The organism is Phytopseudomonas flavescens (genome assembly GCF_900100535.1).
GTDB lineage: Bacteria > Pseudomonadota > Gammaproteobacteria > Pseudomonadales > Pseudomonadaceae > Aquipseudomonas > Aquipseudomonas flavescens.
Window position 1 is genome coordinate 109,903 of sequence record NZ_FNDG01000011.1, and the last position, 54,536, is coordinate 164,438.

At 63.0% G+C, this 54,536-nt stretch carries 57 protein-coding genes and 1 pseudogene (2 of these 58 only partly in view); 37 read left to right on the forward strand and 21 right to left on the reverse strand.

The annotated features are described in order from the left end of the window. A protein-coding gene (gene bamJ, locus BLR94_RS15535) for a BamJ family beta-barrel-assembly machinery protein (protein WP_084306978.1) crosses the window boundary here: on the forward strand, positions 1 to 370 show its 3' portion. 248 nt of this gene lie to the left of the window's left edge; 370 of the gene's 618 nt are visible here — the last part of the coding sequence; its start codon lies off the left edge, out of view; the stop codon is at positions 368 to 370. A 107-nt stretch (positions 371 to 477) separates the two neighbouring features. Here the strand turns inward: bamJ and BLR94_RS15540 are convergent, their stop codons facing one another. Both BLR94_RS15540 and BLR94_RS15545 read right to left on the reverse strand, forming a co-directional pair. Further along, a complete protein-coding gene (locus BLR94_RS15540) occupies positions 478 to 705 on the reverse strand; it encodes a PA4570 family protein (RefSeq protein ID WP_084306976.1) in 228 nt (75 codons plus the stop codon). A 239-nt stretch (positions 706 to 944) separates the two neighbouring features. Then, positions 945 to 1,913 (reverse strand): polyprenyl synthetase family protein, encoded by a 969-nt coding sequence (locus tag BLR94_RS15545; RefSeq protein WP_084306974.1) that lies wholly within the window; start codon positions 1,911 to 1,913, stop codon positions 945 to 947. A 288-nt stretch (positions 1,914 to 2,201) separates the two neighbouring features. Here BLR94_RS15545 and rplU point away from each other — a divergent pair, with 288 nt between their 5' ends. The 5 genes from rplU to BLR94_RS15570 all read left to right on the forward strand — a co-directional run bounded on the left by rplU (position 2,202) and on the right by BLR94_RS15570 (position 5,994). Continuing rightward, entirely contained in the window at positions 2,202 to 2,513 is a 312-nt protein-coding gene (gene rplU, locus BLR94_RS15550) for a 50S ribosomal protein L21 (RefSeq protein WP_042556304.1), read from the forward strand. 38 nt (positions 2,514 to 2,551) lie between these two features. After that, a complete protein-coding gene (gene rpmA / locus BLR94_RS15555) occupies positions 2,552 to 2,809 on the forward strand; it encodes a 50S ribosomal protein L27 (RefSeq protein WP_042556305.1) in 258 nt (85 codons plus the stop codon). A gap of 222 nt (positions 2,810 to 3,031) precedes the next feature. Then, the gene (gene cgtA, locus BLR94_RS15560) at positions 3,032 to 4,255 is read left to right on the forward strand and encodes an Obg family GTPase CgtA (protein ID WP_084306972.1); all 1,224 of its coding nucleotides are present in this window, start codon (positions 3,032 to 3,034) and stop codon (positions 4,253 to 4,255) included. A 102-nt stretch (positions 4,256 to 4,357) separates the two neighbouring features. Next, positions 4,358 to 5,476 (forward strand): glutamate 5-kinase, encoded by a 1,119-nt coding sequence (proB, locus tag BLR94_RS15565; protein WP_084306970.1) that lies wholly within the window; start codon positions 4,358 to 4,360, stop codon positions 5,474 to 5,476. Positions 5,477 to 5,535: 59 nt separating this feature from the next. Next, a complete protein-coding gene (locus BLR94_RS15570; RefSeq protein ID WP_084306968.1) occupies positions 5,536 to 5,994 on the forward strand; it encodes a CreA family protein in 459 nt (152 codons plus the stop codon). 94 nt (positions 5,995 to 6,088) lie between these two features. Here the strand turns inward: BLR94_RS15570 and rpsT are convergent, their stop codons facing one another. Beyond that, positions 6,089 to 6,364, reverse strand: a complete 276-nt coding sequence (gene rpsT, locus BLR94_RS15575; RefSeq protein ID WP_042556309.1) for a 30S ribosomal protein S20 — start codon at positions 6,362 to 6,364, stop codon at positions 6,089 to 6,091. Positions 6,365 to 6,626: 262 nt separating this feature from the next. On the opposite strand from rpsT, the gene murJ reads away from it, so the two are divergent. The 6 genes from murJ to ispH all read left to right on the forward strand — a co-directional run bounded on the left by murJ (position 6,627) and on the right by ispH (position 14,078). Then, positions 6,627 to 8,171, forward strand: coding sequence for a murein biosynthesis integral membrane protein MurJ (murJ, locus tag BLR94_RS15580; RefSeq protein WP_084306966.1), 1,545 nt, complete (start codon positions 6,627 to 6,629; stop codon positions 8,169 to 8,171). Between the two features lie 99 nt (positions 8,172 to 8,270). Continuing rightward, positions 8,271 to 9,209 (forward strand): bifunctional riboflavin kinase/FAD synthetase, encoded by a 939-nt coding sequence (gene ribF / locus BLR94_RS15585; protein WP_084306964.1) that lies wholly within the window; start codon positions 8,271 to 8,273, stop codon positions 9,207 to 9,209. A 9-nt stretch (positions 9,210 to 9,218) separates the two neighbouring features. Further along, the gene (gene ileS, locus BLR94_RS15590) at positions 9,219 to 12,053 is read left to right on the forward strand and encodes an isoleucine--tRNA ligase (protein ID WP_084306962.1); all 2,835 of its coding nucleotides are present in this window, start codon (positions 9,219 to 9,221) and stop codon (positions 12,051 to 12,053) included. Positions 12,054 to 12,083: 30 nt separating this feature from the next. Further along, positions 12,084 to 12,590: a signal peptidase II gene (lspA, locus tag BLR94_RS15595; RefSeq protein WP_084306960.1), complete on the forward strand. Its 507-nt coding sequence runs from the start codon at positions 12,084 to 12,086 to the stop codon at positions 12,588 to 12,590. Beyond that, positions 12,583 to 13,020, forward strand: coding sequence for an FKBP-type peptidyl-prolyl cis-trans isomerase (fkpB, locus tag BLR94_RS15600; protein ID WP_084306958.1), 438 nt, complete (start codon positions 12,583 to 12,585; stop codon positions 13,018 to 13,020). The genes lspA and fkpB overlap by 8 nt, the downstream gene beginning before the upstream one ends. Before the next feature lie 113 nt (positions 13,021 to 13,133). Beyond that, positions 13,134 to 14,078 (forward strand): 4-hydroxy-3-methylbut-2-enyl diphosphate reductase, encoded by a 945-nt coding sequence (ispH, locus tag BLR94_RS15605; protein WP_084306956.1) that lies wholly within the window; start codon positions 13,134 to 13,136, stop codon positions 14,076 to 14,078. 264 nt (positions 14,079 to 14,342) lie between these two features. Here ispH and BLR94_RS15610 read toward each other — a convergent pair. Beyond that, positions 14,343 to 14,957 (reverse strand): annotated as a pseudogene (locus BLR94_RS15610) (LysE family translocator). 267 nt (positions 14,958 to 15,224) lie between these two features. Here BLR94_RS15610 and BLR94_RS15615 point away from each other — a divergent pair. Beyond that, positions 15,225 to 16,085 carry a LysR family transcriptional regulator gene (locus tag BLR94_RS15615; RefSeq protein ID WP_084306954.1) on the forward strand — a complete coding sequence of 287 codons (861 nt, stop codon included), beginning with the start codon at positions 15,225 to 15,227 and terminating at the stop codon, positions 16,083 to 16,085. Positions 16,086 to 16,176: 91 nt separating this feature from the next. Here BLR94_RS15615 and BLR94_RS15620 read toward each other — a convergent pair whose 3' ends face one another. The 4 genes from BLR94_RS15620 to gatC form a co-directional block, all read right to left on the reverse strand. Further along, positions 16,177 to 16,551 (reverse strand): septal ring lytic transglycosylase RlpA family protein, encoded by a 375-nt coding sequence (locus BLR94_RS15620; protein WP_084306952.1) that lies wholly within the window; start codon positions 16,549 to 16,551, stop codon positions 16,177 to 16,179. A gap of 136 nt (positions 16,552 to 16,687) precedes the next feature. Then, entirely contained in the window at positions 16,688 to 18,136 is a 1,449-nt protein-coding gene (gatB, locus tag BLR94_RS15625) for an Asp-tRNA(Asn)/Glu-tRNA(Gln) amidotransferase subunit GatB (protein ID WP_084306950.1), read from the reverse strand. Positions 18,137 to 18,150: 14 nt separating this feature from the next. After that, complete coding sequence (gene gatA / locus BLR94_RS15630; RefSeq protein ID WP_084306948.1) at positions 18,151 to 19,602, reverse strand: Asp-tRNA(Asn)/Glu-tRNA(Gln) amidotransferase subunit GatA; 1,452 nt, start codon at positions 19,600 to 19,602, stop codon at positions 18,151 to 18,153. Positions 19,603 to 19,617: 15 nt separating this feature from the next. Then, on the reverse strand, positions 19,618 to 19,905 hold the full coding sequence (gatC, locus tag BLR94_RS15635; protein ID WP_084306946.1) for an Asp-tRNA(Asn)/Glu-tRNA(Gln) amidotransferase subunit GatC: 288 nt from the start codon (positions 19,903 to 19,905) through the stop codon (positions 19,618 to 19,620). A gap of 326 nt (positions 19,906 to 20,231) precedes the next feature. On the opposite strand from gatC, the gene mreB reads away from it, so the two are divergent. From mreB to tldD, 8 genes are all read left to right on the forward strand, one after another. Beyond that, a complete protein-coding gene (gene mreB, locus BLR94_RS15640) occupies positions 20,232 to 21,269 on the forward strand; it encodes a rod shape-determining protein MreB (protein ID WP_042554791.1) in 1,038 nt (345 codons plus the stop codon). Between the two features lie 284 nt (positions 21,270 to 21,553). Then, entirely contained in the window at positions 21,554 to 22,489 is a 936-nt protein-coding gene (gene mreC, locus BLR94_RS15645; protein ID WP_244158189.1) for a rod shape-determining protein MreC, read from the forward strand. Continuing rightward, on the forward strand, positions 22,486 to 22,974 hold the full coding sequence (mreD, locus tag BLR94_RS15650) for a rod shape-determining protein MreD (RefSeq protein WP_084306944.1): 489 nt from the start codon (positions 22,486 to 22,488) through the stop codon (positions 22,972 to 22,974). Before mreC ends, mreD begins: the two co-directional genes overlap by 4 nt. A 34-nt stretch (positions 22,975 to 23,008) precedes the next feature. Beyond that, positions 23,009 to 23,590, forward strand: coding sequence for a Maf family protein (locus tag BLR94_RS15655; protein ID WP_084306942.1), 582 nt, complete (start codon positions 23,009 to 23,011; stop codon positions 23,588 to 23,590). 96 nt (positions 23,591 to 23,686) lie between these two features. Next, positions 23,687 to 25,144, forward strand: coding sequence for a ribonuclease G (gene rng, locus BLR94_RS15660; protein ID WP_084306940.1), 1,458 nt, complete (start codon positions 23,687 to 23,689; stop codon positions 25,142 to 25,144). A 31-nt stretch (positions 25,145 to 25,175) separates the two neighbouring features. Then, positions 25,176 to 29,003 carry a YhdP family protein gene (locus BLR94_RS15665; protein WP_084306938.1) on the forward strand — a complete coding sequence of 1,276 codons (3,828 nt, stop codon included), beginning with the start codon at positions 25,176 to 25,178 and terminating at the stop codon, positions 29,001 to 29,003. 14 nt (positions 29,004 to 29,017) lie between these two features. After that, on the forward strand, positions 29,018 to 29,872 hold the full coding sequence (locus BLR94_RS15670) for a carbon-nitrogen hydrolase family protein (protein WP_084306936.1): 855 nt from the start codon (positions 29,018 to 29,020) through the stop codon (positions 29,870 to 29,872). After that, positions 29,869 to 31,311 (forward strand): metalloprotease TldD, encoded by a 1,443-nt coding sequence (gene tldD, locus BLR94_RS15675; protein WP_084306934.1) that lies wholly within the window; start codon positions 29,869 to 29,871, stop codon positions 31,309 to 31,311. The genes BLR94_RS15670 and tldD overlap by 4 nt, the downstream gene beginning before the upstream one ends. 26 nt (positions 31,312 to 31,337) lie before the next feature. On the opposite strand, the gene yjgA is transcribed toward tldD, so the two are convergent. Continuing rightward, positions 31,338 to 31,856, reverse strand: a complete 519-nt coding sequence (gene yjgA / locus BLR94_RS15680; protein ID WP_084306932.1) for a ribosome biogenesis factor YjgA — start codon at positions 31,854 to 31,856, stop codon at positions 31,338 to 31,340. Positions 31,857 to 32,053: 197 nt separating this feature from the next. Between yjgA and pmbA the strand changes: the two genes are divergently transcribed. From pmbA to BLR94_RS15710, 6 genes are all read left to right on the forward strand, one after another. Further along, positions 32,054 to 33,400, forward strand: coding sequence for a metalloprotease PmbA (gene pmbA / locus BLR94_RS15685; RefSeq protein ID WP_084306930.1), 1,347 nt, complete (start codon positions 32,054 to 32,056; stop codon positions 33,398 to 33,400). Positions 33,401 to 33,706: 306 nt separating this feature from the next. Beyond that, entirely contained in the window at positions 33,707 to 34,102 is a 396-nt protein-coding gene (locus BLR94_RS27970; RefSeq protein WP_231570190.1) for a FagA protein, read from the forward strand. Continuing rightward, positions 34,095 to 35,471, forward strand: a complete 1,377-nt coding sequence (locus BLR94_RS15695; protein ID WP_084306928.1) for a class II fumarate hydratase — start codon at positions 34,095 to 34,097, stop codon at positions 35,469 to 35,471. Before BLR94_RS27970 ends, BLR94_RS15695 begins: the two co-directional genes overlap by 8 nt. A gap of 61 nt (positions 35,472 to 35,532) precedes the next feature. Continuing rightward, positions 35,533 to 35,982: a hypothetical protein gene (locus BLR94_RS15700; protein ID WP_084306926.1), complete on the forward strand. Its 450-nt coding sequence runs from the start codon at positions 35,533 to 35,535 to the stop codon at positions 35,980 to 35,982. A gap of 13 nt (positions 35,983 to 35,995) precedes the next feature. Further along, the gene (locus tag BLR94_RS15705; protein WP_084306924.1) at positions 35,996 to 36,607 is read left to right on the forward strand and encodes a superoxide dismutase; all 612 of its coding nucleotides are present in this window, start codon (positions 35,996 to 35,998) and stop codon (positions 36,605 to 36,607) included. 33 nt (positions 36,608 to 36,640) lie between these two features. Then, on the forward strand, positions 36,641 to 37,537 hold the full coding sequence (locus BLR94_RS15710) for a ZIP family metal transporter (RefSeq protein WP_084306922.1): 897 nt from the start codon (positions 36,641 to 36,643) through the stop codon (positions 37,535 to 37,537). 6 nt (positions 37,538 to 37,543) lie between these two features. On the opposite strand, the gene BLR94_RS15715 is transcribed toward BLR94_RS15710, so the two are convergent. The 10 genes from BLR94_RS15715 to BLR94_RS15760 all read right to left on the reverse strand — a co-directional run bounded on the left by BLR94_RS15715 (position 37,544) and on the right by BLR94_RS15760 (position 44,581). Next, on the reverse strand, positions 37,544 to 37,816 hold the full coding sequence (locus BLR94_RS15715; protein ID WP_084306920.1) for an HPr family phosphocarrier protein: 273 nt from the start codon (positions 37,814 to 37,816) through the stop codon (positions 37,544 to 37,546). A gap of 12 nt (positions 37,817 to 37,828) precedes the next feature. Beyond that, a complete protein-coding gene (gene rapZ, locus BLR94_RS15720; protein ID WP_084306918.1) occupies positions 37,829 to 38,686 on the reverse strand; it encodes an RNase adapter RapZ in 858 nt (285 codons plus the stop codon). A gap of 19 nt (positions 38,687 to 38,705) precedes the next feature. Next, positions 38,706 to 39,170, reverse strand: coding sequence for a PTS IIA-like nitrogen regulatory protein PtsN (ptsN, locus tag BLR94_RS15725; RefSeq protein WP_084306916.1), 465 nt, complete (start codon positions 39,168 to 39,170; stop codon positions 38,706 to 38,708). Positions 39,171 to 39,185: 15 nt separating this feature from the next. Then, positions 39,186 to 39,494 carry a ribosome hibernation-promoting factor, HPF/YfiA family gene (gene hpf, locus BLR94_RS15730; protein ID WP_042554809.1) on the reverse strand — a complete coding sequence of 103 codons (309 nt, stop codon included), beginning with the start codon at positions 39,492 to 39,494 and terminating at the stop codon, positions 39,186 to 39,188. 80 nt (positions 39,495 to 39,574) lie between these two features. Further along, the gene (locus BLR94_RS15735; protein WP_084306914.1) at positions 39,575 to 41,083 is read right to left on the reverse strand and encodes an RNA polymerase factor sigma-54; all 1,509 of its coding nucleotides are present in this window, start codon (positions 41,081 to 41,083) and stop codon (positions 39,575 to 39,577) included. 166 nt (positions 41,084 to 41,249) lie between these two features. Next, positions 41,250 to 41,975, reverse strand: coding sequence for an LPS export ABC transporter ATP-binding protein (lptB, locus tag BLR94_RS15740; protein ID WP_042554811.1), 726 nt, complete (start codon positions 41,973 to 41,975; stop codon positions 41,250 to 41,252). A gap of 2 nt (positions 41,976 to 41,977) precedes the next feature. Then, positions 41,978 to 42,520 (reverse strand): lipopolysaccharide transport periplasmic protein LptA, encoded by a 543-nt coding sequence (gene lptA / locus BLR94_RS15745; RefSeq protein ID WP_084306912.1) that lies wholly within the window; start codon positions 42,518 to 42,520, stop codon positions 41,978 to 41,980. After that, entirely contained in the window at positions 42,507 to 43,076 is a 570-nt protein-coding gene (lptC, locus tag BLR94_RS15750; protein WP_084306910.1) for an LPS export ABC transporter periplasmic protein LptC, read from the reverse strand. Before lptC ends, lptA begins: the two co-directional genes overlap by 14 nt. Before the next feature lie 9 nt (positions 43,077 to 43,085). Then, positions 43,086 to 43,607, reverse strand: a complete 522-nt coding sequence (locus tag BLR94_RS15755) for a KdsC family phosphatase (protein WP_084306908.1) — start codon at positions 43,605 to 43,607, stop codon at positions 43,086 to 43,088. After that, positions 43,607 to 44,581, reverse strand: a complete 975-nt coding sequence (locus BLR94_RS15760) for a KpsF/GutQ family sugar-phosphate isomerase (protein WP_084307139.1) — start codon at positions 44,579 to 44,581, stop codon at positions 43,607 to 43,609. The genes BLR94_RS15755 and BLR94_RS15760 overlap by 1 nt, the downstream gene beginning before the upstream one ends. 247 nt (positions 44,582 to 44,828) lie before the next feature. Here BLR94_RS15760 and BLR94_RS15765 point away from each other — a divergent pair, with 247 nt between their 5' ends. The 10 genes from BLR94_RS15765 (at position 44,829) to hisC (ending at position 53,213) form a co-directional block, all read left to right on the forward strand. Then, complete coding sequence (locus tag BLR94_RS15765) at positions 44,829 to 45,638, forward strand: ATP-binding cassette domain-containing protein (protein ID WP_084306906.1); 810 nt, start codon at positions 44,829 to 44,831, stop codon at positions 45,636 to 45,638. Next, entirely contained in the window at positions 45,638 to 46,435 is a 798-nt protein-coding gene (gene mlaE / locus BLR94_RS15770; protein ID WP_084306904.1) for a lipid asymmetry maintenance ABC transporter permease subunit MlaE, read from the forward strand. Before BLR94_RS15765 ends, mlaE begins: the two co-directional genes overlap by 1 nt. Next, the gene (mlaD, locus tag BLR94_RS15775; protein ID WP_084306902.1) at positions 46,435 to 46,908 is read left to right on the forward strand and encodes an outer membrane lipid asymmetry maintenance protein MlaD; all 474 of its coding nucleotides are present in this window, start codon (positions 46,435 to 46,437) and stop codon (positions 46,906 to 46,908) included. Before mlaE ends, mlaD begins: the two co-directional genes overlap by 1 nt. An 11-nt stretch (positions 46,909 to 46,919) precedes the next feature. Continuing rightward, positions 46,920 to 47,552 carry an MlaC/ttg2D family ABC transporter substrate-binding protein gene (locus BLR94_RS15780; RefSeq protein ID WP_084307138.1) on the forward strand — a complete coding sequence of 211 codons (633 nt, stop codon included), beginning with the start codon at positions 46,920 to 46,922 and terminating at the stop codon, positions 47,550 to 47,552. Continuing rightward, on the forward strand, positions 47,549 to 47,857 hold the full coding sequence (locus tag BLR94_RS15785) for an STAS domain-containing protein (RefSeq protein ID WP_084306900.1): 309 nt from the start codon (positions 47,549 to 47,551) through the stop codon (positions 47,855 to 47,857). Before BLR94_RS15780 ends, BLR94_RS15785 begins: the two co-directional genes overlap by 4 nt. Positions 47,858 to 48,169: 312 nt before the next feature. Next, positions 48,170 to 48,409: a BolA family protein gene (locus BLR94_RS15790; protein WP_084306898.1), complete on the forward strand. Its 240-nt coding sequence runs from the start codon at positions 48,170 to 48,172 to the stop codon at positions 48,407 to 48,409. A 15-nt stretch (positions 48,410 to 48,424) separates the two neighbouring features. Then, positions 48,425 to 49,690, forward strand: coding sequence for a UDP-N-acetylglucosamine 1-carboxyvinyltransferase (gene murA, locus BLR94_RS15795; RefSeq protein WP_084306896.1), 1,266 nt, complete (start codon positions 48,425 to 48,427; stop codon positions 49,688 to 49,690). Between the two features lie 4 nt (positions 49,691 to 49,694). Then, on the forward strand, positions 49,695 to 50,330 hold the full coding sequence (gene hisG, locus BLR94_RS15800; protein ID WP_042554821.1) for an ATP phosphoribosyltransferase: 636 nt from the start codon (positions 49,695 to 49,697) through the stop codon (positions 50,328 to 50,330). Positions 50,331 to 50,775: 445 nt separating this feature from the next. Next, positions 50,776 to 52,086 carry a histidinol dehydrogenase gene (hisD, locus tag BLR94_RS15805; RefSeq protein ID WP_084306894.1) on the forward strand — a complete coding sequence of 437 codons (1,311 nt, stop codon included), beginning with the start codon at positions 50,776 to 50,778 and terminating at the stop codon, positions 52,084 to 52,086. 74 nt (positions 52,087 to 52,160) lie between these two features. Then, positions 52,161 to 53,213 carry a histidinol-phosphate transaminase gene (gene hisC / locus BLR94_RS15810; RefSeq protein ID WP_084306892.1) on the forward strand — a complete coding sequence of 351 codons (1,053 nt, stop codon included), beginning with the start codon at positions 52,161 to 52,163 and terminating at the stop codon, positions 53,211 to 53,213. 252 nt (positions 53,214 to 53,465) lie between these two features. Here the strand turns inward: hisC and BLR94_RS15815 are convergent, their stop codons facing one another. After that, positions 53,466 to 54,191, reverse strand: a complete 726-nt coding sequence (locus BLR94_RS15815) for a DUF4198 domain-containing protein (RefSeq protein WP_084306890.1) — start codon at positions 54,189 to 54,191, stop codon at positions 53,466 to 53,468. A gap of 319 nt (positions 54,192 to 54,510) precedes the next feature. Further along, on the reverse strand, positions 54,511 to 54,536 hold the 3' end of the coding sequence (gene algW / locus BLR94_RS15820) for a Do family serine endopeptidase AlgW (protein ID WP_084306888.1). It continues 1,120 nt past the right edge of the window; only the last 26 of its 1,146 coding nucleotides appear in the window; its start codon lies off the right edge, out of view — the gene reads right to left on this strand; its stop codon occupies positions 54,511 to 54,513.

Below are 54,536 nucleotides of genomic sequence, written 5' to 3' on the forward strand. Positions count from 1 at the left end.
AGGGCTGGCCTTTCTGGCCGAGAACGCCAAGCGCCAGGGCATCACGGTGCTGGCCTCCGGCCTGCAATACGAAGTGCTGAGCGCAGGCGAGGGCGCCAAGCCATCGCGCGACGACAGTGTGCGGACCCACTATCACGGCACCCTCATCGACGGCAGCGTATTCGACAGCTCCTACGAGCGCGGCCAACCAGCGGAGTTCCCGGTGGGTGGGGTGATCGCCGGCTGGACCGAGGCCCTGCAACTGATGGCGACCGGCAGTAAGTGGCGCCTGTACGTGCCGAGCGAACTGGCCTACGGCGCTCAGGGCGTTGGTGGCATCCCGCCGCATAGCGTGTTGGTGTTCGACGTGGAACTGCTCGACATCCTGTAGCCGTCGCCGGGTCGCGCCCGCCCGTTATTGCGATCCCGGAGTGGTGGGCGATGAAGCATCGTCCGCCCTGCGACGGTCGTTCGACCCGCGAGGCGAATGGCTGGCTGTCACGGGCGCAAGGCCCGGGCATAGCAGTACAGGAACAGGCTGCGAACCAGTTCCTTGAGCACCAGTGGTTCGCTGGAGCTCAGTTCATGCAGATCCAGGTCACCCTGTTTACGCAGCTCATCCAGCGCCTCTTCTTCAAGAACCGCGCACACTTCACCCGTTTCCCTGTGCAGGATGCGCAGATAGGGATGAGGGCGATCCAGCCAGGCATCTATCAAGTAAGTCATCTCATCATCTCCCTGAGTCAGTGGTAGATATGAGAATAATTCTTATTACGTTAATAGCAAGCTTTAATCGTGGCCTTTCGTCGATTCTGCCTTCGGCAGGGGCTTTCGCTCGCCTTGTTCAGGCGCAGAGTTGGGTTGCAGCCCTCGACGAGCAGGGGATCAGGCGTCGCGCAGGGTGCCCCTATGAAAAGCCCGTTACATGGACGGGCTCGGGCGTGGAGGGTGGGAGCAGGTCGCCGCTAGTGGGTGCGCGCCACGGCAAAGTGGCTCAGTTCGACCAAGGCGTCGCGGTACACGCTGGGGGGCAAGACTTCCAGGCAGGCGATGGCGCGCTCGGCGTAGTCGCGAGCCAGGTTGGCGGTATAGTCCAGGGCGCCGGCTGCTTCCACGGCATGACGAATGCGCTCCAGGTCCTCCAGGCCGCCTTTCTGAATCGCCTGGCGAACCAGTGATGCCTGTTCCGGCTGGCCTTCGCGCATGGTGTAGATCAACGGCAGGGTGGGCTTGCCCTCCGCCAGGTCGTCGCCGACATTCTTGCCCAGCGTGGCGGTATCGCCCTTATAGTCGAGCAGGTCGTCGACCAGCTGGAAAGCGATGCCCAGGTGGTCACCGAAGGTGCGCAGCGCCTCGTTCTGCTCGGGCGTGGCCTCGGCCAGCGCCGCTGCGCTCTGGGTGGAAGCCTCGAACAGCATGGCCGTCTTGCCGCGGATGACTTCCATGTAGGTTTCTTCGCTGGTGCTGGCGTCGCGGATCTTGGTCAGTTGCAGCACTTCCCCTTCCGCGATCACCCGGGTAGCTTTGGCGAGGATCTTCATTACCGGCATCGAGGCCAGCTCGACCATCATCTCGAACGAGCGCGAATAGAGGAAGTCGCCCACCAGCACGCTTGGTGCGTTGCCCCATTGAGCGTTGGCGGTGCTGCGGCCGCGGCGCATGTCTGACATGTCCACCACGTCGTCGTGCAGCAGGGTGGCGGTGTGCAGGAACTCGATGGTGGCGGCCAACAGACGCAGCCGGTCATCGCTCAAGCCAAGGGCCTTGCCGCTGAGCAGCACGAGCAACGGCCGCAGGCGTTTGCCACCAGCGGAAATGATGTAGTCGCCGATCTTCTCGACCAGCGGGACGCGGGAAACCAGCTGCTGACGGATAATGCCGTCCACGGCGGTAAAGTCATCCGCTACCACACTGTAAAAAGCCTGGGGTTGCATCAGCGACACGTGCTCCTTCTAGGTTGCGCGGCATGTTAGGGGCTGTTGAGGTTTCAGTGCAAGCTGCAGGCGGCGCCCCGCGCGTCGTGGGCGGGAACTGTCAAGGCGAGCGTTGATCGCGCTTGCACCGCCTCGGGGGCTTGCGTACAATCGCGCACCCTGAACTTCCCCCTGGGTATTTCCCTGCCTTACGCAATTGCAAGGGTGTCCTTCCGGCCCCAAGCAGCCATGCCAGCCGACACTTATTCCCATAAAGCGCTGGGTGAGCAGGATTAACGGAGATTTACCATGTACGCAGTAATTGTTACTGGTGGCAAGCAATACAAGGTCACCGAAGGCGAATACCTCAAGGTCGAGAAACTGGAAATCGCCACTGGCGAAGCCGTTACCTTCGACCGCGTGTTGCTGATCGGCAACGGTGACGACGTGACCATCGGTGGCCCGGTCATCGAAGGCGCCAAGGTGTCGGCTGAAGTCGTTTCGCAAGGTCGTCACGATAAGGTCACCATCATCAAGTTCCGTCGTCGTAAGCACCACATGAAGCGTCAGGGCCACCGTCAGTGGTTCACCGAGATCAAAATCACCGGTATTCAGGCCTGATTCGTTTCGCCTGAACCCTCTATAGGAGTATTGAACTCATGGCACACAAAAAAGCTGGCGGTAGTACCCGCAACGGTCGCGACTCAGAAGCCAAACGCCTTGGCGTGAAGATGTATGGCGGCCAGAAAATCATTCCTGGCAACATCATCGTGCGTCAACGCGGCACCCAGTTCCACGCTGGCTACGGCGTTGGCATGGGCAAGGATCACACCCTCTTCGCGAAAATCGAAGGCGTGATCAAGTTCGAAGTGAAAGGCGCCTTCGGTCGTCGTTACGTGAGCGTCGTCGCGGCCTGATCGCGAGGTTGCTGGAAAAGCCCCGTCCTGCGACGGGGCTTTTTTGTTTCTGTATCCTATGGCGTGGTCATCGCCCTCCCGGCGTGTCGGGTGTCGATGAGTCGCGCATGTGTGGGTTCTTGCCAAACTGTCCTGGTGTGACGCGGGCGGTATCAGGGCAATTTTGCAAGCACCCGGTGTTTCTTGTTTCAGTGACCCGCGTTCTAGGCGGGAGGCGTATCCATGAAATTCGTCGATGAAGTATCGATTTTTGTAAAGGCCGGTGACGGCGGTAACGGCATGATGAGCTTCCGTCGCGAGAAGTTCATCGAGAACGGTGGACCCAACGGTGGTGATGGCGGTGATGGCGGCTCGATCTATATCGAGGCTGCCGCAAACCTCAATACCTTGGTGGATTACCGCTACACCCGCCGTTTCCAGGCGCCCAATGGCGAGAAGGGCGGCAGCACCGACTGCACCGGGTCCAAGGGCGAGGATCTGATTCTGCCGGTGCCTATCGGCACCACGGTGATCGACGCCGGGACCCAGGAAGTGATTGGCGACCTGACCAAGGCCGGACAGCGCCTGCTGGTCGCTCAGGGCGGCTGGCATGGTCTGGGCAATACCCGCTTCAAATCCAGTACCAACCGTGCGCCGCGGCAGACCACGCCAGGCAAGCCGGGTGATGCGCGTGACCTCAAGCTGGAGTTGAAGGTGCTGGCGGACGTCGGTCTGCTCGGCCTGCCCAATGCTGGCAAGAGCACCTTCATCCGTTCGGTTTCCGCGGCCAAGCCGAAAGTGGCCGATTACCCCTTCACCACCCTGGTGCCTAACCTGGGGGTGGTGAGTGTCGATCGCTACAAGAGCTTCGTGGTCGCCGATATTCCAGGTCTGATCGAAGGCGCTTCCGACGGTGCGGGCCTGGGGATTCGCTTCCTCAAGCATCTGTCACGTACTCGCCTGCTGTTGCACCTGGTCGACATGGCGCCGCTGGATCTCACCGATCCGGCTGAGGCGGCTGCCGTCATCGTGGCCGAGCTGACCAAGTTCAGCCCGTCGCTGGCGGAGCGTGAGCGCTGGCTGGTGCTGAACAAGGCCGACCAGATCCTCGATGAGGAGCAGGAGGCGCGGGTTGCTGAAATCGTTGCGCGGATCGAGTGGGCCGGGCCGGTTTACGTGGTGTCCGCCCTGGCGCGAGAGGGCACCGAGCAGCTGTGTTATGACATCATGGACTTCCTCGAGGCGCGCGCTGAGCGCATTCAGGAAAACCCGGACTATGCGGCCGAGCTGGCCGAACTCGATAGCCGTATCGAAGATGAGGCACGCGCCCAGTTGCAGGCGCTGGATGACAAGCGCGCACTGCGCCGCTCCGGTGTCCGGCCTGTCGGTGAGGCAGAGGAAGACGACAGCTTCTGGGATGAGGAAGATGAAGAGGATGGCCCGGAAATCATTTACGTCCGGGATTGATTGGACGACAGGCGCCGCTTTTTAGCGGCGTTTTCGTAAGTTTTGGCCGTTGCCGTCGGCGATGGCTTGCGAAAATGTGCTTCTGGCTGGGGTTGGAAAGACATGCGTGACAAGGTAAGTGGTGCGCAGCGCTGGGTGGTGAAGATCGGCAGTGCCTTGCTGACTGCCGATGGCAAGGGCCTGGATCGCGGCGCCATGGCGGTGTGGGTCGAGCAGATGGTGGCACTGCGCGCGCAGGGCGTCGAGTTGGTGTTGGTGTCGTCCGGCGCGGTGGCGGCGGGAATGAGCCGTCTCGGCTGGACTGCGCGGCCGAGTGCCATCCACGAACTGCAGGCGGCAGCCGCCATCGGTCAGATGGGCCTGGTGCAGGCCTGGGAATCGAGTTTCGGCGAGCATGGCCGGCGCACGGCGCAGATTCTGCTGACCCATGATGACCTGTCCGATCGCAAGCGTTACCTGAATGCACGCAGCACCCTGCGTACGCTGATCGATCTCGACGTGGTCCCGGTGATCAACGAGAACGATACCGTGGTGACCGACGGCATCCGTTTCGGTGACAACGACACCCTGGCAGCGCTGGTGGCCAACCTGGTGGAAGCCGACCTGCTGGTGATTCTCACCGACCGCGACGGCATGTTCGACGCCGATCCTCGCAATAATCCCGATGCCCGGCTGATCCATGAGGCGCGTGCCGACGACCCGGCGCTGGATGCCGTCGCTGGCGGTGTCGGCGGTGCGCTGGGGCGTGGTGGCATGCAGACCAAGCTGCGCGCCGCGCGACTGGCGGCCCGCTCCGGTGCGCATACGGTGATAGTCGGTGGCGCCATCGAGCAGGTGCTGGCGCGGCTCAAGGCCGGCGAGCTGCTCGGTACCCTGCTGGTGCCGGAGCGTGGCATGTTGGCGGCACGCAAACAGTGGCTGGCGGGGCACCTGCAGACCCGTGGCACCCTGGTGCTGGATGCTGGTGCGGTCAAGGCGCTGGTGTCCGACCGCAAGAGTCTGTTGCCGGTGGGGGTCAAGGCGGTGCAGGGCAGCTTCCGGCGCGGCGAGATGGTGGTCTGCGTGGCGCCGGACGGACGCGAGATCGCCCGCGGCCTGGCCAACTACAGCGCGCTCGAGGCGCAGAAGATCATTGGCCGTTCTTCGGATGAAATCGAGCGGCTGCTGGGGTACGTCGATGAGACCGAGCTGGTGCACCGCGATAATCTGATTCTGGTATAGAGGCTTCTGCATGCTGCAGGCGAAGAGCGATTTGCCGTTATCCATCGAGGAGTGAGGTTATGAAAGCAGGATGGCTGGGGTTGTTGTGTCTGGTGCCGCTATGGGTGTCTGCCGAAGAGATCGGTCAGGTGTCCACCGTCTTCAAGTGGGTGGGGCCGAACGACAAGATCGTGGTCGAGGCTTTCGATGATCCCAGGGTGGCGGGCGTGACCTGTTACCTGTCGCGCGCCAAGACCGGTGGCGTGAAGGGCGGGCTCGGTCTGGCAGAGGACCGCGCCGAGGCATCGATTGCCTGTCGGCAGGTCGGCCCGATCAGTTTCGCGGGTGACCTCAAGGATGGCGAGGAGGTCTTCCGCGAGCGTACCTCGCTGGTGTTCAAGACCATGCAGGTGGTGCGGTTCTTCGATCGCAAGCGCAATACCTTGGTGTACCTTGTCTACAGTGACCGGGTGATCGAAGGCAGCCCGCAGAATGCGGTAACGGCGATCCCGATCATGCCCTGGCCCGAGCAGCCTTGAGCTGCGCGTTTTTCTCGAGGCCTGACGCTTTCGGCTGTTTTTCTCGGGCAATAAAAAACCGACCCTGAGGTCGGTTTTTCATGAAGCGGGACGCTTAAGCAGCAGCTTGGCTGAGTGCTTTGACGTGACCGTTCAGGCGGCTCTTGTGACGAGCGGCCTTGTTCTTGTGGATGATGCCTTTGTCGGCCATACGGTCGATGACGGGCACGGCCAGAACGTAAGCGGCTTGTGCTTTTTCGTGGTCTTTGGCGTCGATAGCCTTGACGACGTTCTTGATGTAGGTACGAACCATGGAGCGCAGGCTGGCGTTATGGCTACGACGCTTCTCAGCCTGTTTTGCGCGTTTTTTGGCAGAAGGTGTATTGGCCACCGTCAAGCTCCTCGAAAACTAAGGGGTTACAGACAAATAAGGCCGCGAATCATGCAGGCGTGCGGCGCACTTGTCAAGGCGGATTACGGGTCGCTCGCCGAGCGGGAGGGTGCTTTCTCGGCGTGGGGATTCTACACTCGCCGCCCATGCAGGTGGACGCCGCACCTGTGCACCGTTTTGTGGTCTGTGTCTGGCGCGGCACGGCTGTCGCTGCTGCCCGTTGACCAGAGTTCAACACCCGAATCAGGGCCCCTTCTGCCGAATGAACCTACTCAAATCGCTGGCTGCGGTCAGCTCGATCACCATGCTGTCCCGTGTGCTGGGCTTCGTGCGCGACACCATAATGGCCAGGATCTTCGGTGCCGGCATCGCCTCGGACGCCTTCGTAGTGGCCTTCAAGCTGCCCAACCTGCTGCGGCGCATTTTCGCCGAGGGCGCCTTTTCCCAGGCGTTCGTGCCGATCCTGGCGGAGTACAAGACCCAGAAGGGCGAGGAGGCGACGCGTACCTTCGTCGCCTACGTCGCCGGTCAACTGACCCTGGTGCTGGCCCTGGTGACGCTGCTCGGCGTGCTGGCTGCGCCGTGGATCGTCTGGGCCTCGGCACCGGGCTTCAGTGACAACCCGGAACGCTTCGAGCTGACCAGTGACCTGCTGCGGGTGACCTTCCCTTATATATTGCTGATTTCGCTGTCATCTTTCGTCGGCGCATTGCTCAACACCTGGAACCGTTTCGCGGTACCGGCTTTCGTGCCGACGCTGCTCAACGTCAGCATGATTTTCTTCGCGCTGTTCCTGACCCCCTATTTCGACCCGCCGATCATGGCCATGGGCTGGGCGGTGCTGGTGGGTGGCTTGCTGCAGTTGCTTTATCAATTGCCTCATCTGCGCAAGATCGGCCTGCTGGTGCTGCCGCGTCTCAACCTTCGCGATAGCGGCGTCTGGCGTGTGCTGCGGCAGATGGGGCCGGCAATTCTCGGTGTTTCGGTGGCGCAGATATCCCTGATCATCAACACCGTGTTCGCCTCCTTCCTGGTGGCGGGCTCGGTCTCCTGGATGTATTACGCCGACCGCCTGATGGAGTTGCCGGCCGGCGTGCTGGGTGTGGCGCTGGGCACCATTCTGTTGCCGTCGCTGGCCAAGACCCATGCCGCCGAGGATCCCGCCGCCTACTCGAAGCTGCTCGACTGGGGGTTGCGTATCTGCGTCCTGTTGGCGTTGCCCTGTGCGTTGGCGCTGGCGTTGCTGTCCGAGCCGCTGGTGGTCGCACTGTTTCAATACGGCAAGTTCACCGCTGCCGATGCCGACATGACCCAGCGTGCCTTGCTCGCCTATTCGGTGGGTCTGCTCGGCATGCTGCTGGTCAAGGTGCTGGCGCCGGCGTTCTACGCCCGCCAGGACATCCGCACCCCGGTACGCATCGCCATGTTCACCCTGTTGATGACGCAGGTGATGAACGTGCTGTTCGTCTTCGTCATTCCACTGGCCCATGCCGGCCTGGCATTGGCCATCGGCCTGGCGGCCTGCCTGAATGCCGGCCTGCTGTTCTGGAAATTACGCGCGAGTGGTTTCTACCAGCCACAGCCAGGTTGGGGCCTGTTCACCGGCAAGCTGCTGGCGGCGATGCTGGTGATGGTCGTGGTGCTGGTCGGCATGCTGTGGTTGATGCCGGCCTGGAGCGACGGCAACATGCTGCAGCGCCTGTTGCGTCTGGGGGCGCTGGTGGCGGCCGGGGCGCTGAGTTACCTGGCGGTGCTGGGCATCCTCGGTTTCCGTCTGCGCGACTTCGCCCGCCGCTCGGTCGGCTGAGCGGGCGCGTAGCGATCGCAGCAATAGAGCGCGGTATCAGCCTACCCGGCGCCAGCCGCTGTGCGTATAATTGGCCACTTTGTGAGCAAGAAGCGCGTTATGCAGCTGGTTCGAGGCCTTCATAATTTGCGGCCCCAGCATCGGGGCTGTGTCGCCACCATCGGTAATTTCGACGGCGTTCACCGTGGCCACCAGGCGATTCTGGCGCGCCTTCGTGAGCGTTCGGCGGAGCTTGGCGCGCCGAGCTGCGTGGTGCTGTTCGAGCCGCAACCGCGCGAATACTTCGACCCCAGCGGCGCACCTGCGCGGTTGAGCCGCCTGCGTGACAAGCTCGCCCTGCTGGCTGCCGAAGGTGTCGACCGCGTGCTGTGCCTGGCCTTCAACCCGCGCCTGCGTGAGTTGAGCGCGGCCGAGTTCGTGCAGCGCGTATTGCTCGATGGTCTGGGTGTTCTGCACCTGGAAGTGGGGGACGACTTCCGCTTCGGTTGCGACCGCGCCGGCGATTTCGCCTTTCTGGCCGACGCAGCGCAGCGCGAGCGTTTCACCGTCGAGGCGGCCAGGACCGTGGAGGTCGACGGCCAGCGGGTCAGCAGCACCCGGGTGCGTGAGGCCCTGGCCAGCGGCGATTTCAGGATGGCCGAAGGCATGCTCGGGCGACCGTTCCAGATCGTCGGGCGGGTGCTGCATGGACAGAAGCTCGGCCGCCAGTTGAACGCGCCGACCGCCAACGTGCAACTGAAGCGCAAGCGCGTACCGCTGACCGGGGTCTACCTGGTCAGCGCCGAGATAGATGGCCGGCCATGGCCAGGTGTCGCCAATATCGGCGTGCGCCCCAGCGTGGCCGGTGACGGGAGCGCCCACCTCGAGGTGCACCTGCTGGATTTTGCCGGCGACCTGTATGGCCGGCGTTTGACGGTGGCATTCCACCACAAGCTGCGCGATGAGCAGCGTTTCGCCTCACTCGAGGCACTGAAGACGGCAATTGCTGCCGATATTGCCGCCGCCCGCGCCCATTGGCACGGCCAACCGCTTAAGTGAAGAGCCGAGATGACCGACTATAAAGCCACGTTGAATCTTCCTGATACCCAGTTCCCGATGAAGGCCGGCCTGCCGCAGCGCGAGCCGCAGATCCTGCAGCGCTGGGACGAGATTGGTCTGTATCGGAAGCTGCGTGAGATTGGCGCCGGCCGGCCGAAGTTCGTCCTGCACGACGGCCCGCCCTATGCGAACGGCAGCATTCATATCGGTCACGCGCTGAACAAGATCCTCAAGGACATCATCACCCGCTCCAAGACCATCGCGGGCTTCGATGCACCTTACGTTCCGGGCTGGGATTGCCATGGCCTGCCGATCGAGCACAAGGTCGAAACCACCTTCGGCAAGAATCAGCCTGCCGACCTGACCCGCGAGCGCTGCCGTACCTATGCCGGTGAGCAGGTCGAAGAGCAGAAGGGCAACTTCATCCGCCTCGGCGTGCTGGGCGAGTGGAACAACCCCTACCTGACCATGAACTTCGCCAACGAGGCCGGTGAAATCCGTGCCCTGGCGGAGATCGTCAAGAAGGGCTTCGTGTTCAAGGGCCTGAAACCGGTCAACTTCTGTTTCGATTGCGGTTCGGCGCTGGCCGAGGCCGAAGTCGAGTATCAGGACAAGAAGTCCGATGCCATCGACGTCGCCTTCCCGGTCGAAGACGCCGACAAGCTGGCCGCCGCATTCGGGCTGGCCAGCCTGAGCAAGCCGACCGCCATCGTCATCTGGACCACCACGCCCTGGACCATCCCGGCCAACCAGGCGCTGAACGTGCACCCGGAGTTCAACTATGCCCTGGTGGATGTCGGTGATCGCCTGTTGCTGCTGGCCGAAGAAATGGTCGAGAGCTGCCTGCAGCGCTACGCACTGCAGGGCGAGGTCATCGCCACCGCGCCAGGCGCCAAGCTGGAACTGATCAATTTCCGCCATCCGTTCTACGACCGTCTGTCGCCGCTCTACCTGGCCGACTACGTCGAACTGGGTGCCGGTACCGGTATCGTGCACTCCGCGCCAGCCTACGGTGAGGACGACTTCTACAGTTGCAAGCGCTACGGCATGAGCAATGACGACATCCTCAACCCGGTGCAGAGCAACGGCGTCTACGTCGACTCGCTGCCGTTCTTCGGTGGCCAGTTCATCTGGAAGGCCAACCCGGCCATCGTCGCCAAGCTCGAAGAAGTCGGCGCGCTGCTCAAGCATGAAGCGATCAACCACAGCTACATGCACTGCTGGCGCCACAAGACGCCGCTGATCTACCGCGCCACCGCACAGTGGTTCATCGGCATGGATAAAAAGCCGAACGAGGGTTCCACCCTGCGTGAGCGCTCCCTGGCGGCCATCGAAGAAACCCAATTCGTACCGGCCTGGGGCCAGGCCCGTCTGCACAGCATGATCGCTGGCCGTCCCGACTGGTGCATCTCGCGTCAGCGCAACTGGGGCGTGCCGATCCCGTTCTTCACGCACAAGCAAAGCGGCGAGCTGCACCCGCGTACCGCCGAGCTGATGGAGCAGGTGGCGCAGCGCGTCGAGCAGGAAGGCATCGAAGCCTGGTTCAAGCTCGACACCGCCGAGCTGCTGGGTGACGAAGCCGGCCAGTACGACAAGAGCCGTGACACCCTGGACGTCTGGTTCGACTCGGGTACCACCCACTGGCACGTGCTGCGCGGCTCCCATGCCGAGCTGGCGCACCCGAACGGCCCGGCCGCCGACCTCTACCTGGAAGGCTCCGACCAGCACCGCGGCTGGTTCCATTCCTCGCTGCTGACCGGTTGTGCCATCGATGGTCATGCGCCGTACAAGGAACTGCTGACTCACGGCTTCACCGTCGACGAGCAGGGCCGCAAGCAGTCCAAGTCGCTGGGCAACGTGGTCGCCCCGCAGAAGGTCATCGACAGCCTGGGCGCCGACATCCTGCGCCTGTGGGTCGCCTCCACCGACTACTCGGGCGAGATGGCCGTCTCCGACCAGATCCTGCAGCGCAGCGCCGATGCCTACCGGCGCATCCGCAATACGGCGCGCTTCCTGCTCTCCAACCTCAGCGGCTTCGATCCGGCCCAGCACCTGCTGGCCTCCGAAGACATGCTGGCCTTGGATCGCTGGGCGGTGGACCGTGCCCTGCTGCTGCAGCGCGAGATCGAAGAGGCCTACACCAGCTATCGCTTCTGGAACGTGTACCAGAAGGTGCACAACTTCTGCGTGCAGGAGCTGGGCGGCTTCTACCTCGACATCATCAAGGACCGCCAGTACACCACCGCCGCCGACAGCGTGGCGCGTCGCTCCTGCCAGAGCGCCATGTTCCACATCGCCGAAGCGCTGGTGCGCTGGATCGCGCCGATCCTGTCGTTCACTGCGGACGAGATCTGGCAGTACCTGCCGGGCGAGCGCAACGAGTCGGTGATGCTCAATACCTGGTACGCAGGCCTGAGCGAGCTGCCGGCTGGTTTCGAGCTGGATCGCGCCTTCTGGGATCGCGTCATGGCGGTCAAGACCGCGGTCAACAAGGAACTGGAGAACCAGCGCAGCGCCAAGCTGATCGGTGGCAACCTGCAGGCGGAAGTGACCCTCTACGGTGAAGCGTCGCTGGTGGCCGACCTGACCCGCCTGGGCGATGAACTGCGTTTCGTGCTGATCACCTCCGGCGCCAGCCTGGCACCGCTGGCCGCTGCGCCGGCCGACGCGGTGCAGACCGAGGTCGCTGGGCTGAAGCTGAAGATCGTCAAATCCGCCCTGGCCAAGTGCGCCCGTTGCTGGCACTTCTGCGCCGACGTCGGCACCCATGCCAACCACCCGGACATCTGTGGCCGCTGCGTGGACAACATCGAAGGCAAGGGCGAGGTGCGCCACCATGCGTAAGGCACTGGCCCGCACCGCGGAGGTTCATTCATGAGCGCGCGTTTCGGCAAGCTCGGCTGGGTGTGGTTGAGCGTCGTGGTCTTCGTGGTTGATCAGATCACCAAGTTCTGGTTCGACAACAACCTGCAGATGTACGAGCGCATCGTGGTCATCCCCGACTACTTCAGCTGGACCCTGGCCTACAACACCGGCGCGGCGTTCAGCTTCCTGGCCGGTGCGGGCGGCTGGCAGCGCTGGCTGTTCACCCTGATCGCCCTGGTGGTCAGCGTGGTGCTGGTGGTCTGGCTCAAGCGCCTGAAGCCCGACGAAACCTGGCTGGCCGTCGGCCTGGCGCTGGTGCTCGGCGGCGCGCTGGGCAACCTGGTGGATCGCGTGGTGTTCGGCCATGTGGTCGACTTCATCCTGGTGCACTGGCAGAACCGCTGGTATTTCCCGGCGTTCAACCTGGCCGACAGTGCGATCACCGTCGGTGCCGTGCTGCTGGCGCTGGATATGTTCAAGAGCAAGAAGGCGGAAGAAGAGGTGGCACGTGACTGACCTACGTATTGGCCCGGACCGGCAGGTCACCCTGCATTTCGCGCTGAAGCTGGACAACGGTGATGTGGTCGACAGCACCGCAGGCAAGGCACCGGCCACGTTCAAGGTCGGTGACGGCAACCTGCTGCCGGGGTTCGAGTCCGCGCTGTACGGCTTCAAGGCCGGCGACAAGCGTACCGTGACCGTGCTGCCCGAGCAGGGCTTCGGTCAGCCCAACCCGCAGAACGTGCAGCTCATGTCGCGTGCACAGTTCCAGGACATGGAGCTGTCGGAAGGGCTGCTGGTGATCTTCAACGATGCCGCCAATGCGGAGATGCCTGGCGTGGTCAGGGCGTTCGATGACGATCAGGTGACCATCGACTTCAACCACCCGCTGGCTGGCAAGACCCTGAGCTTCGACGTCGAGATCATCGACGTCCAGGCGATTTGACGACGCGTCGTCGAACGAGCCGGAGATTCCTCGCGAAAGCGCTGTCTATGGCGTAAGTTCTGCAGCGCTTACGCGTTACACTCTCTACCCAAGCTTCCCGTGCCGAGCGTTCCATGCATATCAAACTCGCCAATCCCCGAGGCTTCTGCGCCGGTGTCGACCGCGCCATCGAGATCGTCAACCGCGCCCTGGAGGTGTTCGGCCCGCCGATCTACGTGCGTCATGAAGTGGTGCACAACAAGTTCGTGGTCGAGGACCTGCGTGCCCGCGGCGCGATTTTCGTCGAAGAGCTGGACCAGGTGCCCGATGACGTCATCGTCATCTTCAGCGCCCATGGCGTCTCCCAAGCGGTGCGCAGCGAGGCCGCCAATCGTGGCCTGAAAGTGTTCGACGCTACCTGCCCGCTGGTCACCAAGGTGCACCTGGAAGTGGTGCGCTACAGCCGTGACGGCCGTGAATGCATCCTCATCGGTCATGCCGGACACCCGGAAGTCGAAGGCACCATGGGCCAGTACGACACCAGCAATGGCGGCGCCATCTACCTGGTCGAGGACGAGAAGGATGTCGCCACCCTGCAGGTGCGCAACCCCGATTCCCTGGCCTTCGTCACCCAGACCACGCTGTCTATGGATGACACCAGCAAGGTCATCGATGCCTTGCGCGCGCGCTTCCCCACCATTGGCGGCCCGCGCAAGGACGACATCTGCTATGCCACCCAGAACCGCCAGGATGCGGTCAAGCAATTGGCCGACGAGTGCGACGTGCTGCTGGTGGTCGGCAGTCCCAATAGCTCCAACTCCAATCGCCTGCGCGAACTGGCCGAACGCATGGGCACGCCTGCCTACCTGATCGACGGTGCCGAGGATCTCAAGCGCGAGTGGTTCGACGGCGTCAACGGTATCGGCATCACCGCCGGCGCCTCGGCCCCCGAGGTACTGGTGCGGGCGGTGATCGACCGGCTTGGCGAGTGGGGTGTCTGCAACGTCCAGGAACTGGATGGCCGGCCCGAGAACGTGACCTTCTCGGTGCCCAAGGAGCTGCGCCTGAAGGTGGTGTAACGCCACTGCCGATGCGCAGCACCAGCGCTTCGAGCTGACCTCTCGAAAGGATCCCTTCGAGAGGCCGGATTCCTTTCGACTCCAGGGCCTGGCCGATGCATCAGCTCACTTGCCGCGACCCTGGCTGAGCGGGTTTCCCTGCGCTCGGTGTGGTCGGTATCGCCGCCGTATCAGCAAATGGTTTACGGCAAGGGCGGCTTTGCCGACCTCGGCCGATGCACATCGGCCGTTCGGGGGATACTGCTTATGCCGGGAGTGGTGACCTCAATGCTTGCTCAGGGCCAGTCGTGCAGCGAACAGAACGAAGATCAGGCCGGTGGTGCGATCCATCCAGTTGACCACCTGCTCTTGCCGCAAGATGCCTGCCAGTGGACGATTCGCCGCAATCGGGATGACCGACCATGAAGCCGATTGCCACGTGCATATTGACCAGGCCGAACGTCCATGCAGCAGGCTGACCCGAGGGGATGAACTGCGGCAGACAAGAAACATGGAAAACACCGATTTTCGGGTTCAGAAGGTTGCCCTGCATACCTTTCGAGAACCCGTTGGATGTCGGCCTGCCCTGCACCTGGGTGGCCGACAGCGACTGGCGCGGATGCCACACCATATGCAAACCGAGGCAGGCCAGATAGGCCGCCCCGCAATATTTCAGGACGTTGAAAGCCCGTTCGGATACTGCGATCAGTGCGCCCAGGCCGAAGGCAGCGGCATCCCCCCAGAGCAGGCCGCCGGCATTGATGCCCAGGGCTGCCTGCAATGCCTGCCTTCTTGCTCTCGACCGTGCGGTTCTCACGACCAACGCCGTGTCGAGGCCGGGAGTCAGGGTCAATAGGAGGCTGCAATGGTGAAGGCAAGAAGACTGTCGGCTACGGACACTGGCAGATGACCGGTGTGCATTCTCGCCGGCACGTTATCCCAGGCCGTGGGGCCGGATATCCGATACCTGCCGTCTTGGGGTAATAAGCTATTGCTTGTCCTGGGGGTAGAGGGGCCAGGGCTCGTACCCTGTCAATCGGATGCCGGCCTCGTCAGGTTGATCCACTCGGCCAAGTGCCACTCGAGGGATTCGCCTCGTCCCCTTACACTGCGTGCTGGATCAGGCTTGAGGAGTCGCCAGCGCCACGCGGTGCAGGCCCAGTGACGATGGATATCGATCTAACCCGCACCTTTCTGCAGATCGTCCGCAGTGGCAGCTTCATTGCTGCGGCCGAGCGCATGCACGTGACCCAGACGGCGATCACCGCGCGCATCCAGAAACTCGAAAGCCACCTTGGCAGCACGCTGTTCGTGCGCAATCGCGCCGGCGCCCGGCTGACCGCCGATGGCGAGGCGTTCGTCGCCTATGCCAACCGCATCGTGCAGACCTGGGAGGCTGCGCAGCGCGACCTGCCGCTGCCGGACGGTTTCCACAACGTCATCCACATCGGTGGCGAGCCGAGCCTGTGCAACCCGCTGATGCTGCGCTGGGTGAGCGCGATCCGCGAAGCCATCGACGGCTACGCGGTACGCGCGCAGATCGGCGAGGGCGCTGACCTGTCACGGCAACTGGACGTCGGCGTGCTGGATGCGGCACTGGTCTACCAGCCCAGCTACTGGCCGGGCATGCAAGTGGAGCAGGTACTGGAGGAGAAGCTGGTACTGGTCGAGGCGGCCAATCCCGAGCCCTACGTGTACATCGACTGGGGCGAGAGTTTCCGTCAGCAGCATGATCGTGCACTGCCGGACAAGGCCAGGCCATCGGTATCCTTCAACCTCGGGCCACTCGCCCTGCAGTACATCCTCGAGCACGGTGGCGCTGGCTACTTCCGTAGCCGGGTGGTACAGCGCTATCTCGACGGCGGTGTGCTGAGGCGAGTGGCCAGGGCGCCGGAGTTCAGCTTCCCGACTTATCTGGTCTATTCCCGTGAGCGAGATTCCGTGGCGCTGCAGCAGGCGTTCGGCCTGTTGCGTGAAATAGCCGCAGAGGATGCCGACTGGTCGCAACGCTGGGATCCGGCGATCTGAATGGGCCTGTGGTCGGTGTGACAGCCGCGACCTGGCGGCGCAGACCTCAAGCCACACCGATATCGCGGCGCCGCTGATAACGTGTCGCGTGTCACCTCAGGCTTTCGACCCTGACCGGCGCCACCCCGGAGCGCACCATGTCCAGGGCCTCGGCCGCCTTGCGCGAGACATCGATGATGCGTCCGCGGGAGAACGGGCCGCGGTCGTTGATGCGCACCACCACGCTACGGTTGTTGTTAAGGTTGGTGACCCGCACCCTGCTGCCGAACGGCAGGCTGCGATGGGCTGCGGTCATGGCGTTCTGGTCGAAGCGCTCGCCGCTGGCGGTTCTGTTGCCGTGGTGCGCCTTGCCATAATACGAGGCCTTGCCCTCGGCCCGATAGTCTCCCGGTGCGCCGCCAAAGGGCAGGCCGCTACAGCCGGCGAGGAGGCTGAAGAGGGTCAGCAGCACTGATAATCGACGCATTACTTCTCTCTTTTGCAACCTGTTCGCTACCTGCTGTGCAACGCCTGCCGATGTTTCATCACGACCCTGAAAAAGGCGAGAGCAGGGCTTGTGCCAGACACAAGAACGCCGGGAATCCCCGGCGTTTTCAAATCGCTCAGCCTTCGAGCTTTTTCTTCAGCAGTTCGTTCACTTGCCCCGGATTGGCCTTGCCCTTGGAGGCTTTCATGGCCTGGCCGACGAAGAAACCGAACATCTTGCCGCGCTTGGCTTCGTCGCTGGCGCGGTACTGTTCGACCTGCCCGGCATTGGCGGCCAGCACCTCGTCGAGCATCTTCTCGATGGCGCCGGAGTCGGTGACCTGCTTGAGGCCTTTCTTCTCGATCACCTCATCCGCCGTTGCGCCTTCAGCGGCGGCCAGGGCTTCGAAGACCATCTTGGCGATCTTGCCGCTGATGGTGTTGTCCTTGATGCGCAGGATCATGCCGCCCAGTTGCTCGGCGGAAACCGGCGACCGATCGATTTCCAGGTTGTCCTTGTTGAGCAGGCTGGACAGCTCGCCCATCACCCAGTTGGCCGCCAGCTTGGCATCGCCACAGGTTTTCTCGACCACTTCGAAGTAGTCGGCCAGCTCACGGCTCGCGCTCAATACACTGGCGTCGTAGGTGGACAGCGCATACTGGCTTTCGAAGCGCTCGCGCTTCTGCGGCGGCAGCTCGGGCAGCTTGCTGCGCAGGTCGTCGAGGAAGCTCTGCTCGATCACCACCGGCAGCAGGTCAGGGCAGGGGAAGTAGCGGTAGTCGTTGGCTTCTTCCTTGCTGCGCATGGAGCGCGTCTGGTCCTTGTTGGGGTCGTACAGGCGGGTTTCCTGGATCACCTTGCCGCCGTCTTCGATCAGCTCGATCTGGCGTTGCACTTCATGGTTGATGGCTTTTTCGATGAAGCGGAACGAGTTGACGTTCTTGATCTCGGCGCGGGTGCCGAACTCGGCCTGGCCTTTCGGGCGTACCGACACGTTGCAGTCGCAGCGCAGCGACCCTTCGGCCATGTTGCCGTCGCAGATGCCGAGGTAGCGCACCAGGGCGTGGATCGCCTTGACGTAGGCCACCGCTTCCTTGGCGCAGCGGATGTCCGGTTCGGAGACGATTTCCAGCAGCGGCGTGCCGGCACGGTTGAGGTCGATGCCGCTCATGCCCTGGAAGTCTTCGTGCAGGCTCTTGCCAGCATCTTCTTCCAGGTGCGCGCGGGTGATGCCGATGCGCTTGACGGTACCGTCTTCCAGGGGGATGTCGAGGAAGCCCTTGCCGACGATGGGGTGATCCATCTGGCTGGTCTGGTAGCCCTTCGGCAGGTCCGGGTAGAAGTAGTTCTTGCGCGCGAAGACGTTACGCTCGGCGATCTCGGCGTCGATGGCCAGGCCGAACTGGCAGGCCATGCGCACGGCTTCGGCGTTGAGCACCGGCAGGGTGCCGGGCATGCCGAGGTCGACCAGGCTGGCCTGGGTATTGGGCTCGGCGCCAAAGGTGGTGGCGCTGGCCGAGAAAATCTTCGATTGGGTGCTGAGCTGAGCGTGGATCTCTAGCCCGATCACGGTTTCCCATTGCATATCTTGATCCTTCCTCAGAAGCCGCTCGGTGCTTGTTTGTGCCAGTCGCTGACCTGCTGGTATTGATGCGCGACGTTCAGCAGACGGCCTTCCTGGAAGTAGTTGCCGAGCAATTGCACGCCGACCGGCAGGCCGTCGACGAAACCTGCAGGCATCGACAGGCCGGGGATGCCGGCCAGGTTGGCGGTGATGGTGTAGATGTCTTCCAGGTAGGCCGACACCGGATCCGCGTTCTTCTCGCCCAGCTTCCAGGCCAGGTTCGGCGTGGTCGGTCCGAGGATCACGTCGACGTCCTTGAAGGCTTTGAGGAAGTCGTTCTTGATCAGGCGGCGGGTCTTCTGCGCCTTGAGGTAGTAGGCGTCGTAGTAGCCGGCGGACAACGCGTAGGTACCGACCATGATGCGGCGTTTGACCTCGGCGCCGAAGCCTTCGCCCCGGGAGCGCTTGTACAGGTCTTGCAGATCCTTCGGGTCTTCGCAGCGGTAGCCGAAGCGCACGCCGTCGAAACGCGACAGGTTGGAGCTGGCCTCCGCCGGAGCGATCACGTAGTAGGCCGCAATGGCGTGCTGCAGGTTCGGCAGGCTGATGTCCTTGACGCTGGCGCCGAGCTTTTTCAACGCCTCGACCACGGCCAGGATCTTCTCGCCGATGCGGGCGTCGAGGCCGGCACCGAAATATTCCTTCGGCAGGCCGATGCGCAGGCCGCTCAGGGGCTGGGCGAGGGCGGCCAGGTAATCGTCCACCGGTTGATCGACGCTGGTCGAATCCTTCGGGTCGAAACCGGCGATGGCGCCGAGCAGCAGGGCGCAGTCTTCGGCGGTGCGGGCCAGTGGGCCGCCCTGGTCGAGGCTGGAGGCGTAGGCGATCATGCCCCAGCGCGAAACGCGACCGTAGGTCGGCTTGATGCCGGTGAGGTTGGTCAGCGCGGCCGGCTGGCGGATCGAACCGCCGGTGTCGGTGCCGGTGGCTGCGGGCAGCAGGCGTGCAGCGACCGCGGCGGCCGAGCCACCCGAGGAGCCGCCAGGCACGCGGGTCAGGTCCCAGGGGTTGTTGACCGGGCCGTAGTGGCTGGATTCGTTGGCCGAGCCCATGGCGAACTCGTCCATGTTCAGTTTGCCCAGGCTCACGGTGCCGGCGGCGGCGAGCCTCTCGACCACGGTGGCGTCGTAGGGGGCCTTGAAGCCGGTGAGGATCTTCGAGCCGCAACTGGTCAGCACGCCCTGGGTGCAGAACAGATCCTTGTGGGCGATCGGCGCGCCAAGCAGCGGACTGTTTTCGCCGGCGGCGCGGCGCTCATCGGCTACTTTGGCCTGTTCGAGGGCGAGGTCGGCGGTCACGGTGATGAAGCTGTTGAGCTGCGGATCGAACTGCTCGATGCGCGTCAGCAGGCTCTGGGTGAGTTCGGCGGATGAGAATTGCTTGTCGGCGAGTGCGCGAGCGATCTCGGCCAGGGTCATGTGATGCATGGCAGGGCGCTTTCCTTACTCGATGACTTTGGGAACCAGGTACAGGCCGCTTTCCACGGCCGGAGCGATGGCCTGGTAAACGTCGCGGTGGTTCGCTTCGGTAACGGCGTCGGCGCGCAGGCGCTGAGTGGTTTCCAGGGGGTGCGCCAGGGGTTCTATGCCATCGGTATCGACCGCCTGCATGCTGTCGATCAGGCCGAGGATGCTGTTCAGGGCGGTGGTGGTCTGTGGCAGATCGCTTTCACTCAGGCCCAGCCGTGCCAGGTGTGCGATCTTTTCCACCTCGGAGCGTTCAAGCGCCATCGGGTTCTCCTAATAAAGGCAGCCGCCAGAGGCTGCCAATGAAATATGAGCGGTTGCCCTGCACCGGGGGCAGGGAACGGATGCGGCGGGCCGGCGGTCAAAGGCGGCGATAGGCGGCTCGGGGCGAGCCCGGTCGTGCGTAACAGGGTTTTGCCGCTGTCGCCACCGGGGTCTGAAGATGCCTCAAAGCCGCGGAAAAACAGGCAATCTAACATATTGGTGCCTTGCTCAAAATCCCTGCCGTTGTTAGAGTTTGCCGCACTTTTTTACCTGCGTGTTTTCTTGCGCTGTATCTTTACCCACGCGTTGCCTAGGGTCCCTATCCCATGTTCAAAAAACTGCGTGGCATGTTTTCCAGCGATCTGTCGATTGACCTGGGCACTGCCAATACCCTTATTTATGTTCGCGAGCGCGGCATCGTCCTGAACGAGCCGTCGGTCGTCGCCATTCGTACCCATGGCAATCAGAAAAGTGTTGTAGCCGTCGGCACCGACGCCAAGCGCATGCTCGGCCGCACGCCAGGCAATATCGCCGCCATCCGGCCCATGAAAGACGGCGTGATCGCCGATTTCAGCGTCTGTGAAAAGATGCTCCAGTACTTCATCAACAAGGTTCACGAAAACAGCTTCCTGCAGCCTTCGCCGCGCGTGCTGATCTGCGTGCCGTGCAAGTCGACCCAGGTCGAGCGCCGCGCCATCCGCGAATCCGCGCTGGGCGCCGGTGCCCGCGAAGTGTTCCTGATCGAAGAGCCGATGGCCGCCGCAATCGGTGCCGGCCTGCCGGTCGAGGAAGCCCGTGGTTCGATGGTCGTCGATATCGGCGGCGGCACCACGGAAATCGCGCTGATCTCCCTGAACGGCGTGGTCTACGCCGAATCCGTGCGGGTCGGTGGTGACCGTTTCGACGAAGCCATCATCACCTACGTGCGTCGCAACTACGGCAGCCTGATCGGCGAGTCCACCGCCGAGCGCATCAAGCAGGAAATCGGTACCGCCTACCCGGGTGGCGAGCTGCGTGAAGTCGACGTCCGTGGCCGTAACCTGGCCGAGGGCGTGCCTCGCAGCTTCACCCTCAATTCCAACGAAGTGCTCGAGGCGCTGCAGGAATCCCTGGCGACCATCGTCCAGGCGGTCAAGAGCGCCCTGGAACAGTCGCCTCCGGAGCTCGCATCGGACATCGCCGAGCGTGGCCTGGTGCTGACTGGCGGTGGCGCGCTGCTGCGTGACCTGGACAAACTGCTGTCCCAGGAAACCGGCCTGCCGGTGATCGTTGCCGAAGATCCGCTGACGTGCGTCGCCCGTGGCGGCGGCAAGGCGCTGGAAATGATGGATCGCCACACCATGGATCTGTTGTCCACCGAATAAGGCGCACGCCTTTCGCAGCAGCCAGGACGCCGCATGTCGCTCCCGGAAGCCGTCGACGTTCGCCGTGCGGTAGCCCGCGGCGCGTTTGCCGGCGCCGTGGCACGGGATGAGCACGGCCGGCCAGTCGATTGCCGGCGTCCCACGCCAGGTCGAGTGCTGCCCGGCCCGGCGAGATGCCTGGCGGCAAGGCGGCATGCGCTGCAACGTCAACAGACCCTAGCTGCGAGGTAACCACCATAAAGCCGCTATTCGCCAAAGGTCCTTCGCTCGGTGTTCGCCTGCTGGTGTTCGCCGTGCTGTCGTCTGCGCTGATGGTCGTCGATGCTCGCCTGACCGTCCTGCAGTCGGTGCGCAGCCAGATCGGCCTGATCGTCGAACCGGTGTACTGGCTGGGTCGGTTCCCGGTGACCCTGTGGGAAAGCGCCACCCAGGAGCTCAGTTCGCGCAACGAGCTGGCGGCCGAGAACGAGAAGCTCAAGGCAGAGCAACTGATGATGCAGCGTCGCCTGCAGAAGCTGGCCGCGCTGACCGAGCAGAACGTGCGCCTGCGCGAACTGCTCAATTCGTCTGCCCTGGTCGATGACGAGGTGCTGGCCACCGAGTTGATCGGTATCGACCCCAATCCCTTCACTCACCGCATTCTCATCGACAAGGGCGAGAAGGATGGTGTCGTGCTTGGCCAGCCGGTGCTCGACGCCCGTGGACTGATGGGCCAGGTGGTCGAGGTGATGCCGTACACCTCCCGCGTCTTGCTGCTCACCGATACCACCCACAGCATTCCGGTGCAGGTCAACCGCAATGGCCTGCGCGCCATCGCCACCGGCACCGGCAACCCGGAGCGCCTGGAACTGCGCCACGTCGCCGATACCGCGGATATTCGCGAGGGCGATCTGTTGGTCAGCTCTGGTCTGGGGCAGCGCTTCCCGGCCGGGTATCCGGTGGCCACGGTGACCGAGGTGGTGCACGACTCCGGTCAGCCCTTCGCCATCGTTCGCGCCGTGCCCACCGCCAACCTCAACCGCACCCGTTACATGCTGCTGGTATTCACCGACCCGCGCACACCGGAACAGCGTGCCACCGAGTCGGCCGAAGCTCAGGAAGAGGTCGATCGCCAGGCGCTCGAGCACCCCGGCGAAGGGCGACCCGATGCCCCCCGCGACATACCGGAAACGGACAATCCGCCCGCGGCACCTGCCAGTGGCGAGGAGGCCAGTCAATGATCGCTGCCCGCTCGAACAACCTCTGGGTGATCTGGTTCAGCATGGGACTGGCACTGTTGCTCAGCGTGTCCACCCTGCCGCGTTTCATGGAAATCGGTCGGCCCCTGTGGCTGGCGCTGTTCCTCACCTACTGGGTGCTGGCGGTGCCGCACCGCGTGGGCATGACCAGTGCCTGGTGCGTCGGCCTGCTGGCCGACGTGCTCAACGGTACCCTGCTGGGGCAGAACGCGCTGATTCTTACCCTGATCACCTTCATGGTGCTGAGCCTGCATCAGCGCCTGCGCATGTTCCCCATGTGGCAGCAGAGCATGGTGCTGCTGGTGGTGTTCGGCGTGGCACAGCTGGTGCAACTGTGGCTCAACGCACTGGCCGGCAGTCGTCCACCGATTCTGGTGTTCGTCCTGCCGGCGCTGGTCAGCGCTCTGCTCTGGCCCTGGATCTGCACACTGCTGCGTGCCGTGCATCGTCGTCTGGGTGTCAACTGAAACGCGCTGCGGCGCCTGATTGCGAGACGTCTGCATGGCAACGCTTTACCTGGCTTCCGCTTCACCGCGCCGCAGCGAGCTGTTGACGCAGATCGGCGTTCCCTTCACCACCCGGATCGTGCCCATCGATGAAACGCCGCAGCCTGGCGAGGCGCCGGCGGCCTACGTCGAGCGGCTGGCGCGGGCCAAGGCGGCAGCGGTACTCGATCACCTGCCCGAGCGCGATGGTGTGGTGGTGCTGGGCGCCGATACCACCGTGGTGCTCGACGGCCGCATCCTCGGCAAACCCCTCGACCGCGCCGACGCGCTGGCCACGCTGACCGCCTTGTCCGGCCGTGAGCATCAGGTGCTCACCGCCGTCGCGCTGATCAGCGACGAACGCAGCAGCGCCCGGGTGGTGACCAGCAGCGTACGCTTCAAAACGCTCGAGCAGACACAGATCGAAGCGTATTGGGCCACCGGTGAGCCGCGCGACAAGGCAGGCAGTTATGCTATTCAAGGGTTGGCTGCGGTCTTCGTCAGCCAGATGCAGGGCAGTTATTCAGCGGTGGTCGGCCTGCCGTTGTGCGAGACTGCCGAACTGCTCGCGGAATTCGCGATTCCGTGCTGGCAATGACTGCCAGCGCATAACCCAGAGGTTGCAGGCCGCGATGGGCCGGGCTCGACTGAGCCTGCCGCTGCTTTCAGCTTCATCTCAAGCAGAGATGGGCGCATGAGTGAAGAGATTCTGATCAACATCACGCCGATGGAATCGCGCGTGGCGGTGGTGGAAAACGGTGTCCTGCAGGAAGTGCACGTCGAGCGCACCCAGCGTCGCGGCATCGTCGGCAACATCTACAAGGGCAAGGTGGTGCGCGTGCTGCCCGGCATGCAGGCGGCCTTCGTCGATATCGGCCTGGAGCGGGCGGCGTTCATTCACGCCTCGGAAATCTCCAGCCGTGAAGGCAGTGCGGTGGAGACCATCAGCGCACTGGTGCACGAGGGCCAGAGCCTGACGGTGCAGGTCACCAAGGATCCCATCGGCAGCAAGGGCGCACGGCTGACCACGCAGTTGTCTATTCCCTCGCGCTATCTGGTGTATATGCCGCGCACCAGTCATGTGGGCATTTCCCTGAAGATCGAAGACGAAGCCGAGCGCGAGCGCCTCAAGCAGGTGGTCGCCGATTGCGTCGCCGCCGAGGGCATCAAGGAGGCCGGCGGCTTCATCCTGCGCACCGCAGCCGACGGCGCACGTGCCGAAGAGATCCTCGTCGACATCCGTTACCTGCGGCGCCTGTGGACGCAGATCGGCGAGCAGATGAAGAGCGCGCCGACCCCCTCGGTGATCTACGAGGATCTCAGCCTGGCCCTGCGCACCCTGCGCGACCTGGTAGGGCCGCGCAGCGAGAAGATCCGCGTCGACTCCCGGGAAACCTTCCAGAAGATCACCGGGTTCGTCGCCGAACTGATGCCGGAAATCTCCGACCGCCTGGAGCACTACCCCGGCGAGCGGCCGATCTTCGACCTGCATGGCATCGAGGACGAGATCCAGAAGGCGCTGGAGCGCAAGGTGCCGCTCAAGTCCGGTGGCTACCTGATCATCGACCCGGCCGAAGCGATGAGTACCATCGACGTGAATACCGGCGCCTTCGTCGGCCACCGGACCCTCGAAGAAACCATCTTCAAGACCAACCTCGAGGCGGCCACCGCCATCGCCCGGCAACTGCGCCTGCGCAATCTTGGCGGCATCATCATCATCGACTTCATCGACATGGAAGACGAGGAACATCAGCGCCAGGTGCTGCGTACCCTGGAAAAGCAGCTGGAGCGTGATCACGCCAAGACCAACATCATCGGCATCACCGAGCTCGGCCTGGTGCAGATGACCCGCAAGCGTACCCGCGAGAGCCTCGAGCAGGTGCTGTGCGAGCCATGCAGCCACTGCCAGGGCCGCGGCAAGCTGAAGACCGCGGAAACCACCTGTTACGAGATCTTCCGCGAGATCCTTCGCGAGGCCCGCGCCTATCAGCCCGAAGGTTATCGCGTGCTGGCCAACCAGAAGGTGGTCGACCGCCTGCTCGACGAAGAGTCGGGCAACGTCGCCGACCTCGAAGCATTCATCGGACGAACCATCAAGTTCCAGGTCGAAACCATGTACTCCCAGGAACAATACGATGTGGTGCTGCTATAACGAGGCCCGGCCGGGCCGGGGCGTGAACTGAATGGAGCGGCTGGGGCTGGCGTTCGCCGTACTGCTGCGTTGGAGCCTGGGGCTGTGTGCCCTGGGGTTGGTGCTGGCCGCCTTCTACGTGAGCCTCGGCCGCCAGTTGGTGCCGCTGGTCGCCGAATACCGGGACGAGGCGCAAAGCCGTGCCTCCCAGGCGCTGGGCATGCCGGTCAGCATCGGTGCGCTGGAAGGGCACTGGAGCGGTTTCTCGCCCTTGCTGACGGTGCGCGACCTGCGCCTCGGCGAAGGGGATCAGGGCCTGACGCTCAACCAGGTGCGTGTCGTGCCCGACCTGCTTGGCAGCCTGCTGGCCTGGCAGCCGCGAATCGGTGAGCTGCAACTCGACGGCGTGAGCCTGACGCTACGCCAGGACGAGCAGGGCGCCTGGAGCGTGGAAGGTCTGCCCCAGCGGCAGAATCAGCCACCGCTGGATATCGCCAAGTTGTTGCGCCAGTCACAGAGGGTCAGTCGCATCGCGCTGTTCGACAGCCAGGTGAGCGTGCAGGCCCAGGATCTGGAACCCTTCAGCCTCACCGCCATCAACCTCAGCCTGAGCAATGGCAGCACCCGTCAGCGTCTGGATGCCCGCATGCAACTGCCGGACGGCCAGCCACTCGCCCTGCAGGTGCGTACGCGCATGCAGGCCGAGCACTGGCAGGACATGCGTGCCGAGTTCTACCTCAGCGCACCGCAGAGCGACTGGGCCACCTGGCTGCCGCCAGCCCTGACCCGCGAGTGGCACCTCGACCACCTGCAACTGGGTGGCGAGGCGTGGGGGCTCTGGGACAAGCGCGATTTGCAACGTGCTGTCACCCGCCTGCATGCCCCGCAACTGGCCGGGCGTTACCGTGAACGCAAGGCCGTGGCGCTGAATGACCTGTCCCTGAATGCCTATTTCGAGCGCAGGGAGGGCGACTTCGACCTGTTGCTCGACGACTTCGCCTTCAGCCGTGGCGATAACCGCTGGGGCGAGGCGCGCATCGCCCTCGGTCACCAGGCCGCCAGTGGCGAGCAGTCCCAGCGCTGGACTCTGAGCGCCGATCGCCTTGACGTCGGCCCTCTGGTGCCGTTGGTGGAAGGCCTGGCGCCGATGCCGGAAACTGCCCTTGATCTGCTGCAGACGCTCAAGCCCCATGGTGCCTTGCGCAACCTCACTGCCAGCTTCCGCCCCGAGTTCGACGGGCCGGAGCGCCTGCAGTTTTCAGCCAATCTGGAACGCGTCGGCTTTTCCGCCTGGCACGCCTCGCCTGCCGTAGAGAATGGCAGCGGCAGCATCACCGGCGATCTGGGCCAGGGCGAGTTGAAGGTGGACAGCGAGGATTTCTCCCTGCACCTCACCACCCTGTTTCCCAAGGCCTGGACCTATCAGCAAGCCAGGGGCCGGCTGAACTGGACGCTCGACGATGAAGGTTTCACCCTGCGTGCACCTTACCTGCAGGTCGTGGGCGAAGAGGGCAAGATCGCCGGCGATTTCCTGATCCGCATGCTCAAGGATCCCGAGCGCGAGGACTACATGGATCTGCGTGTCGGCATGCGTGACGGCGATGCGCGGTTCACCGAGAAGTACCTGCCCACCCCGGTTCTCAGCCCGGCCCTGGACCAGTGGCTGAAGACCGCGATTCGCGCCGGCAAAGTCGACGAGGGTTACTTCCAGTACCAGGGCTCGATCAACCGCAACCCGGACCCGGCAGTGCGCAGCATCAGCCTGTTCTTTGCCGTGCGCGATGCCGAACTGGCGTTCCAGCCCGGCTGGCCGGCATTGCGCGATGCCCGCGGCGAGGTGCTGATCGAAGACAGCGCCGTGCGCGTGCGGGTGGCCGAAGGGCGCATCCTCGACAGCAAGGTGCGCGACGCCTACGCCGATATCGCCCACGTCGCCGCCGGGGCGACGCCACGCCTCAAGCTCAAGGGCAAACTGCAGAGCAGCGTCGGCGATGGCTTGAAGATTCTCCAGGAAACGCCGCTTGGCGTCGCCGACACGTTCGCCGGCTGGCAGGGCAAGGGCGTGCTGAAAGGCGCCCTGGACCTGGACATCCCGCTGCACAAGGGTGAGCAGGCCAACGTGATCGTCGACTTCAGCGCCGACCAGGCCTCGCTGAACATCAGCAAGCCGGCGCTGGAATTGAGCGACGTGACTGGCAATTTTCGTTATGACACCAGCAAGGGGCTCAGTGCGCCGTCGATCAGTGCCCGCGCGCTGGGCCATTCGGTGACCGGCAAGGCCATCGCCGATGGCCGGCCCGGCCATGCGCGCAGCCGCATCGAGGCCAATGGCATCATTCCTCTGGCCAATCTCACCGGCTGGCTGGGTGTCAAGCAGCCGTTGCCGGCTCAGGGCAGCGTGCCGTATCGGCTGCGCCTGAGCCTCGAGGGTTCGGAGAGCCAACTGCGAGTCGATTCCAACCTCAAGGGCCTGGGCATCGGCTTGCCGGCTCCGTTCGGCAAAACCGCCAGCGAGGAGCGCTACGCTGACTGGCGCATGAGTTTCGGGGGGCGCGAGCAGCGTTACTGGCTCGATTACGCCAACGTGGTCAGCTTTACCCTGGCGGCGCCGCCAGGGCAGTTCAACCAGAGCCGCGGCGAGCTGCGTCTGGGCGACGGCCCGGCGATCCTGCCGACTTCCCGTGGCGTGCGGGTGCGCGGCAAGGTGTCGCGCATCGACCTGGCCGAATGGCAGAAGGTGGTCGCGCCCTACCGCAGCGTGAAGCGCGACGACGCCCAGCAGTTGTTCAGCGACGCCCAGCTGCGTATCGGCCGATTCGACGGACTGGGGCAGCGGCTTGACGACCTCGATGTCGCCTTGCGCCCCATCAGCGGTGGCTGGTCGCTGAGCCTGGACAGCACGCTGGCCAAGGGCCGTATCGACCTGTTCGAGCAAGCCGGGCGGCCGATCGTCGCCGACCTGCAGTACGTGCGCCTGCCGGCCGCCAAGCCGAAGAGCGCCGAGGTACCCGAGCCGGACACGCCCGACCCGCTGGCCGATTTCGATCCGCGGCAGGTCCCGGCGCTGGACCTGCGGGTCGCTCAGGTCTTCCAGGGCGAGGATGACATGGGCGCGTGGTCGCTCAAGGCGCGTCCGGACGCCCAAGGCGTGATGTTCAGCGACCTCGACATCAACCTCAAGGGGCTGCGGCTGGGGGGAAGCATCGGCTGGCAAGGCGTACCCGGGCAGACGCGCAGCTGGTACAAGGGACGCCTGCAGGGCGAGAAGCTTTCCGAAGTCCTCAAGGCCTGGGGCTACGCGCCGTCGGCTACCAGTGAAAGCTTTCGCCTGGATGCCGATGGCCACTGGCCCGGCTCGCCGGCCTGGTTCAGCCTCAAGCGTTATTCGGGCAGCCTCGATGCGGCGTTGCGCAAGGGGCAGTTCGTCGAGATCCAGGGTTCCGCCTCGGCCCTGCGGGTATTCGGTCTGCTCAACTTCAACTCCATCGGCCGGCGCCTGCGCCTGGACTTCTCCGACCTGCTCGGCAAGGGTTTGAGCTACGACCGGGTGAAGGGCAACCTGGCGGCCACCGACGGGGTGTTCGTCACCCAGGGCCCGATCACCATGACCGGACCGTCGAGCAATCTGGAACTCGACGGCACCCTGAACATGGTCAACCAGGGTATCGACGCCAAGTTGCTGGTAACCCTGCCGGTGACCAACAACCTGCCGCTGGCCGCACTGATCGTCGGCGCGCCGGCCATCGGCGGTGCCCTGTTCATTGCCGACAAGCTGCTGGGCGACCGCGTGGCGCGGTTTGCCAGCGTGCAGTACGACGTCAAGGGTACCCTGCACGATCCGCAACTGACCTTCGACAAACCGTTCGAGAAACCCAACTGATCCTGGAGGCCAGCATGTCTTTCGCCGCGATCCAAATGGTCAGCCAGGACGATATCGCCGCCAACCTGCTGCAGGCCCGTCGCCTGCTCGAGGAGGCGGCCTCCAGTGGCGCACGCCTGGCGGTCCTGCCGGAGAACTTCTCGGCCCTCGGCCGGCGTGATGCCGCCGAGCTGGGACGCCTGGAGGCCAGCGGTCAGGGCCCTGTACTGCCCTGGTTGAAACGCACTGCGCGTGACCTCAGCTTGTGGATAGTGGCCGGTACCCTGCCGTTGCCGCCGGCCAGCCAGCCCCATGGCAAGCCAAGGGCCTGCTCGCTGCTGCTCGACGATCAGGGTGAAACCGTCGCTCGCTACGATAAGCTGCACCTGTTCGACGTGGATGTCAGCGACAGCCGTGGCAGCTATCGCGAGTCGGACGATTACGCCCACGGCGAGCAGTGGGTGGTTGCCGATACCCCCGTTGGGCGTCTGGGTTTGACCGTATGCTATGACCTGCGCTTTCCTGAACTCTATGGAGCCCTGCGTGAAGCGGGTGCCGAGCTGATCAGTGCGCCATCGGCGTTCACCCGGGTCACCGGTGCGGCCCACTGGGACGTACTGATCCGCGCTCGCGCCATTGAAACCCAGTGCTACCTGCTGGCAGCGGCTCAGGGCGGCATTCATCCTGGCGGTCGGGAAACCTATGGCCACACGGCCATCATCGACCCGTGGGGGCGCAAGCTGGCGCAGCGGGCGGATGGCGAGGGCGTGTTACTGGCCGAGCGTGATGCCACCGAGCAGGCGGCCATCCGCGAGCGCATGCCGGTCGTGCGGCACAAACGATTTTTCGCTGCGGCGCGGCCGCGGCAGCCTGATGTGGAGACGTTATGAGCGACATGTTGTTGACCGTCAGCGAGCAGATGCTGAGTCCCGGCGGTCTGGCCCTGGAACAATTGCCGGGCGTGCTCGGCGAACTGGCCGGCCCCGGCATCGATGCTGCCGACCTGTACTTCCAGACCCAGGTGTCGGAAACCTGGGTGCTGGAAGATGGCATCGTCAAGGAAGGCAGCTTCAACCTCGACCAGGGCGTCGGCGTGCGGGCCCAGTCCGGTGAGAAGACCGGCTTTGCCTACAGCAATGCGATTACCCCCGAAGCCTTGAGCCAGGCTGCCCGCGCCGCCCGCTCCATCGCCCGTGCCGGGCAGCAGGGGCGCGTGCAGGCTTTTGCGGCGACCCAGGTGACGCCGCTGTACGCGCCGGAGAACCCGCTGGATGTCATGGACCGCGCGCAGAAGGTGGAACTGCTCAAGCGTGTCGACGTGGCCACCCGTGCGCTCGACCCACGGATCAAACAGGTGACGGTGAGCTTGGCCGGCGTCTGGGATCGCATTCTGGTCGCCGCCACCGACGGCAGCCTGGGCGCCGACATCCGCCCGCTGGTGCGCTTCAACGTCAGCGTGATCGTCGAGCAGAACGGTCGCCGCGAGCGTGGCGGGCATGGCGGCGGCGGGCGAACGGACTATAGCTATTTCCTCAATGAAGACCGTGCCATGGGCTACGCCCGTGAAGCGCTGCGTCAGGCCCTGGTCAACCTCGAAGCGGTTGCCGCGCCGGCCGGCACCCTGCCAGTGGTGATGGGCGCCGGCTGGTCCGGCGTATTGCTCCACGAGGCGGTCGGCCACGGTCTGGAGGGTGACTTCAACCGCAAGGGCAGCTCCAACTACAGCGGCAAGATCGGCCAGCAGGTGGCATCCAGACTGTGCACCATCGTCGATGACGGCACCCTGGCGCAGCGCCGCGGTTCGCTGAGCATGGACGACGAAGGCACGCCGACCCAGTGCACCACGCTTATCGAGAACGGCGTGCTCAAGGGCTACATGCAGGACAAGCTCAACGCTCGGTTGATGGGCGTGGCACGTACCGGCAACGGGCGCCGCGAGTCCTACGCACACCTGCCGATGCCCCGCATGACCAACACCTACATGCTGGCGGGCGAGAGCGACCCCGAGGAGATCATTCGTTCGGTGAAGAAAGGTATCTACTGCGCCAACCTTGGCGGCGGTCAGGTCGATATCACCAGTGGCAAGTTCGTGTTCTCCACCAGCGAGGCGTACCTGATCGAGGATGGCAGGATCACCGCCCCGGTCAAGGGCGCGACCCTGATCGGCAACGGCCCCGAGGCGATGAGCAAGGTGTCCATGGTCGGCAACGACCTGGCGCTGGACAGCGGCGTGGGCACCTGCGGCAAGGACGGCCAGTCGGTGCCGGTTGGCGTTGGCCAGCCGACCCTGAAGATCGATGCGATCACGGTCGGCGGTACCGGGGCCTGATGGCTTGGCCCGAGCCTGACTGCGGCCTAGCGCAAACCGCGCTGGGTTTCGTCGAGTTCGCGGATGTACTTGAAGATTTTGCGTGACGAGGCCGGGGCTTTTTCCTGTGCCGCTTCATGCTGGGCATGGCGGATCAGCCCACGCAGGTGCTGGCGGTCGGCTTCGGGGTATTCGGCGACGAATTTCTCGAGCACTTCGTCGTTACCGGTAATCAGGCGATCACGCCAGCGTTCGAGGTTGTGGAAGCGTTCGTTGTACTGGCGCGTGGAGGCATCGAGCTGGTCGAGCAACGTCAGGATCGCTTCGATGTCCTGGTCACGCATCAGCTTGCCGATGAACTGCATATGGCGTTTTTTCGCGGAGTTGGCGGTGTGCTTGGGGGATTCTTCCAGGGCACGACGCAGGCCATCGGTGAGCGGCAGCTTGTTCTGCAGGTCGGGCTTGAGGCCTGCCAGGCGCTGGCCTAGCTCCTGCAGTGCGTGAAACTCACGCTTGACCTGGGTTTTGCTCTTCTCGCCGGAGAAGTCGTCGAGGTAATCAGACATTTTGCGGTGATCCAATGGGAAACGCCGCCATGATAACAGCAGCTTCAAGCTTCAAGCTTCAAGCTTCAAGCTTCAAGCTTCAAGCTTCAAGCTTCAAGCTTCAAGCTTCAAGCTTCAAGCGAAGAGCGAATGGCAAAAGATTTACTCGCGGCTGGTAGCTGGCCGCTTGCAGCTGCTTTCGAAAATGTGGAGTCGTTATGAGTGAAGTGGAAGTAGTCGGGCCGGGTGCAGTACCGGGCCTCCAGGCGCAGGTCGAACAGATTCTCGCCGAGGCGAAGAAGCAGGGCGCGAGTGCCTGTGAGGTGGCGGTGTCGGTGGAACAGGGGTTGTCCACCAGCGTGCGCCAGCGTGAAGTGGAAACCGTCGAGTTCAACCGCGACCAAGGCTTCGGCATTACCCTCTACATCGGCCAACGCAAGGGCTCGGCCAGCACCTCGGCTACCGGCGAGGCAGCGATCCGCGAAACCGTGGCGGCTGCCCTGGCCATTGCCAGGCATGCGTCGGAAGACGAGAGTGCCGGCCTTGCCGACGCGGCACTGATGGCTCGCGATCTACCGCAGCTGGATCTGTACCACGCCTGGGATATCACCCCGGAACAGGCGATCGAGCGCGCGCTGGTCTGCGAAGCAGCGGCGTTCGACGCCGATCCGCGCATTCGCAATGCCGATGGCACCAGCCTGGGCACCCACCAGGGTTGCCGTGTATACGGCAACAGCCACGGCTTCATCGGCGGCTACGCCAGCACCCGGCATAGCCTCAGTTGCGTGATGATCGCCGAAAGTGACGGGCAGATGCAGCGTGACTACTGGTATGACGTGAACCGCCAAGGCGAGCTGCTCGCCGATGCCGCGAGTATCGGGCGCCGCGCCGCGCAGCGTGCGGTCAGCCGTCTTGGCGCGCGCCCCGTGCCGACCTGCGAGGTGCCGGTGCTGTTCTCCGCGGAACTGGCCACCGGCCTGTTCGGCAGTTTCCTCGGCGCCATCTCCGGCGGCGCGCTGTACCGTAAGTCATCGTTTCTCGAGGGAACACTTGGCGAGCAACTGTTTCCCACCTGGTTGAACCTCGATGAGCGTCCGCACATTCCTCGCGCCATGGGCAGCGCCGCATTCGATGGTGATGGCCTGGCCACCTACGCAAAACCGTTCGTGGAGGGCGGCAGGCTGGTCTCCTACATCCTGGGTACCTACTCCGGGCGCAAGCTGGGCATGCCCAGCACGGCCAATGCCGGCGGTGTACACAACCTGTTCGTCAGCCATGGTGACGAAGACCAGCAAGCGCTGATCAAGCGCATGGGCCGTGGCCTGCTGGTCACCGAGTTGATGGGCCATGGGTTGAACATGGTCACCGGCGACTACTCCCGTGGTGCGGGTGGCTACTGGGTGGAGAACGGCGAGATCCAGTTCGCCGTGCAGGAGGTGACCATCGCCGGCAACCTGCGTGACATGCTCAAGCAGATCGTCGCGGTCGGTAGCGACCTGGAGCTGCGCAGCAATATCCGTACGGGCTCGGTGCTGATCGAGAAGATGACCGTCGCGGGCAGCTGATTCGAGTGGGCGCTGCAGGCGCCCGATTGTCGAGCCGCGGACGTTTTCGTTGCCACCCCTGAAAACGTCAGCGGACTCTGGCTAGCCACGCAATGTGGTGGTGCCCGTCCTCTCACTCTCTTTCCCGAATACTGAACGCAGATGGCAGCGTATTGCCGGCCGTTCGGCCATTTTCTCTTTCTGCATATTTGCCTTTGGGCGCAGCCGCGATGCTTCGCGGCGAGACCAATGGCGCTTCACATCAATTCGGTATTGATTATTCTTTCTATATAGGAATTAATATTATTAGCTTTTAAAAGGTGAGCCATGAGATTTCGCTCGAGCAATACGCCCTGTCTGGACTGTTGGTACTGGCTGGGTTTCCGAATCCGTTGCGGCCTGCTTCCCGATGAGCCCAGGCTGCTCGAGTTGCACTGGGCGCAGGGCCGCCAATTGGTCGAGCATGGGCGTCTGTGTCCCTGGCGGATGTCGCTGACCACCCTCAATCTGCTCATGGACACCGCCTGCGATACGGCGCTGCCCTGGCACTGGCGCAGTGTCTGCCTGGATCACGCCTACCGCTCCCTCTACGCGCTGCAGCACCTGGCGACCAATCGCGATCAGCAACACAGCCTTAATCGCGTACGCAACCGCCTGGCCACCCTGCGCATGCAGCCCTCTCTTTCGATGTCCGAATTGGCAGAAGGAAATCCCTATGAGTAACACCCGCATAGAACGCGACAGCATGGGCGAACTGGCAGTCCCTACCGAGGCCCTCTACGGGGCCCAGACCCAGCGTGCGGTCAACAACTTCCCGGTGTCCGGCCTGGCGATGCCCAAGGCGTTCATTCGTGCGCTGGTACTGGCAAAGGCCGCCGCTGCCCGTGCCAACGTCGACTTGGAACAGATCCTGCCCGCCCAGGGCGACGCCATCGTTTCCGCCTGCCAGCAGTTGCTGGCTGAAGACTTCATGCGGCACTTCCCGGTGGATGTATTCCAGACCGGTTCCGGCACCAGCTCCAACATGAATGCCAACGAGGTGATCGCCACCCTGGCCACGGGCATCCTTGGCGAGCCGGTCAACCCGAATGACCATGTCAACTGTGGCCAGAGCAGCAATGACATCATCCCCACCACCATCCATGTCAGTGCCGCTGTCGAGGTGAGCGAGAATCTGCTGCCGGCGCTCGGCCACCTGCTCAAGGTGCTCTGCGAGAAGTCCCTCGAAGTACAGCCCTTCGTGAAAACCGGCCGTACGCATCTGATGGATGCCATGCCGGTGCGCATGAGCCAGGTACTCGACGGCTGGGCGCAGCAGATCCAGGGCAACATCCAGTTGTTGACCAGCCTGCTGCCCGCGCTTCAGGCCCTGGCGCAGGGCGGTACCGCAGTCGGCACCGGTATCAACGCGCACCCGCGATTTTCCGAACTATTCTGTCAGGAGCTCAATGCGTTGACAGGGCGGCAGTTCACCCCGGGCAGCAACTTCTTCGCGCTGATTGGCTCACAGGACACCGCAGTGGCGTTGTCCGGGCAACTGAAAACCACCGCCGTGTCGCTGATGAAAATCGCCAACGATCTGCGCTGGATGAACTCCGGCCCGCTGGCCGGCCTCAGTGAGATCGAACTCGAGGCGCTGCAGCCCGGCTCCTCGATCATGCCGGGCAAGGTCAATCCGGTGATTCCGGAAGCCACTGCCATGGTCGCTGCCCAGGTCATCGGCAACGACGCCACCATTGCGGTAGCGGGCCAGTCCGGCAACTTCGAACTGAACGTGATGTTGCCGGTGATCGCACACAATCTGCTTGGCAGCATCGAGTTGCTGGCCAACGCCAGCCGCCTGCTGGCGGATCGCGCCATCGCCAGCTTCAAGGTCAACGAGCCGAAGCTCAAGGAGGCACTGGGCCGTAACCCCATTCTGGTGACGGCGCTGAACCCGCTGATCGGCTACCAGAGGGCTGCGGAAATTGCCAAGAAGGCATACCGCGAGGGGCGGCCTATCATCGACGTGGCCGAGGAAATGACCGATCTGGGGCGAACCGAACTCGAGCAACTGCTCAACCCGGAGCGCCTCACCGAAGGCGGTCTGTAACGGTTGAAAACGCCGCGCAGGTCATTTTGCCTGCGCATTTTCAAGGTCAGGAGGCAATCCCATGGAGCAGTGGAAGCGGCTCATCAAGGCCGGTAACCGCTACTTCGCCGACGGTTCCTGGGTCGAGGCGCGGGAGCAGTACCTGCAGGCACTGGCGCTGGCTCAGGTGCTGTTCGAGCGCTGGCGTGATGCCGATGCCGCAGTGGCGGCGTTCGTCGTTTCTCAGCACAACCTGGCCGACCTGCAACTGATGATCGGTCACCCAGAGGAGTCCGCCGAGCACCTTTGCGCCTGCCATGAGTACCTGTTGCGCTGCATGGGCAATGAGCATCTTTCGCCGTCCCTGCGTCAGGCTGCACTCAACCACAGCGGCCGAACCTACATCAGTCTGTTGAACTTTGTCGCCGAGCACGGGGCCTACCCCCGTACGGATCGATTGTTGGGCGCCCATGCGCCTGGCGATGCGTCACCGGCAGAACGCCCAGCGTCTGTCGTTCGTCATTACCATTAGAGGAGTGAAAACCATGCCGTATAGCCTGCCTGCGCTGCCTTATGCCTACGATGCCCTGGAGCCGCACATCGATGCGCAAACCATGGAAATCCACCACAGCAAGCATCACCAGACCTACGTCAACAACCTCAACGCTGCCCTGGAAGGCAACTCGCTCGGCGAGCTGCCGGTCGAAGAACTGCTGACTCGCCTCAAGGAGGTGCCGGAAGACAAGCGCGGTGCGGTGATCAACAACGGTGGTGGGCATGCCAACCACTCGCTGTTCTGGACCGTGATGAGCACCAGCGGTGGTGGCGAGCCTCAGGGCGAACTGAAAGCCGCCATCGACAGCCAGCTGGGTAGCCTGGAAGCGTTCAAGGAGGCTTTCACCAAGGCTGCACTGACCCGTTTCGGCAGCGGCTGGGCTTGGCTCAGCGTGACGCCGCAGAAGAAGCTGGTGGTCGAGAGCACCGGTAACCAGGACAGCCCGCTGATGAACGGCAATACGCCGATCCTTGGTCTGGACGTGTGGGAGCATGCCTACTACCTGCGTTATCAGAACCGTCGTCCCGAATACATCGGTGCGTTCTACAACGTCATCGATTGGGCAGAAGTCGCACGCCGCTACCAGGCCGCTCTGGCCTGATAGCATGCCCCTGAGCCGACATCGAGTGCGCAGATGAGCCCATTGCACGAGCTGATCGCGGCCAATGGCCGTTCCTTTCGCTACGCACTGGGCCTGATGTTGCTCGTTGGCGGTGGAACCATTCTCGCCCTCAAGGTCTGGAGTGGTGTGCAGAGCCGGCTTTCGCCGGCTCTCTGGTATGCATGGCAGGGTGGAATGCTGTGCGCTCTCGGTACGGCTCTGGGTGCCGTGCCGGTGATGTTCATGCGCAGCATTTCGGAACGTTCGTATACCGTCATGCTGGGTTTTGGCGGCGGCATGATGCTCGCTGCCAGTCTTTTTTCACTACTTGCGCCTGCCTTCCAGCTGACTCACGAGCAGGGCCTGACCGCTGCTCAGGGCTCATCGCTGGTCGCGGCGGGAGTGGTACTGGGGGCTGGCGCCTTATGGTTGCTGGGCCACTGGTTGTCCCGTACATCGCGGCTGACCATGCGGGCAGACCAGGGTGTCGAGTTGAGCGCCTGGCTGCTCGTCATCGCCATCGTTCTGCACAATGTGCCGGAGGGGATGGCAGTCGGCGTGGCGGCTGCCGCCCACTTGGTGAATGCTGACGGATTGACGCTGGGGATCGCGCTGCAGGACGTCCCCGAGGGGCTGGTAATCGCCATGGTATTGGCAGGTGCTGGCATGGCGCGTTGGAAGGCGGTTTTCTGCGGTGCGGCATCCGGGTTGGTCGAGCCGCTGTTCGCGCTGCTTTGCGCCTGGCTGGTGGGCGCCTCGTTGCAATTGCTGCCATGGGGGCTTGCGATGGCGGCGGGGGCGATGCTGTTCGTGGTGAGCCGCGAGATCATTCCCAAGCTTTATCGGCGCGGCGATGTCCCGGCGACCTTGCTGGGGCTCGCGTCGGGATTCACGCTGATGCTGCTGCTCGATGGCGCCTTGAGCCAGTGAGGCCAATCACTCGCCTTCATCAAAATAATTGTTGATCAGGTCGATCAGCGCCTGCAGCGCCTCCTCCTCCCGATCCCCCTCGGTGGCCAGATGCACCGCCGTGCCCTTGCCGGCGGCGAGCATCATGACCGCCATGATGCTCTTGCCATCCACCAAACTCTCGACACCACGCCCGATTCTTACCTGGCAGGGAAAGCGCCCAGCGACCCCGACGAACTTGGCGGCAGCACGTGCGTGCAGGCCCAGTTTGTTGATGATGGTGATTTCACAGGCGGGCATCGCGGCAATTCCTTAACTGAGGTCGCGGTGGCGGATCTGGACGTTCTTCAACAGCGGTTTGAGGGCATGGCCCAGGCGGTTGGCGAGGTACACCGAGCGATGATGGCCGCCGGTGCAGCCGATCGCAACGGTGACGTAGGAGCGATTGCTGGCGCCGAAGCGCGGTAGCCACTTGTGCAGATAGGTGAATATGTCCTGGTACATGTCCTGAACGTCCTCCTGGGCTGCCAGATACTCCTCTACCGGTTGTTCAAGGCCGGTAAAGTCTCGCAGTTCGGGTTTCCAATACGGATTGGGCAGGCAGCGAACGTCAAATACCATGTCGGCATCCACTGGCATCCCGCGTTTGAAACCGAAGGACTCGATCAAGTAGGCGGTACCCGACTCCAGTTGGTCGAGCAGGCGCAGCCTGAGTGTGTCGCGCAGTTGGTAGAGATTCAGGTGAGTGGTGTCGATCTTCAGGTCGGCACGATCGATGATCGGGCTCAGCAGTTTGGTTTCGTCGACCATGGCTTCGGCCAGCGAGCGCTGGTCATTGGTCAGCGGGTGGCGTCTGCGAGTTTCCGAAAAACGCTTGAGCAAGGTTTCTTCGCTGGCGTCCAGGTACAGGACGTCGCAACGGATGTTGCGGCCACGCACCTCGTCGAGCAGTTCGGAGAAGCGCTTGAGCTGGCTGGGCAGGTTGCGCGCATCTATCGACACCGCCACCTGTGGATGCAGCAGTTCGGTGTGCAGCAGGGCCCGCTCCGCCAACTCGGGAAGCAGGCCGGCAGGCAGGTTGTCGATGCAATAGAAACCGTTGTCCTCGAGCACGTCGAGGGCGGTGCTCTTGCCCGAGCCGGAACGGCCGCTGACGATGATCAGGCGCATGGGCTCATCCTGTGTAGGGCTATTGGCCGTTTTGCACGTTCACTACGGTCTGGTACAGCGAGTCACTGTCATGGGCCTGGCGCAGCCGCTCGCGAACGTCTTCGCGGTCGAACATGCTGGCTATCTGGCGCAACAGCTCCAGATGTTCATCGGTCGCCGCTTCGGGAACCAGCAGCACGAATAGCAAATCGACGGGGGCGCCATCGATTGCATCGAAATCGACTGCGGCGTCGAGTTTCAGCAGCGCGCTGACCGGTGAGCTGCAGCCGGACAGGCGGCAGTGGGGAATGGCGATGCCATTGCCGAAACCGGTCGAGCCAAGTTTTTCCCGGGCTATCAGGCTTTCGTAGATGGTCTGGCCATCGAGATCGGGCAGGTCGCGCGCGATCACGGCGGCTATCTGTTCGAGTACACGCTTCTTACTGCCGCCCGGCACGTTCACGAGGGAACGGCCGGGGGTCAGGATATTTTCAAGTCGGATCATAGGAGAAGGACGAGGTCAGCGGGCCATTGCGCCCTGCTGGCGGTCGAGCTGTTTTTCCTTGTGCTTGATGAGTTGGCGGTCGAGTTTGTCGGTCAGTAGATCGATGGCGGCGTACATGTCTTCATGCTCGGCATTGGCCACCACTTCGCCTCCGGCGATATGCAAGGTGGCTTCGACTTTCTGCTTGAGCTTCTCGACCTCCAGGATGACCTGCACATTGGTGATCTTGTCGAAGTGCCGCTCGAGACGTCCGAGCTTTTCTTCGATATAGCTGCGTAGCGCGTCCGTCACATCCAGCTGGTGTCCACTGATGTTGACTTGCATACCGCTTCTCCTTGTTGCCGTGTGTGAGTGGCAGGCTGTAAACCTGCCGCAGGAACACTGGGGCTTTACTACAAGGGCGCTTACATCAGTCGCTTGCGTTCGCTCGAAGGCGCTATACCGAGCGATTCACGGTACTTGGCGACTGTGCGGCGCGCCACTTGAATGCCCTGTGCTTCCAGTAAACCAGCGATCTTGCTATCGCTCAATGGCTTTTTCGCATTTTCCGCAGCGACCAGTTTCTTGATGATCGCGCGAATCGCGGTGGAGGAACATTCGCCGCCTTCGGCGGTGCTGACGTGGCTGGAGAAGAAGTATTTCAGCTCGTAAATGCCGCGGGGTGTATGCATGTATTTTTGGGTGGTAACGCGCGAGATGGTCGACTCGTGCATGCCTACCGCCTCGGCGATATCGTGCAGTACCAGAGGCTTCATGGCCTCGTCGCCATAGTCGAGAAAGCCACGCTGGTGCTCGACGATCTGGGTCGCGACCTTCATCAGGGTTTCGTTGCGGCTCTGCAGGCTCTTGATGAACCAGCGTGCTTCCTGCAATTGATTGCGCATGAAGGTGTTGTCGGCGCTGGAGTCCGCACGTTTCACGAAGCCCGCGTACTGCGCATTGACGCGCAGGCGTGGCATGGCTTCCTGGTTGAGCTCCACCAGCCAGCGATCGTTGTGCTTGCGCACGATCACGTCAGGCACCACGTACTCGGGCTCGCTGGACTCGATCTGCGAACCCGGGCGCGGGTTGAGGCTCTGGATCAGTTCGATGACCGGGCGCAACTCGTCTTCCTTGAGCTTCATGCGGCGCATCAACTGGCTGTAGTCACGGCCGCCTAGCAGGTCGAGGTAGTCGCCGGTGAGGCGTTGAGCCTCGCTCAGCCAGGGCGTGCTGGCCGGCAACTGACGCAGTTGCAAGAGCAGGCATTCACGCAGGTCGCGAGCCGCGATGCCGGAAGGCTCGAACTGCTGGATGCGGTGCAGCACGGCTTCGACTTCATCGAGCTCGACGTCGAGTTCCGGATCGAAGGCGTCGGTGATCTCTTCGAGGCTCTCCTCGAGATAGCCCTGGGCATTGATGCAATCGATCAGGGTGACGGCGATCAGGCGATCCTTGTCGGACATCGGGGCCAGATTGAGTTGCCAGAGCATGTGGCTCTGCAGGCTCTCACCGGCGGAGGTGCGGGTGGTGAAATCCCATTCGTCGTCGTCGTTGCTGGGCAGGCTGCTGGCGCTGGTCTGGTAGACGTCTTCCCAGGCCGTGTCGACCGGTAGTTCATTGGGGATGCGTTCGCCCCATTCACCTTCCTCCAGGTTATCGACGGTCTGGGTATTTTCCTGGAAGGTCGGTTCCTGAAACTTCTCTTCCTGAGCGGGCGCCGTATTGGTACTTTCCGCGCCGTCGGCCATGGGGTCCGAATTGTCGAAATCGTCGCCTTCCTCCTGGCGTTCGAGCATCGGGTTCGACTCCAACGCCTCCTGGATCTCCTGTTGCAGATCCAGGGTCGAGAGTTGGAGCAGGCGAATGGCTTGTTGCAGCTGCGGTGTCATCGTCAGCTGCTGGCCCATTTTCAGGACTAGCGATGGTTTCATTGCAGACCTTATCTGGCGTCTGTACGCGATCCACGACAGGGCGCCAAAGCGCCACTAGGAAGCAAATTATATGCCTGAGTTCGAGTGCTTTGCCTAGAGCCCGTTACCATTTCGTTGCGACCATGCCGGGACGGGCGCTAGGCTGCGCTCATGGGTGAGGAACCCGTTACAGGCGGAATTCGTGGCCCAGGTACACTTCCTTGACCACCTGGTTGGCCAGGATCGCAGCGGAGTCTCCCTCGGCGATCAGTTGGCCGTCGCTGACGATATAGGCGGTTTCGCAAATATCCAGGGTCTCGCGTACGTTGTGGTCGGTGATCAATACGCCGATGCCCTTGGCCTTGAGATGATGGATGATCTGCTTGATGTCACCGACCGAGATCGGGTCGACACCCGCGAAGGGCTCATCGAGAAGGATGAATTTCGGCGACGTGGCGAGGGCGCGGGCGATTTCCACACGACGGCGTTCGCCGCCCGACAGGCTCATGCCCAGGTTGTCGCGGATATGGGTGATGTGGAACTCCTGCAGCAGGCTCTCCAGCTCCTGCAGCCGCTGCGCGCGGTTCAAGTCCTTGCGCGTTTCCAGGATCGCCATGATGTTGTCGGACACGCTCAGCTTGCGAAAGATCGAAGCCTCCTGAGGCAGGTAGCCGATCCCGGCGCGAGCACGGCCGTGCATCGGCTGGTGGCTGACGTCGAGGTCGTCGATCAGTACGCGCCCCTGGTCGGCCTGCACCAGGCCGACGATCATGTAGAAGCAGGTGGTCTTGCCGGCGCCATTGGGGCCTAGCAGGCCTACGATCTGCCCGCTTTCGATGCTCAGGCTGACGTCGCGAACGACCTGGCGACCTTTGTAGCTTTTGGCCAGGTGCTGGGCTTTCAAGGTGGCCATCGTTATTGGCCCTGTCCGTCGGCAGGTTTTTTCTGCGGCTGAATCACCATGTCTATGCGCGGGCGCGGGGTCGACACGTTGGTGCCCGTGGCGCGGCCGGCGTTGACGATCTGGCGCTGGGTGTCGTAGACGATCTTCTCGCCTTCGAAGGTATTGCCTTCCTGAACCACCTTGGCCTGGTCGATCAGCACGATGCGCTCATTGGCGGCGAAGTACTGGATGGTCAGGCCGTAGGCCTTGACGATCTGCTTGTCGGCAGACGGCTTCTGCTCGTAGTAGGCCGGTTTGCCCACTGAGGTGAACACGTCGATATCACCCTTCGCATTCTGGGTGATGGTGACGGTATCACCGGTGATTTTCAGGGTGCCTTGAGTGATCACGACATCGCCGCGGTATACCGCGACGCCTTGTTTGTCGTCGAGCTCAGCACTGTCTGCCTGCACGCGGATCGGTTGGTCGCGATCGCTCGGCAGAGCCCAGGCGCTCGCGCTTCCGAGCGTGGCGCCAAGGCTGAAAAGTAGGGGGAGGGTTTTAACGAACCTCATGCTGGCCTCTTACGTTGGACTGCAGGAGCATCCTGCCGTCATTCAAGTACGCTTTCATTCCTTGGGCCGTGGTCACCCCGTTGGCCGCGTCGATTCTAACGGCTTGCTGGGTCTGCGCATATTCCTTCTGTGGGAATACGGTCAGGCGGCTGGTAGTGAGTATGGTGGCGCGACCTTTTTCGTCCGTGCGCTCCACGCGCACCTGGTCGATCAGTTCGACTTCTTCGCTGTCTGGCCCGACTTCTCCGCGAGCGCTGCGCACCTTCCAGGGCAGTTCGGTGCCGCGGAACAGGTTCATGCGTGGTTCGGTGAGCAGTGTGACGTCGGTACTTTGCACGTGCTCGAGGCGCTCGCTGGTCATGTCGCTCTGCACCCTGCCGTCTGGCAGATACTGCACGCTGCGGGCATTCACCGCGTAGAAGTCGATGGGGTTGTCCGGGCCGCTCTGCTGTGGGGCGCTGGAGAAGCTGTCCGGATTGATGTTCCAGTACCCGGCGGCTACCAGCAGAAGGGCGCCGAAGGTCAGCAGCACGGGAGTGATGAATTTGCGCAGCATCGGCAGGCCCTAGAGGTAGACGGATTGGGCGGCTTGGAGAGTGCCCTGGCCGCGCATGATCAGTTCGCAGAATTCGCGGGCCGCACCCTCGCCGCCGCGCGCCTCGGTGACGCCATGAGCATGCTCGCGCACGAAACCGTTGGCGCTGGCTACCGCCATGCCCAGGCCTACGCGACGAATCACCGGTAGATCCGGCAGATCATCGCCCAGGTAGGCGACCTGTTCGTAGCTCAGGCCAAGTTCGGCGAGCAGTTCGTCGAGGACGTCGAGCTTGTCTTCACGGCCCTGGTAGAGGTGCTGGATGCCCAGGTTCTGTGCGCGGCGCTCCACCACGGGAGTCTTGCGGCCGCTGATGATGGCAGTGCGCACGCCGGAGTTTATCAGCATCTTGATGCCCTGGCCGTCCAGGGTATTGAAGGTCTTGAACTCGCTGCCGTCGACCAGGAAATAGAGCTTGCCGTCGGTGAGTACGCCGTCGACATCGAAGATCGCCAGTTTGATTGCACGAGCGCGCTGCAGCAGGTCGCTCATCACATTACCCCCGCGCGCAGCAGGTCGCCAAGGTTGAAAGCACCTACCGGGTGGCCGCTGCTGTCGATCACCACCAGTGCGCTGATCTTGTTGTCTTCCATTATCTTCAGCGCCTCGGCTGCGAGCATATCGGCACGGGCGGTCTTGCCGTGCGGGGTCATGACCTCGTCGATGCGCGCATCACGCACATCGATGCCCTTGTCCAGGGCACGGCGCAGGTCGCCGTCGGTGAAGATCCCGGCCAGCCGGCCATCCTCTTCGAGTACGGCGGTCATGCCCAGGCCTTTCTGGGTCATTTCCAGCAGTGCGTCGCGCAGGCTGGTGCCGCGTTGAACCTGAGGCAGGCTGTCGCCCGCGTGCATGACGTTCTCGACCTTGAGCAGCAAACGGCGCCCGAGAGCTCCTCCCGGGTGGGAGAAGGCAAAGTCTTCGGCAGTGAAGCCGCGGGCCTCCAGCAGTGCGATGGCCAGGGCGTCGCCAAGTACCAGTGAGGCGGTGGTGGAGGAGGTCGGTGCCAGGTTGAGCGGGCAGGCTTCCTTGGCCACACGGGTGTCGAGGTTGACTTCAGCGGCCTTGGACAGCGGCGAATCGGGATTGCCGGTCATGCTGATCAGGGTGATGCCGAGGCGCTTGATCAGCGGCAGCAGGGTGACGATCTCGGCCGTGGAGCCCGAGTTCGACAAAGCCAGCACCACATCGTCAGGGGTGATCATGCCCATGTCACCATGGCTGGCTTCGGCAGGGTGTACGAAGAACGCGGTAGTGCCCGTGCTGGCGAGGGTGGCGGCGATCTTGTTGCCGATATGCCCGGATTTACCCATGCCGACCACGACCACGCGGCCCTTGCTGGCGAGAATCAGCTCGCACGCTTTGACGAAGTTGGCGTCAATACGAGGCAGCAGTTCCTGCACCGCTTCGATTTCGAGGCGGATGGTGCGTTGTGCGGAATCGATCAGGTCGCGGGTCTGGTTCATGCTCTGCTTGGGCTGCTGGATGAAAAAACAAGGATTATAGCTGTAAAGACTGCAGGACTCATCATTCATGGCGCAGCACTGCACCGACCAAGCTGTCACAAGCCTGAACGTGGGTGGCGCCTGGCGTTGGTCGGCCCTCGGGCAGATGCTATAGTCCGCTGCCATTTTTGGCCCGCATGGCTGATCGCCGTGCCCTTATTCCGATGCTGGGCGTCTGATTAGGAAGGCAGTACGCAATGGAGTTCCGATGAGCGCCGAAAATCAGTACGCGGTCGAGTTGAAGAGCGTCAGTTTTCAACGCGGCGAGCGGCATATCTTCAAGAACGTCGACATATGTATCCCGCGCGGTAAGGTCACTGGAATCATGGGACCTTCCGGCTGTGGCAAGACCACGCTCTTACGGTTGATCGCCGCCGAGTTGCGTCCGAGCGCTGGCGAGATACACGTCAACGGTCTGAATCTGCCCGACCTGTCGCGTAGCGAGCTGTTCGACATGCGCAAGCAGATGGGCGTGCTGTTCCAGAGTGGCGCACTGTTCACCGACCTCGACGTGTTCGAGAACGTGGCGTTCCCGTTGCGTGTGCACACCCAGCTGCCCGAAGAAATGATTCGTGACATTGTCCTGATGAAGTTGCAGGCAGTGGGCTTGCGCGGTGCCATCGAATTGATGCCCGACGAATTGTCGGGCGGGATGAAGCGCCGTGTCGCGCTGGCTCGGGCAATCGCCCTGGATCCGCAGATTCTCATGTACGACGAGCCGTTCGTTGGCCAGGACCCTATCGCCATGGGCGTGCTGGTACGGCTGATCCGCCTGCTCAACGATGCCCTCGGCATCACCAGTATCGTGGTGTCCCACGATCTGGCGGAGACGGCGAGCATCGCCGACTACATCTATGTGGTGGGGGACAGCCAGGTGCTGGGGCAGGGAACGCCTGCCGAGCTGCGCGACTCCGAGAATCCGCGAGTGCGTCAGTTCATGCAGGGGACGCCGGATGGGCCGGTACCTTTTCATTACCAGGCACCGAGCTACCACGACGATCTACTGGGGGGGCGCTGATGCGCAGGACATCTTCACTCGAGCGCGTGCGCCTGTTCGGTCGTGCGGGCATCGACGTGGTCGCCACTTTGGGGCGTTCGACGGTCTTTCTGCTGCGTGCGCTGTTCGGCAGGGGCACGTCGGGGCACTCGCTGCAGTTGCTGATCAAACAGTTGTATTCGGTGGGCGTGCTGTCGTTGGCGATCATCGTGGTTTCCGGCCTGTTCATCGGCATGGTGCTCTCGCTGCAGGGCTTCAGCATTCTCGCCAAGTACGGCTCCGAGCAGGCGGTCGGGCAGATGGTCGCCCTGACCTTGCTGCGCGAGCTGGGGCCGGTAGTCACTGCGCTGCTGTTCGCCGGACGCGCCGGGTCCGCGTTGACGGCCGAGATCGGCAACATGAAATCCACCGAGCAACTGTCGAGCCTGGCGATGATCGGCGTCGACCCCCTCAAGCACATCGTCGCCCCGCGTCTGTGGGCCGGCTTCATCTCCATGCCGCTGCTGACCATGATCTTCAGCGTGGTCGGTATCTGGGGCGGGGCGATGGTCGCCGTCGACTGGCTGGGCGTTTACGAAGGCTCGTTCTGGGCCAACATGCAAAACAGTGTTTCGTTCCGCGAAGACGTGCTCAACGGGATAATCAAAAGCCTGGTGTTCGCCTTCGTCGTTACCTGGATCGCCGTGTTCCAGGGTTACGACTGCGAGCCCACCTCGGAAGGTATCAGCCGCGCAACCACCCGGACGGTGGTATACGCCTCGCTGGCCGTACTGGGGCTGGATTTCATTCTGACCGCTTTGATGTTTGGAGATTTCTGATGCAAAACCGCACGATGGAAATCGGCGTCGGCCTGTTCCTCCTGGCCGGCTTGCTGGCCCTGCTGCTGCTGGCCCTGCGTGTCAGCGGCCTGGCCCCGGGGAACGCCGTCGACACCTACAAGGTCTACGCGCACTTCGACAATATCGCCGGCCTCACCATGCGTGCCAAGGTCACCATGGCGGGGGTGAGCATCGGCCGGGTGACGGCGATCGATCTGGATCGCGACAGCTACACCGGGCGCGTAACGATGGAACTAGACGGCAGTGTCGACAATCTTCCGGTGGACTCCACCGCGTCGATCCTGACCGCAGGGCTGCTCGGTGAAAAGTACGTGGGCATCAGCGTCGGTGGCGATGAGGAGTTGCTGGCCGATGGTGGCACCATCCATGACACCCAGTCTTCCCTGGTGCTTGAAGACCTGATCGGCAAATTCCTGCTCAATTCGGTCAACAAGGATCAGAACAGCCAATGAGGTACCCGATGATGATCAAGACCGTGCGCAACAGCCTTGTCGCCCTGCTGGCCGCTCTGCCATTGCTGGCGACTGCCGCGCCCGCGGCCCATGAAGTGGTGAAGCAGACCACCGATACCCTGCTGGCCGATCTGAAGGCCAACAAGGAGCAGTACCGCAGCAATCCTGACGCGTTCTACAACTCGCTCAACGAGATTCTGGGGCCGGTGGTCGATGTCGATGGCGTTGCCCGTAGCGTCATGACGGTGCGTTACTCACGTGAAGCCACGCCCGAGCAGATGACCCGTTTCCAGGAAAACTTCAAGCGCAGCCTGATGCAGTTCTATGGCAATGCGCTGCTCGAGTACAACAACCAGGACATCCGTGTGCTGCCGGCTTCCGGCAAGCAGGATCCGCAGCGTACCTCGGTCAACATGGAGATTCGCGATGGCAAGGGCACGGTCTATCCGCTGTCCTACACCATGGTCGCCATGGACGGAACCTGGAAGCTGCGTAACGTGGTGATCAACGGCATCAACGTCGGCAAGCTGTTCCGCGACCAGTTCGCCCAGTCGATGCAGAACAACCGCAACGATCTGGACAAGGTCATCGACAGCTGGGCCGATACCGTGGCCAGGGCGCGTCAGGCCCGGGGCGCGTCGTGAGTTCGGCGGCTATCGTCGAGCAGGCGCCAGGTGTGCTGGTGCTCTCCGGCGTCCTCGATTATCGGAGTGGTCCGGCCTTGCGAGAGCAGGGGGCTGACCTGATCAAGGCCAGCCAGGCGAACGCCTGCGTGATCGACTGCTCGGCGGTTGAAAAATCCAGCAGTGTCGGGCTTTCTCTGCTGCTTTGTTACACCCGCGATGCCCGGGCTGCCGGCAAGGCGCTGAGCATTCGCGGATTACCCAGGGACATGGCCGGGATCGCCAAGGTGTGCGAACTTCAGCACGTGCTGCCGCTGCAGGCCTGATGCCTCCTGCGCGTTCTGCGAGGGGGGCATTGACCTTGCCGCCTCGCAGTTCCACCGTGGCGGTTTGTGTTGGGAGCTCTTGTGACTCACCCGTTTCGGCGAGCCGTCGCGAGCGACGTCAAAAAATGCTGCCGGTGATTTTTTGGTATGATGCCCGCCCCGTGTCTACAGGCCCGTGCCGAGTGCCGCTGGCGGCTCGTGCAGCAGCATCGCTGCCTGGCTTGGCCACCCCGTCATTTCTGGCCCAGACGTTGTATACAGATGTCGCCATGCGACGTTAACGCTTATTGAATACGTTGATCGAGGTTGAGCATGCAGGCCCTTGAGGTAAAAAGTTTCTTGCAGACCAAGCTGCCGGACGTCCAGGTAGAGGTCGACGGCGAAGGCTGCAACTTCCAACTCAATCTGATCAGCGACGAACTGGCCGGCCTCAGCCCGGTCAAGCGTCAGCAGCAAATCTACGCTCACCTCAATCCCTGGATCGCCGATGGCAGCATCCACGCCGTGAGCATGAAATTCTTCAGCCGTGCCGATTGGGCCGCGCGCTCCTGAGACGACGAGTTAGCTATGGATAAATTAAGCATTACTGGCGGCGTGCGTCTCGACGGTGAGATCCGCATTTCCGGTGCCAAGAACTCCGCACTGCCGATTCTGGCAGCGACCCTGCTCGGCGACGCGCCGGTGACCATCTGCAACCTGCCGCACCTGCACGACATCACCACGATGATCGAGCTGTTCGGACGGATGGGCATCGAGCCGATCATCGACGAGAAGCTCAGCGTCGAGGTCGATGCGCGCACCATGAAGACCCTGGTCGCGCCTTACGAGCTGGTGAAGACCATGCGCGCTTCGATTCTGGTACTCGGCCCCATGGTCGCGCGCTTCGGTGAGGCCGAAGTGGCACTGCCGGGCGGTTGCGCCATCGGCTCGCGCCCGGTCGACCTGCATATCCGTGGCCTGGAAGCCATGGGTGCGATCATCGATGTCGAGGGCGGTTACATCAAGGCCAAGGCGCCGGAAGGCGGCCTGCGCGGCGCGCACTTCTTCTTCGATATGGTCAGCGTGACCGGCACCGAGAACATTCTGATGGCCGCCACCCTGGCCAAGGGGCGCACGGTGCTGGAAAACGCCGCTCGCGAACCGGAAGTGGTGGATCTGGCCAACTGCCTGATCGCCATGGGTGCGAAGATCCAAGGAGCCGGTACCGACACCATCACCATCGACGGCGTTGAGAGCCTGCATGGCGCGCGTTTCAACGTGATGCCCGACCGCATCGAAACCGGTACCTACCTGGTGGCCGCTGCCGCCACCGGTGGCCGCGTCAAGGTCAAGGATGCTGATCCTAGTACCTTGGAAGCGGTGCTGGCCAAGTTGCAGGAGGCGGGCGCTGAAATCACTACCGGGCCCGACTGGATCGAGCTGGACATGAAGGGCAAGCGTCCGAAGGCCGTGAGCCTGCGCACCGCTCCATATCCGGCGTTTCCGACCGACATGCAGGCGCAGTTCATCGCCCTCAATGCGATTGCCGAAGGCACTGGCACGGTGATCGAGACCATCTTCGAAAACCGCTTCATGCATGTGTATGAGATGAGCCGCATGGGCGCACAGATCCAGGTCGAAGGCAATACTGCCATCGTCACCGGTACCGCGCAGCTCAAGGGGGCTCCCGTAATGGCCACCGACCTGCGCGCCTCGGCGAGTCTGGTCATCGCCGCGCTGGTCGCCCAGGGCGACACGGTGATCGATCGCATCTACCACATCGACCGTGGTTACGAATGCATCGAAGAGAAACTGCAACTGCTGGGGGCGAAGATTCGCCGCGTGCCGGGCTGACCACATGTTGACCATTGCCCTGTCGAAAGGCCGTATTCTCGATGACACCCTGCCGTTGCTCGCGGCGGCAGGCATCGTGCCGACCGAGAATCCGGACAAGAGCCGCAAGCTGATCATCCCGACCACCCAGGACGACGTACGTTTGCTGATCGTACGTGCCACTGACGTGCCGACCTACGTCGAGCATGGTGCTGCCGACCTCGGTGTCGCTGGCAAGGACGTGTTGCTCGAGTACGGCGGTCAGGGGCTCTACGAGCCACTGGACCTGCGTATCGCCCGTTGCAAGCTGATGACCGCCGGTGCTGTGGGTGCGGCCGAGCCCAAGGGCCGCCTGCGTGTGGCCACCAAGTTCGTCAATGTCGCCAAGCGTTACTATGCCGAGCAGGGCCGACAGGTCGATATCATCAAGCTGTACGGCTCCATGGAGCTGGCCCCGCTGGTGGGATTGGCCGACAAGATCATCGACGTGGTCGATACCGGCAACACCCTGCGTGCCAACGGCCTGGAAGCCCAGGAACTGATCGCCCATATCAGCTCGCGCCTGATCGTCAACAAGGCATCGATGAAGATGCAGCATGGCCGCATCCAGGCCCTGATCGACACGCTGCGTGAAGCGGTCGAGACGCATCATCCGCATTGATCCTCTCCCGCACGGCCTTGCAGGCCGTTGAAAAACGTAGACGAGGCAGTCAGCGCAAGGCCAATGATGGCCCCGCAAAAACAGACGAAAAAGCGGAGTGTACGAGTAGTACATGAGCATTTTGATCGGACTCGTGACCGAGTCTGTTTTTAACGCCGCGATGGCAACGCAGATCGTTTTTCAGCAGCCTGCCTGGGCTGCGCAGCGCCTATCCGTGCTATAGCCAAATTCTCAGGTGCCCGCACGGTGGGCTTGTTACGCTAGCGGCGCCTGAGAGCCTGTTCAACGTCTGCTGCGCTTCGGCCCTGCGGCGTTAAAAACAGGCTCGGAATGCTCATTTACTGCAGTAAACTCCGCTTTCTCGCCTGTTTTTGCCTTGCATTGCTCTGGCTCGCGAGACCTAGAACAGGCTCTGAGAACACGCCATCCAGATGAGGCTTTCGCTATGACCGCTCCAGTTGCCATTCGCCGACTCAACGCTGCCGACCCGGATTTCGCTCATCATCTGGATCATTTGCTGAGCTGGGAAAGCGTCTCGGATGACGGCGTCAATCAGCGCGTGCTGGATATCATCAAGGCCGTGCGTGAGCGTGGCGATGCTGCGCTGGTCGAGTTCACTCAGCGCTTCGATGCCCTTGAAGTCGCCTCCATGGCCGACCTGATTCTGCCGCGCGAGCGTCTGGAACTGGCGCTGACGCGCATTACCGCCGGGCAGCGCCAGGCGTTGGAAATCGCCGCCGAGCGGGTACGCAGCTACCACGAAAAGCAGAAACAGGATTCCTGGACTTACACCGAAGCGGACGGCACGGTGCTGGGCCAGAAGGTCACGCCGTTGGATCGTGCAGGGCTGTACGTGCCGGGCGGCAAGGCGTCCTACCCGTCGTCGGTACTGATGAATGCCATTCCGGCCAAGGTCGCCGGGGTGCCGGAGGTGGTGATGGTGGTGCCCACGCCCCGTGGCGAGATCAACGAGATCGTCCTGGCGGCCGCGGCGATTGCCGGGGTCGACCGTGTCTTCACAATCGGGGGGGCACAGGCTGTCGCAGCGCTGGCCTACGGCACCGAGAGCGTGCCGCCGGTGGACAAGATCGTCGGGCCCGGCAACATCTATGTGGCGACTGCCAAGCGCCATGTGTTCGGCAAGGTCGGTATCGACATGATCGCCGGGCCATCGGAAATCCTCGTCGTATGCGACGGCCAGACCGACCCGGACTGGATCGCCATGGACCTGTTCTCCCAGGCCGAGCACGACGAAGACGCGCAGTCGATTCTGGTCAGCCCGGATGCGGCGTTCCTCGACAAGGTTGCCGAGAGCATCGCTCGTCTGCTGCCGAGCCTGGAGCGCGAAGCGATTGCCCGTACTTCCATCGAGGGCCGTGGCGCGCTGATTCAGGTCGCGGACATGGCCCAGGCCATCGAAGTGGCCAACCGTATCGCGCCCGAGCACCTGGAACTCTCGGTCGAGAACCCGGAGCAGTATCTGCCGCAAATTCGCCATGCCGGCGCCATCTTCATGGGCCGTTACACCGCCGAAGCACTGGGCGATTACTGTGCGGGGCCGAACCACGTATTGCCTACATCGGGCACTGCGCGTTTCTCTTCGCCGCTGGGGGTCTATGACTTCCAGAAGCGTTCGTCGATCATCCATTGTTCGGCCGAAGGTGCGTCCGAGCTCGGCAAGGTGGCCTCGGTGCTGGCCCGTGGCGAGTCGCTGACCGCTCATGCCCGGAGTGCCGAGTACCGCATCAAAAAGTGATAGCTGATCGTAGGGTGGACGACGCTTTTCTCGTCCACCGTTTCCTCTGAACAATTTCTAGGAGAGAAGGGCAGATGAGCAGATTCTGGAGCCCCTTCGTCAAAGACCTGGTGCCATACGTACCGGGTGAGCAGCCCAAACTGAGCAAGCTGGTCAAGCTCAACACCAATGAAAACCCCTACGGCCCGTCGCCCAGGGCCATCGCCGCCATGCAGGCGGAACTCAATGACGACTTGCGCCTGTATCCCGACCCCAATGGCGATCGCCTGAAGCAGGCAGTCGCCGGGTTCTACGGCGTAAAGGCCGCCCAGGTATTCGTCGGCAACGGTTCTGACGAAGTGCTGGCCCATGCCTTCCACGGCCTGTTCCAGCACGGCAAGCCGTTGTTGTTCCCCGATATCAGCTACAGCTTCTACCCGGTCTACTGCGGCCTGTATGGCATTCAGGCCGAGCCGCTGGCGCTGGACGAGCAGTTCCAGATCCGTGTCGAGGACTATGCGCGGCCCAACGGCGGCATCATTTTCCCCAACCCCAACGCCCCCACTGGCTGCCTGCTGGCCCTGGAGGCCATCGAGCGGTTGCTGCAAGCCAACCCGGATACCGTGGTGCTGGTGGATGAAGCCTATATCGACTTCGGTGGCGTCTCGGCCATCGGTCTGGTCGACCAGTACCCGAACCTACTGGTCACCCAGACCCTGTCCAAATCCCGATCCCTGGCGGGCCTGCGGGTGGGGCTGGCAGTCGGGCACGTGGACCTGATCGAGGCGCTGGAGCGGATCAAGAACAGCTTCAATTCCTACCCACTGGACCGCATTGCCATCGCCGGTGCGGCGGCGGCATTCGAGGACCGGGCCTACTTCGAACAGACTTGCACCGCGGTGATCGACAGCCGCGAAAAGGTCACCGTTGGTTTGCAGGCGCTGGGATTCGAGGTACTGCCTTCGGCTGCCAACTTCATCTTCGCCCGCCATCCGCAGCGTGATGCTGCCGGTATCGCGGCAGCACTGCGTGAGCAGGGCGTGATCGTGCGCCACTTCAAGCAGGCGCGCATCGCCCAGTTCCTGCGCATCAGCATCGGCTCGCCCGAACAGAACCAGGCGCTGCTGGAGGCCCTGGCGGCGCTCTGACGTTTGCGGGGGGTATGAAAAAGCCAGGGCAGATGCCCTGGCTTTTTCGTTTTAGTGTCGGCGGCGGCTTGATCTCGAATGGCAGTACGCACCACCGGTGTTGCCATCGCCATCGCCATCGCCATCGCCATTCGCCATCGCCATTCGCCGCGAGGTCGCGGCTCTTACAGCTGCGTAGAAGCGTCGCCCACGGCGCGAATCGGGCGATGGAACCTCAGGCTTGATGCCGCTGACCGGCTCAAGCGTCGACCATCAGTGATGATGCCCCTGGCCGATGAACGTCAGTGAGGTGAAGTAGCCACGGCTGTCGATATCGGCATCACCTTGCACTGCCTGGCTGGCTTCGGCGGCGATGATGTTCAGGCCTTCGTTGCGAATCACCACCTGCGCTTCGCCCTTGGCGTTGGTGGTGGCACTGACCTGATCCGGCGCGCTGCGGTAGTCGCCGATCAGTTTGATGTCGGCGGCAGGCTTGCCGTCGACCAGCACACGGACCGGCAGCGGCTTGCCGACACCGACCTCGATGGGGTCGGCCAACGGCACGATCGCCATGCGCAGGCCTTTCAGGTCCGGCAGGCGGGCGCCTTGCTGGTAGATGGCCAAGCTGTACTTGTAGGTGTGCAGGGCTTCACTGGCATTGGCGACCTGGCTGCGGCCCAGATTGACCCATTTGCCCTCCGCGCTCTTCGACCAGACGCCGTTATCCAGCGCCACGGCCAGCGAAGCCGGCGCGCTCAGCGGCTTCAGGCGAGCATGGTCGGCGAGCCGTTCGATGCTCACTGGAATGCTCTTGCCGGCGCCGTTGAAGGCCCAGGCGCGGCTGACCTTGTCGGCCTTGAAGGCGTCATCTTCGGCACCGTGGCCGTAGACCACTTCGATATTGCCGCGGCGTTGTTCCGTCCACAGGCCATGGGCGCTGGCTTGTCCGGCGGTGGCCAGGAGTGCCAGCAGGGTGGCGATTTTTCTCGAGATGCGCATGACGCGTCCTTTCGATCGGAGGTTGAGGGGCAAGCTGACACTGGGTTGCACGGCTATGGGATAGCGCGCCGCTAATGTTTGCGGTCGAAGAGTCTGGCGAGGCCGCATCGCTGGCCGCTCATCGGCGAATTCCCGTCGACCCCGGCATTGCTCACGTTGTCGTCGAGCGATGGCGTGCGCAAATATCCCGCCGGGCTGGAGGTTTGCGAGCGAAGGCGGGCGTCATACAGATTCTCAGTGAATTAAAACGTAATAACGTTACATTTATGTGGTGCCAGATTGCAACTCCGATTGCATGGATGCCGCGAGTGTCGGTTGTTTAATTGCTGGTCGCGACGGGAGGGC

Excerpts from the sequence above, each read along its gene's own strand:
- BLR94_RS15540 (WP_084306976.1), bottom strand. The coding sequence starts at position 705 with ATGACTTACTTGATAGATGCCTGGCTGGATCGCCCTCATCCCTATCTG.
- BLR94_RS15545 (WP_084306974.1), bottom strand. The coding sequence starts at position 1,913 with ATGCAACCCCAGGCTTTTTACAGTGTGGTAGCGGATGACTTTACCGCC.
- rplU (WP_042556304.1), top strand. The coding sequence starts at position 2,202 with ATGTACGCAGTAATTGTTACTGGTGGCAAGCAATACAAGGTCACCGAA.
- rpmA (WP_042556305.1), top strand. The coding sequence starts at position 2,552 with ATGGCACACAAAAAAGCTGGCGGTAGTACCCGCAACGGTCGCGACTCA.
- cgtA (WP_084306972.1), top strand. The coding sequence starts at position 3,032 with ATGAAATTCGTCGATGAAGTATCGATTTTTGTAAAGGCCGGTGACGGC.
- proB (WP_084306970.1), top strand. The coding sequence starts at position 4,358 with ATGCGTGACAAGGTAAGTGGTGCGCAGCGCTGGGTGGTGAAGATCGGC.
- BLR94_RS15570 (WP_084306968.1), top strand. The coding sequence starts at position 5,536 with ATGAAAGCAGGATGGCTGGGGTTGTTGTGTCTGGTGCCGCTATGGGTG.
- murJ (WP_084306966.1), top strand. The coding sequence starts at position 6,627 with ATGAACCTACTCAAATCGCTGGCTGCGGTCAGCTCGATCACCATGCTG.
- ribF (WP_084306964.1), top strand. The coding sequence starts at position 8,271 with ATGCAGCTGGTTCGAGGCCTTCATAATTTGCGGCCCCAGCATCGGGGC.
- ileS (WP_084306962.1), top strand. The coding sequence starts at position 9,219 with ATGACCGACTATAAAGCCACGTTGAATCTTCCTGATACCCAGTTCCCG.
- lspA (WP_084306960.1), top strand. The coding sequence starts at position 12,084 with ATGAGCGCGCGTTTCGGCAAGCTCGGCTGGGTGTGGTTGAGCGTCGTG.
- ispH (WP_084306956.1), top strand. The coding sequence starts at position 13,134 with ATGCATATCAAACTCGCCAATCCCCGAGGCTTCTGCGCCGGTGTCGAC.
- BLR94_RS15615 (WP_084306954.1), top strand. The coding sequence starts at position 15,225 with ATGGATATCGATCTAACCCGCACCTTTCTGCAGATCGTCCGCAGTGGC.
- BLR94_RS15620 (WP_084306952.1), bottom strand. The coding sequence starts at position 16,551 with ATGCGTCGATTATCAGTGCTGCTGACCCTCTTCAGCCTCCTCGCCGGC.
- gatB (WP_084306950.1), bottom strand. The coding sequence starts at position 18,136 with ATGCAATGGGAAACCGTGATCGGGCTAGAGATCCACGCTCAGCTCAGC.
- gatA (WP_084306948.1), bottom strand. The coding sequence starts at position 19,602 with ATGCATCACATGACCCTGGCCGAGATCGCTCGCGCACTCGCCGACAAG.
- gatC (WP_084306946.1), bottom strand. The coding sequence starts at position 19,905 with ATGGCGCTTGAACGCTCCGAGGTGGAAAAGATCGCACACCTGGCACGG.
- mreB (WP_042554791.1), top strand. The coding sequence starts at position 20,232 with ATGTTCAAAAAACTGCGTGGCATGTTTTCCAGCGATCTGTCGATTGAC.
- mreD (WP_084306944.1), top strand. The coding sequence starts at position 22,486 with ATGATCGCTGCCCGCTCGAACAACCTCTGGGTGATCTGGTTCAGCATG.
- BLR94_RS15655 (WP_084306942.1), top strand. The coding sequence starts at position 23,009 with ATGGCAACGCTTTACCTGGCTTCCGCTTCACCGCGCCGCAGCGAGCTG.
- rng (WP_084306940.1), top strand. The coding sequence starts at position 23,687 with ATGAGTGAAGAGATTCTGATCAACATCACGCCGATGGAATCGCGCGTG.
- BLR94_RS15665 (WP_084306938.1), top strand. The coding sequence starts at position 25,176 with ATGGAGCGGCTGGGGCTGGCGTTCGCCGTACTGCTGCGTTGGAGCCTG.
- BLR94_RS15670 (WP_084306936.1), top strand. The coding sequence starts at position 29,018 with ATGTCTTTCGCCGCGATCCAAATGGTCAGCCAGGACGATATCGCCGCC.
- tldD (WP_084306934.1), top strand. The coding sequence starts at position 29,869 with ATGAGCGACATGTTGTTGACCGTCAGCGAGCAGATGCTGAGTCCCGGC.
- yjgA (WP_084306932.1), bottom strand. The coding sequence starts at position 31,856 with ATGTCTGATTACCTCGACGACTTCTCCGGCGAGAAGAGCAAAACCCAG.
- pmbA (WP_084306930.1), top strand. The coding sequence starts at position 32,054 with ATGAGTGAAGTGGAAGTAGTCGGGCCGGGTGCAGTACCGGGCCTCCAG.
- BLR94_RS27970 (WP_231570190.1), top strand. The coding sequence starts at position 33,707 with ATGAGATTTCGCTCGAGCAATACGCCCTGTCTGGACTGTTGGTACTGG.
- BLR94_RS15695 (WP_084306928.1), top strand. The coding sequence starts at position 34,095 with ATGAGTAACACCCGCATAGAACGCGACAGCATGGGCGAACTGGCAGTC.
- BLR94_RS15700 (WP_084306926.1), top strand. The coding sequence starts at position 35,533 with ATGGAGCAGTGGAAGCGGCTCATCAAGGCCGGTAACCGCTACTTCGCC.
- BLR94_RS15705 (WP_084306924.1), top strand. The coding sequence starts at position 35,996 with ATGCCGTATAGCCTGCCTGCGCTGCCTTATGCCTACGATGCCCTGGAG.
- BLR94_RS15710 (WP_084306922.1), top strand. The coding sequence starts at position 36,641 with ATGAGCCCATTGCACGAGCTGATCGCGGCCAATGGCCGTTCCTTTCGC.
- BLR94_RS15715 (WP_084306920.1), bottom strand. The coding sequence starts at position 37,816 with ATGCCCGCCTGTGAAATCACCATCATCAACAAACTGGGCCTGCACGCA.
- rapZ (WP_084306918.1), bottom strand. The coding sequence starts at position 38,686 with ATGCGCCTGATCATCGTCAGCGGCCGTTCCGGCTCGGGCAAGAGCACC.
- ptsN (WP_084306916.1), bottom strand. The coding sequence starts at position 39,170 with ATGATCCGACTTGAAAATATCCTGACCCCCGGCCGTTCCCTCGTGAAC.
- hpf (WP_042554809.1), bottom strand. The coding sequence starts at position 39,494 with ATGCAAGTCAACATCAGTGGACACCAGCTGGATGTGACGGACGCGCTA.
- BLR94_RS15735 (WP_084306914.1), bottom strand. The coding sequence starts at position 41,083 with ATGAAACCATCGCTAGTCCTGAAAATGGGCCAGCAGCTGACGATGACA.
- lptB (WP_042554811.1), bottom strand. The coding sequence starts at position 41,975 with ATGGCCACCTTGAAAGCCCAGCACCTGGCCAAAAGCTACAAAGGTCGC.
- lptA (WP_084306912.1), bottom strand. The coding sequence starts at position 42,520 with ATGAGGTTCGTTAAAACCCTCCCCCTACTTTTCAGCCTTGGCGCCACG.
- lptC (WP_084306910.1), bottom strand. The coding sequence starts at position 43,076 with ATGCTGCGCAAATTCATCACTCCCGTGCTGCTGACCTTCGGCGCCCTT.
- BLR94_RS15755 (WP_084306908.1), bottom strand. The coding sequence starts at position 43,607 with ATGAGCGACCTGCTGCAGCGCGCTCGTGCAATCAAACTGGCGATCTTC.
- BLR94_RS15760 (WP_084307139.1), bottom strand. The coding sequence starts at position 44,581 with ATGAACCAGACCCGCGACCTGATCGATTCCGCACAACGCACCATCCGC.
- BLR94_RS15765 (WP_084306906.1), top strand. The coding sequence starts at position 44,829 with ATGAGCGCCGAAAATCAGTACGCGGTCGAGTTGAAGAGCGTCAGTTTT.
- mlaE (WP_084306904.1), top strand. The coding sequence starts at position 45,638 with ATGCGCAGGACATCTTCACTCGAGCGCGTGCGCCTGTTCGGTCGTGCG.
- mlaD (WP_084306902.1), top strand. The coding sequence starts at position 46,435 with ATGCAAAACCGCACGATGGAAATCGGCGTCGGCCTGTTCCTCCTGGCC.
- BLR94_RS15780 (WP_084307138.1), top strand. The coding sequence starts at position 46,920 with ATGATCAAGACCGTGCGCAACAGCCTTGTCGCCCTGCTGGCCGCTCTG.
- BLR94_RS15790 (WP_084306898.1), top strand. The coding sequence starts at position 48,170 with ATGCAGGCCCTTGAGGTAAAAAGTTTCTTGCAGACCAAGCTGCCGGAC.
- murA (WP_084306896.1), top strand. The coding sequence starts at position 48,425 with ATGGATAAATTAAGCATTACTGGCGGCGTGCGTCTCGACGGTGAGATC.
- hisG (WP_042554821.1), top strand. The coding sequence starts at position 49,695 with ATGTTGACCATTGCCCTGTCGAAAGGCCGTATTCTCGATGACACCCTG.
- hisD (WP_084306894.1), top strand. The coding sequence starts at position 50,776 with ATGACCGCTCCAGTTGCCATTCGCCGACTCAACGCTGCCGACCCGGAT.
- hisC (WP_084306892.1), top strand. The coding sequence starts at position 52,161 with ATGAGCAGATTCTGGAGCCCCTTCGTCAAAGACCTGGTGCCATACGTA.
- BLR94_RS15815 (WP_084306890.1), bottom strand. The coding sequence starts at position 54,191 with ATGCGCATCTCGAGAAAAATCGCCACCCTGCTGGCACTCCTGGCCACC.